Genomic DNA, 57,671 nt, shown 5'->3' on the forward strand with positions numbered 1-57,671 from the left:
GCGTTATCTGTTTAAAAAGACAAACAGATATCTCCCACCAACGCGGGGTGGAGCAGCCCGGTAGCTCGTCAGGCTCATAACCTGAAGGCCGCAGGTTCAAATCCTGCCCCCGCAACCACTTCTCTCTCACTTGGCAAGTCTTAGATATAGACTCCAAGGATTCTAGCGACAAGAGAAATTTGCAGTCGGGCATCGCCTTAAAGAGGAGGCGGCGCTTACGAGGCTATTTATTTCCTGACTTTTCAATAGCTTACAAATGCAAAAAACCCGTCGGCGGCAACCAACGGGTCTTTGAAAAGGCTTAAACTTGCCCCTACGAAACATGGGTAAAGTTTAGGCGACGGGATTGCTTTGTCAAGAACAAAAGCAAATAACCGGCCTGTGCCGACAAAAATATGAATCTGTACGACTCTGTTGTCTGCCCTTCGAGGCTCAAATCTGTCCCCGGTCTGGCGGGGCGGACCGAAACCTATGGCGATTTACTGACCCTCTGTGACGGCTTTACCGGCTGTAATGATGTGACCACGGCTTCGGTTGTTGGCTTGGTCAGCCGGGCCATTTCCTGCTTATCCCCTTGTCTCACCGATCTTTCCGTTCGTGTTCTTATTCTTCTGATCGAGCATGTCTATGATGTGCGTGCCTGGCGCAGTGGCCGTTTGATGGTCTGGCCGGGTAATCGGCGGTTGGCGGAACTGACCGGCCGGAATGAACGCTCAATTCGGCGGGCATTATGTTTGCTGGAGGCTAATCACTGGGTTGTCCGGCGTTATTCGGCCTCGAACCGGCGTTCGGACGGCAATGCAGGGATTGATTTACGCCCGGTCGCGGCACGACTGCATGAGTTGCGCCAGGCGGCAGAATTTATCGAACAGAAGATAGAGTCCGCTCGAGAGCGTGCGAAGGCCGAACGGGATGACTTGGCACGTTTGGATGCCTGTGAAGACACCTCTTCAGACTCACTGCATGAACACAAAGAGTCCGGGGAGGAGGACATTTCTGTCCCCCTTAAATCCTACAAGTTAAGTCCTGGTTCTACGAACCTTGTACAAAGCGGGGCTGCGCAGGCAACGCCCGGGCAGAGATCGTGCCCGACAATTCCCGACATCGATGTGGATCGGGAGATCCTGTTCTTGATGGTTCAGGCCTCGCCGACCTTGCAAAAACAGCTTACGGCAGCCGAACTGTGTGACCTCATGGGACCGGAACAGTCTTCAGCCTCTGTTCAGGCGGTTGCGGCGGCTGTGAAATCAACTCTTTCTCACCAGATCAAATTGCGACCCGCTGTCTGGCGGGTGGCTTTGGCCAAACATGGCTGGGCGGCGATGGCGGCCGTGATGGTGGCAGTAGACCGGCAGGGCGTGCGTGATCCGGCAGGCTATCTCTATGCCATGCTCAAATCGGCCCGTTTGCGCGATACCGTGCGCCATAATTTGCGCGCCATTGAGCAGCAGGAGGGCGGTCATGCGTGATCTTCTTCCTGCCGTTAAACATCCTTCTGACTGCCAGCTTTTGTTCTCCCGCAAAGCCAGGGGCCTGGCACATTTACGGCGCTGGAATGGGGCCTGTGATGTCTCTGTCGCCCAACATTGTGTGATGGCATGTGATCACGTCTCACGGCGGGCCGCCCCTTATGCCCTGATCCATGACATAGAGGAAGACGAAACCGGAGATCTGCTTACACCTGTGAAGCTGCAAATGCGGCAATTGGGGATCTGGGACCGGTTTGAAGCTGAAATCGTTTTGCCGATCCGCAAGTCTTACACGGAGCTGGCGGGACTTTGTTGGCCGTGGCCTACCAATGTGGTGGCGGAAGTGGCCGACATCGACCAGCGTTTGCAAGTGACGGAATATCGTGATGCGGTTGATCGGGACCTGGTGCGCGGCTTTGTGCCGCGTTCAATCGCACCTTTGTCGGAATATTTGCTGCCTTGGAGCCCGCAAAAGGCCGAGGCGCAGTTTCTGGATCGGGCGCAGCGGCTGTTTCCCGCATGGGAGGGCTGAACAATGGATTGTGCAATCCACAAACTGGTTAAAGCGCCACTTTGTGTTGAGTTTTATGGGGTTGTAGTATCGCCGTTGAAATAACTCCGGGTATCTGAGCGCCGATTTTAATAACTATTGGTCAATGGCCTTTCCAAATTAAAGACGGAACGTAAATCCGGCCATCAGCCAATTTGCGAGCAGTTCGTAATATGCCCGCGGATTTAAGAGTAAAGGTTTCAGCCAGGTCGAAATCGACTAAAACTTCGATAGTGCCGGAAGCATGCTCCAGCACTATATTTGCCGGGCTTCTGTTAGGGCGCATAAGGAGGCCGTCTGCAACGCTTCCAGGGGTTAAAGCGCAGGCGGCCAGACATTGCGCGCCGGTTACGGCCATACTGGGATGTGTTTTCCACGGCATGAAATAACGGGCGGCTATGGTGCCATTGGCTTTTGCCGGCGCCAGGAGTCCAAATTTTGGGGTCACCGATTGACTGACATCTCCCATTCCCATCTTTTTTGCTGCCTCCCGACGTATATGCTCCATCCGGTCAAAAAAATCAGTGTTTTGATCCAGTTCGGATGCGCTTTCATAGCCGGATAATCCGAAATCCGACGCCCGCGCTATTACCATCGGCATGGCAACGTCCATGCAGGTAACTTCAATTCCGTCAATTGTATCTCGCAGATTTCCAGTTGGGATAAAGCTGCCCGTAGCCTTTCCCACGACTTCCATAAACTGCAATGCAACCGGTGCCGCGCTGCCAGGAACACCGGCAATTGCAAAATCACCACCATATACAAGCATTCCGCCTGGTGTTTGGACACGGGCTAATATCCGTGCTCCTGTATTTACCGCCCGAATGCGGATTTCTGTTTCGATTTCCTGTGGTTTAACGAGGCTCATTTCAATTGCAGCCGGTCCTACAGCGGAAAGAATGTTGCCGCATGTTGGTTTGAAATCTACCAGTTGGTGCTCCACCGAAACCTGAGCAAAAAAATAGTCAACGTCGGCCCATTCATCGTTGGAGGGCGAGAGCATGGCGACTTTGGTTGTTACTGCTGCTCCACCACCAATCCCGTCGATATTTAACGGATGTCCGGATCCAATTGTTGCGAGCAGAACTTTTACCAGTGTGTCGTGATCTGCGGGCAAATCAGAACGCCTGAAATATGGACCGCGTGAGGTGCCCCCACGCATGAAAAAGAAGGGAATTGCAGTTTGTGTCACGGTAATTGCCACTTTTCTAAATCGACAGAAATGTTTTGTGGACTTCGCACAACCAAAGCTCAGGCAATCGGCTGGCCCTTAAACAAGGGCGCTTCCCTCTTGCTCTGACTTTATCCATAGACGCCTCAACCAGTTTGAGAGCGCCTTGTAAGCAGCGTTGCCAGGATCGTGGAGCATCATGCAGTGAGGGGCATGGGGCAGATGGTGATATTCATATCCGAAGAATGCGGCGACAGCTTCGTCCTGCCCTAACGGGTGACGAAGCGGATCTTCCAATCCAGCCTCCAGGACAAGGCCTTCTGTTGGGCGAGGATTGACTGATATCCGGAGATTGTAGCGGTCGTTCAGTGCGCACGGACTTTCAGAACACAATGAGGGCAACCATATTTCTGCGTTTTCAGCGCCACCCATGTAGATATCGCGGAAACGTTCGAGTGAAGGGGGAGGGTAGGGTTTACCCGTTGGCAGTTCGGATACCGCAGCAACGCCAGGCATATTGCCCGGGGGGGAAGGCGCAAGTAGCGCCATCCCGGTTATATCACGGCGTTCCGCTGCAACGGCGAGGACGAGAGCCCCCAAAGAATGCCCGATGACAATCGGACGAGCGGGCAACTGGTCGATGCATTCCCCGACAACCTTCGCGAAATACGGGATATCCAGATTTTCATAACCAGTCGGTGCAGGAAGACCGCCATGACCTGGCCAGTCCACTGCCGCGACTTGATATCCTTCTTGCAGTAGGTCATGCATCCATTTTGCATAGCACCATGCGCCGTGATATGCGCCGTGCACCAGCAGCACGACAGGTTTGTTTCCAGTTTGTCTGGTTGAGGTCCAAAGTCGTCCACCAGAAGGCAACATGAAGGATGAACAGAAGCTGCGGAGATTAATCAAGCCTGTTCTCCTGCTACCAGTTCGGACTGGCTTGCCTTGCTACAGATTGCGACAGCTAAAACGACGATTGCACCAAGGCCGTTAATCAGTAGAGAGGGCCAGAACAGCATTAGGCCGCCGACAATGAGAGAGCCTTGAAGCGTCCGCCCCAATGGCCCAAGGAACCATCTGGAGAAGGCGGCAGATAGAGAGATTGTTCCGATAAAGCATGCTGTAAGTGCCAGCACGATGTTGAGGGTTGTCCCTTCAAGCAGGGTTTCGGGACGAAAGACAAAAATGAATGGGAGCATGTATTTGATCACAGCAAATCGCATGGTTTGGACTGCCGTTTTCCACCATGACGCATTTGCCAGGCCAGCAGCAACGAAGACGGCAGAACAGACCGGTGGTGTGATTGCTGAAAGGACGGCGAAGTAGAAGACAAACATGTGAGCCTGAAGCGGTTCGATGCCGATGGCGTTTAAAGCAGTTAATATCGTTGATACCGCGAGAACATAGGCTGCTGTTGTTGGCATCCCCATACCGATGACCATGACGACGAAACCGGCAAGCAGTAGGGAAAGAAACAGGTTTCCGTTTGAAAGAGACAACACGGCATCACCGAACTTCACGCCAATTCCGACAAAACCGATGACGCCGATTAACACACCAGCTGCCGCACAAAGCGCTCCCAGCGTAACGAGTGGTGAGGCGGCTTCCATGATGGCTTGGCCAAGGTCAAGTGCGCGTTGCTTCAAGCTCGACGGATTCAAATCGCCAAGGGTCAGATACAACACCGTGAGGGTGATGCAGGCCATCAGGATGGATAGACTGACCGCGTATCCAGCGAGCAGCATGAACAGCAGAACACAGAAGGGAGCAGCAAGCGGTAACCAGACTGATGGTTTTTTCAGTCGGGAAGCATCTGGCATTTCTTCTTCAGGAAGGGTTCCGACATTTGCTCGCACACTTTCAAAATGAACAGATGCAAGAACACCGGTGTAAAACAGAACTGCAGGAACGAGAGCCAAGGCCATCATGTGTCCGACGGGCATGTTCAGGAATTCTGCCATCAGAAACAGGCCAGCACCCATAAGGGGAGGGGTGATTTGTCCCCCGGAAGAGGCCGTTGCTTCGATGCCGCCGGCGACCTCCGGGCGATATCCCATTCGCTTCATCATGGGGATCGTGAAGCTGCCCGTCATTGCAACATTGGTCACGGAAGAGCCTGTCATCGAACCAACCATTGCCGAGGAAATCACAGAGATTTTCGCCGGGCCGCCACGCATGCGACCCCCGACAAGTTTCGCGATATCCATCATCGTCTCGCCAGCACCTGTTGCCATCATCAAGGCAGAAAACAGGATGAAGAGGACGAGGAAACTACAGAAAATATCGAAGACCTGGCCCCATATGCCGTCTGTCGAGAGGTAAAGCATCGAAGTCAGCATTCGTAAGCTGACACCACCGTGTCCCAGCCGCCCCGGGAGCATATCACCAAACAGCGCATATGCTCCGAACACGCCAACGAGGATGGCGAATGTCCAGCCAATTGTTCTTCGCGAAAGTTCAAGAATGGAGGCTGCCAGTGCCAGGCCTAGCACAATTGCCTGAGGCCTGTTTGCTACCGGGTTCATCATGACATCCCAGTAGTTCAAATATACCCAACCTGCAGCGATGAGGATGGCGCCGAGCATTAACACATCGAGCAGGCGCCCCAAAATCCCTCCTGATTTACTGGGGGCTAAAATGACAGCCAGACCGGCGATCAATGACAATACGATGGCCCGGTGCTGAATGTTTGGAAGTTGGCCGAAAGCGGCTCCCCAGGCAGTGAGGCCAATCAGCCCGGCGGACAGCATGAATGTTGCGATGGTCCGAACGCTGAAACAGGCGGCCTTGCCCTGGTGCGTTTCTGCCCCGGATGACGGTTCGGTGGTATTCATCAGTGCATCCCTCTTCACGCGGATCTGTTGGCGTATGACAACAGATCCGCGTGCAATCCCGTTGATGTTGGAATGATCAGTTCAGTCTGGCTTCAGTTCTTCATTCCGGGAGGCAACAGGCGTTCAGGAACCTGATAACCGGCCTCCCGGTAAGCCCGGACTGCACCGGCATGCAGAGGATATGTCGAAACTTCCAGTGTCTGTTTTGCGATGTCGACACCATTGAGCGCAGGAAGTGCGGCTGTTTGTGCCTTGGTTGAGGCCAACATGCCTTTGACCAGTCGATAGGCCATGTCTTCGTTCATGCGCTCGGTGGCCGTAAATCCAATCCAGATTGCATGAACAGTATAAGGGTCTGCACCATCTGTGACACCGGCAGGCATGTCGTAAAAACTCATCCATGGTAGAGCTTTATGGATTTTCTCGATCTGCTCGTGGGTGAAGCCTATTGGCCGCAAGGGTGTTGTCAGGTTTAATTCGGCAGAGGCGCTATCAAGCCGTGGTCCCTGTGTGGCACGCATTTGACCGTCACAGCGTCCATTTTTCAGTGCGTTAATGGCATCTGTGCTGTCTGACATGTATAGTTTTGGTTGGATATCGAGTGCCTTGAGGACGCGTAGCATGTTGGTCTGCTGAGACGACCCATTCATACCAGGATGAAAGCACTTTCCCTCAAAACCAGCCAGATCAGTGATACCGCTGGCTTTGGTTGCCATCATGTTCTGAATAGCAGGGTAGGTCCACCACAACACACGAAAGCCCTTGTAACCTTGCGCCTCGGCATCTGCGATGAGGTCGGGTGAGATCCCCCCAAAATCAAGTTCTCCTTCCTGCAACAGGACGGAATTTGCAGAAAAGCCGCCGGTGCTGACAACGGTGACATTTAAGTCGGGTTCATTGTCCGTGATGCCGTTCGCGATGGCGCTGTAATATGGATAAAATGTTGAGGTCGTTGTAGACCCCCCCATGTTCAGTTGGGTTTCCGCAGCTGCTGATCCAGCTACAAAGAAGACCGTCATTGCAACGAGTTTCGGTAATATTTTCATCGATTGGTTCCTCCCTATGATTTTTTTTTTACAATTCCAGAAACTGAATGATAAAAAAAATTGTTTTTTTTTATTCTGTCATAAATTAAATCTATAGGAATGCAGCAGCTTTCAACACGACATCTCATTGCAATTATTGCGATTTGTGAGGCGGGGTCTGTCACCGCGGCGGCGGCGGAACTCAATGTCACACAACCCGCGCTTAGTGCGACCATTCGGCAGGCAGAAGAAATCGTTGGGATTGCGCTCTTTGACCGCACCTCGCGGCGTGCAAAACCGACCTCGGCCGGCCTTGCTTTAATCCCCGAAGCCCGTCGTATTCTTACAGATGTATCGCGTGCAACCCAGCAGCTCAGAGACCTTGCCGAAGGGCGTATTGGTCATCTTTCAATAGCCTCTTTGCCTTCAGCGATTGCTGAAATAGTGGCGCCTGCATTGCGTCGATTTGTGGCGGAATATCCTGGCATCAGGGTGGCTGTGCGTGATGCCCTTAACACCGAAGTTGCGAGAGCTGTTAAGTCTGGTGAGGCTGATCTCGGATTTGGTGTTCCGGCCGAGGACGAAAACAATCTGAAAACAAAAATGCTGTTTGAAGATCGTTTCATTGCTGTTCTTCCAGCGGGTCATTTTCTGGGTGATCGAGAAACCGTATCCTGGGAGGATTTACGCTCAGAAACGTTGATTGAAGGTGCCAAGGGGTCGAACACACGTGCCAGCGTGCGTGAACACCTGAAGGTCGAAGGTGTCGGCAGCGCGATAGAATGTTCTTTCGTCCCAACGACGATAGGTATGGTGCGCAATGGTCTTGGGGTTAGCGTTCTTTCGGAGTTGGCGTGTCGAATATTTGCCAATGACGATCAGATTGCTTTACGTCCTTTGTTGCCGATCGTCACAAGGCCGATTTCTATCTTGCAGCGCGCTGACCGGGATCTGAGTCCTGCGGCTCAGCTGTTTATGAACTTTCTTGAATTTAGCTGATCCCAGATAGCTGATGGCGTCTTTTTTACAGATGCTGTCCGCAGCTGCTCACTGCTTCGATGGATAACTTGCAGTTGATCGTCGTGTGGTGCTGTGCCTTTTAATTACCAAATTGAAAATTTAGCATTATGCTGAGAAGGCGATAGAGAGGATCCGACCTTAGGCATCCAGATCGTACATCCGTTTCATAGCAGGCCAATTTGTTATTCGGCACGATTGAATGCTTCCGGCATGGTAAACAGTGTAAAAATGAGGGGGCAAATGGAGATTTCCCTTAAACTGCTAGAGATTTCCGGCATGATTGCTCTGCTTCTGTGGGGCGTTCACATGGTTCAAACGGGCATACAGCGTGCCTATGGGCCGGAACTTCGCAGGCTTCTCTCATCTGCACTTCCTAACCGATTTTGGGGATTTCTTGCTGGTATTGGTGTAACGGCTATACTGCAAAGCAGCACTGCGACGGGATTGATGGCGACGTCCTTTACTTCTGAAGGTCTGATCAGCCTGGTTACGGCATTGGCAATTATGTCGGGTGCAAATGTTGGCACCACGCTGATCGTTCAGGTTTTGTCGTTTGATATTACCCAAATTGCACCGATCTTTATCTTGATCGGGGTGTGGATGTTCAGACGCGGCAATATCACTCGGACGCGTGATCTCGGTCGGGTTGTCATTGGGCTCGGTTTGATGCTGTTGTCATTGGAACTGGTGCATAATGCAGTGGTGCCATATGCGGAGGCGCAGGTATTTCGCACTGTCTTGCATGCAATCACGGCTGCACCGGTGTTGAATGTGCTTCTGGCGGCAGCGCTGACATGGCTTGCTCATTCGAGCGTTGCGATAGTTCTCTTGATCATGCCCTTCGCGTCGGCAGGAATAATTCCGCTTGATGCTGCATTTGCTCTCGTGTTGGGCGCTAATCTGGGCACCGCGATCAATCCCTGGCTTGAAGGTGGAAGCAGTAGCGATCCAGAATCGAAGCGCTTGCCGTTGGGCAATCTTTTCAACCGCATAGCAGGGTGCTTGATTGGCCTGGCAGTCCTGGAACCCGCCGCTAATTATATTAGCGTGATCATTCCTGACCCGGCACAAGCCGTTGCGGCGTATCACCTCGTTTTCAATTTGTCCCTCGCGGTTTTGACTTTGCCATTTTTGTCTTTTTTCGCCCGTTTGTTGTGTCACTGGCTGCCTGTCCGTGAAGGTCAAGCAGATCCAACCAAGCCTGTTTACCTCGAGGAAAATGCCAGAAAATCACCACCTGCGGCTATGGCGGTCGCTGCTCGCGAAGCTCTTCGTATGGCCGATACATTGAAACAAATGCTGGACGGTGTTGGTGATGCTCTTGAAAATGGAGATCGAAAGCGCGCTTCGGAAACACGTCGTCTGGACGATATTCTTGATCACCTCAATACTGCGATCAAAGAATACCTGACTTCACTTGACGCTCAGACATTCGATGACCGTGATGATCGCCGGATGCGGGAAATATTGATCTTTACGACAAATATCGAACAGGCTGGTGATGTGATTGAGCGGGATCTGGTTAATCTGACCAGCAAGCGAATTAAGCGCCGCTTGTCTTTTTCTCCGGAAGGTCAGCGCGAATTGCTTGATATGCTCCAACGTCTCGAAAGTAACTTGCGGTCTGCCACGGCAATTTTCATGAATGAAGATCCGCGCATGGCTCGTAAGCTTGCAAAGGAGAAGGAGATGTTTCGTGAGCTTGAGGAGCGAACGATTAGTGCGCATTTTCAGCGATTACAGGCTGGTCGGCAGGATAGTACGGAAACCAGTACTTTGCATCTTGATGTTGTTCGGGATTTAAAACGGATCAATGCGCATCTTGTTGCTGCCGCAGCCTATCCGGTTTTAAAAGGTCAAGGTGAACTTCTGACGAGCCGCTTAAAGCTTACCAAGCATAGTTAGCCCAGTTCTATCGGGTGTCGATTGATATTTCGTGCTCTTGATCTCTTATTTTATCAGGAATGATTTCGGTACGTGGAATTAATATAGATTATCAGTTGCATTTTCTGTCTGTTGAGACATATACAAAAGATGGGGTTCCTAGGGAATTTTGTCTTTGGTTCGATCAATAGCGATGGTCCGTCAGACAATTGTAAGCAGGTGATGCCTGCGTTTCTTGATTTGTGATCACGCTTGAAGATCAGCGATGTGGTGCCTTGATGGTTTCCGTGCTGCACAGTGTCACAGATTTTCCCGACTAAAATTGGATGGACTTTTAGCTTCAGGAATCAACGGGCTGTTGGCCGCGTGAAGGGGGAAGCATGAAAAATTTGGGGCTTGTAAAGTTTGTTTCGCTTTTCACCATTTTGATGTGTTTGGTGTTGGCACTGTTTATTGGCAGCTTTCTGCCAATTCTATTTGCAGTGTTGCCGGCAACTTTACTGTTGATAAGTTCACATCTGTGAGTGTTCTGGCATCAGTGTTTGGAAGGTGATCGGACAAAATATAGCTAAACAAATGGGGGGAGAGATGGCCGATTTTCTGTTTGAGCATTCCTGTTTCGATTTGGGGAAAGTCGCCAAGGAACATCGATACGATGTTTGGAGTAGCAGTATTTCCTGTATTTTTGATGTCGAGGTCGCAAAGGTGCTTCGGGGATCTGATCGCTTTAGCGCAACTATTGAGGCCTTTCGTCTGGGTGACATATTTTTTGCGCAAACGAGGACAGTTGAGCAGATTTGGCGGCGGCGGCCGATTGAAATAGCGCAGGATGGCATGGATCATTTCATGATCCAGTTGTATATCGACGGAGAAATGTCCTGGCAAAGTGGGCAGCGTTCCGGACTGGTCCGTTCAGGTGATCTGATTGTTTTTGATCTTGGACGTGAAATGGCCAGCCAAACCACCAGTTTCAATAATCTCTCTTTGATCATTCCACGGCATATGCTGGCCCCGAAACTGAATGACCCCGATGCTCATCATATGCAGCATCTGAGTGCAGAACATCCGCTGCCTGGGATGTTATATGAGTACATTTTGATGCTGCATTCCCACCTGCCTGCGCTAAGTCCGGCACTTGTTGAAAAAATGGTTCCGAGTGCTCTGGAGATGATCGCAACATGTCTTAATCATGGTACGGACTCGACGCAAAAATCTTCACCAATTGAGCGCGAATGGCTGATGGGCAGGCGTGCTCGAATGTATATGCGGCGGAACTTGGGTAACGCTTCACTCGATGTGCAAACAGTATGTGATGACTGCAATATTTCCCGGAGCAGTCTTTACAGAATGTTTTCAGAAGAGGGAGGTGTTCGTGCTTTTCTGCAGGAAGAGCGTCTTATTTTTGCTCTTCAGAAACTGATGAAACGGCCTGAACTGCAGATATCGACCATCGCGGAGCGAAGTGGATTCAAGCTTTCAAATGATTTCAGCCGTGCCTTTCGCAAGCGATTTAACATGTCACCATCCGGGTTGCGTGCTCTTTATGCCTCGCGCAAGGGAACTGATATTTTACCTGCTCATGTTTCAGGGATTGATCGCAAATACGAAAATTGGCTGCGTAACCTCGGGACTTAGAACGAACCGGCTGATGCCGGAATCCGGCCAGAGCCATACGTCCCACAATCTACGTAAGCGGAAACAACCGAGCTCTGATTTTCCGCAAAAATTATGTGAGGCAAGTGGCCTCTTATCCCAACGTGTTTTTTTCGACCACTTCCCACGTTAGAGTTTCTGCGTTCGGAGGAGAAGACCGCGTCGGGCAGATATGTCTTTGATGGATCGAAGGCAAATCCGGGGAAGGTGGGAGTGCGAAAGCGGCGCGGTCTTTTTTAATGCCGAGTACTATCAGCATCCAGGCAAACCGGATATCCCATGTTGCTGTTGGCACGTCGTTGCCACCGGAAATACATCTGTTTGATCGGTTATATGCTAATCCAGCTTCCCCGAAACCTACTTGAGCAACGACATATTAAACATGTTCGAGAGGATATCTGTCTGCGAGATGATGCCTTTGATCTTCATTTTCCTGTCGGCGATTACAACCGCATGAATGTCGCCAGTTGTGAAATGCGGGATCAGATTGAAAGCGAGATCGTCAGGAGCCGCGACGATTGCCGGTGAAAGATAGTCGCCAACTTTCCCGTTCGAATAGACCAGGTCACGCAGGCCTACCGTTCCCAGTAATGTTTCGTTCGCATCAAGAACTGGCAAGGTGCGAATTTTATGATGGAGCAAGAGTGAGATAGCGATATCTGCCGACATTTCCCGTCCAACGAATATCACATCTCTCGACATGATTTCCTGGCACGTAACCTGTCCATCCTTTCTGCACCTCGCTTGCAGGGCGACTTCTTCAACCAGTGTTTCAAGATCCTCCGGGTCAATATCGAAAGTTTCATCCTGACGTTCCAGGACGGTTGTTATATCCGACCGTATGAAGCTGGAGCGAATATGAGGTGGCAGGTCACGCGTGTGATGTGCATGTGCAGCCTGTTCGATGCTTGTGGCGCTACGGTGGGGGTAGGAATGACCGATAATTTTGTGAAAAATCACACCGATTATAACCAGAAGGCAGGAATTGACGCCGACAGGCAATAATGGAAACAGAACTCCCCAACTGGACACAACCTTGCCACCAAGAACTGCGGTTAGTGCTGCAGCCCCGCCTGGTGGATGCAAGCATCGCGTTAAAGACATTACGATGATGGCGAAGGAAACAGCCAACCCAATGCCCAACACAGCATCGTCGACAAAATACGCAACGGCCATGCCAATCGCTGCAGAAAGGGTGTTGCCGCCAATGATCGCCCAAGGCTGCGCGAGCGGGCTTGATGGTACTGCAAACAGCAATACCGCAGATGCACCAATTGGAGCGACGATCAGGGGGGCCCAAAGACCTTGACCGATGAATTCGGCGCATATCAGGCCTGTCAATGAAATGCCAAACAATGCGCCAAATGCTGCAAGCAATCTGTTGCGGAATGTTGAGCCGACAGGAACAGGAGGTAGCCACCCAAAGCGCGAATTTGTCTGCTGTTGATTTTGTTTTGTAAGAACGTGTCTGGGGTTGGATCGCAAAGGACTGTTTTTCTTGCCGATTTTGCAAATTCCTAGCGAAATGCCTATCCCCAGAATCCCCAGGCCAAATGCTCTGATAATAAAGGTCGCTTCCGATGACAGGGTCATCAAGAAGGGAACCGTGAGGAGAACCGCGCCAATCAGTAGAAGGGTCAACGCGATGGCCGAAGGTTTCCGCGAGGTATTCATCGGACGTCTCTTGATACTGGGTCACGGTGAAAGATCGCAACATCGAGAAGCAAACGAGTTCAAATTTCGGCATATTTTAATGGGAAAATCAATTCAAAGCTGTCCAGCTAAGTAATAACTGCACGGAAATCTGGCTCGTTACGTTGTGATCAGATATCGAACGCAATGGCGAAAATTTTCAAGGTCAAAAGGGCTCTTATTTTGTCCGCTTCAGTTCGATATGGATGAATTTAAGTGTCCCAGTTCATTGCCTTGAAGTGTCCGATTCCGGTACAGTGAGTGATCCATGAATAGATCTATCAAGAGTGACGTGCGGAGAAGACAATGCAGGAACATTTAGCGCAATGGTTGTTGGAGTATTATCCGCCTCTGGGCAGGTTTGCGGATGCCGTCGCTATCCTTGTTGTTTTATTCCTGATTTTTGCAATATCGGCCGTCATTCATATCGTGCTGCACCGGGGGCTGTTGCCTTCGCTTGAGCGTATCGGCGGCAGCCATCAGCACAATTGGCAAAAGCTCATGACAGGGAAAGGTCTGTTTGGGCGTGCCGCTCTCGTCGCGCAGGGGATCATTGTTCATATCCAGGCCGGGCTTTGGCTTGCAGATGGATCCTTTACCCTGCAATTACTCCATACAATATCAGAACTATGGATCATTTTCTTTGCGTTAATGTCGCTGTATTCCTTGCTCGATACAGCGCTCGATGTGCTGCGTTTCAGTATTACGGCCCGTACCCTGCCGTTACGCGGCATTTTTCAGGGCGTAAAGCTCGCCGCTTCAATTCTGGCTGGCTTACTGATTGTCTCAATCCTGATCGGGCAATCTCCGCTAATTCTGCTGAGTGGTCTGGGTGCAATGACCGCTGTTCTGATGTTGGTGTTCAAGGACCCAATTCTCGGGCTTGTTGCCGGCATTCAGCTTTCGGCAAACAGTATGCTGTCAGTAGGCGACTGGCTTGAAATGCCGAAATACGGGGCCGATGGTGATGTCATTGATATCGGCTTGACGACGGTCAAAGTCCGTAACTGGGACAATACAATTACAACAATACCAACTTATGCGCTGATATCGGATTCCTTTAAAAACTGGCGGGGTATGAGTGACTCTGGCGGCCGTCGGATTAAACGCAGCCTTAACCTTGATGCAACCAGTGTTCAATTTCTGGAAGAAGAAGATTTGAAGCGGTTGTATCGTGGACGCCTACTCGCCCCGTATCTTGATGAGAAAATTGAAGAAATCAAACAGTATAACAGTACTCGCAGCACTGACCTGTCGTCGTTGGTAAACGGGCGGCGATTGACTAACTTAGGAACGTTACGGGCATATCTTGTGGCCTACCTGCGGGATCACCCCAGGATCAGACAGGATATGACCTTGATGGTTCGGCAGCTACAGCCTGGTCCCGAGGGTGTTCCGATTGAAATATATGCGTTCACAAATACGGTCAAATGGCTTGAATACGAAGCAATCCAGTCGGATGTCTTTGATCATGTCCTGGCGATATTGCCTGAGTTCGGGTTGCGCATTCATCAAACGCCGAACGGGTACGATATGCGATCTCTGGTTCGATTTGATCGGGAGCCTCAACACCATATACCCGAACCCCGCGAGGTCGCAAATCTATGAGATGGGATAACCCGAAGATGAAAACAGGCGGCAAGGGAAATGCCGCCTGTTTGACGTCGCTATTCTCAGTTCACGGGTGATCAGTGGCCGTTATCAGCGGTAAGGTCTTTGGTCAGATGCTTTTCGTGTTGCTTACGGCGCCATGTATCAAGAAACAGCAGAATTGGGGCCGCAATAAAGATTGATGAAGTTGTCGCGATTGCGACCCCAAACACCATGGGTACAGCAAAACTTTCAACAGCATTGCCGCCACTGATCGCCATGGGCAAAATCGCCAAAAGCGTGGTGAGTGAGGTGAAAATACAGCGAACCAATGACTGGTTTATCGACATGTCAATAATTTCGCGCATGGGCATCTTGCGAAACAGCTTGAGATTTTCACGCATGCGGTCATATACGACGACCTTGTCGTTGACCGAATAACCAATGAGTGTCAGCAGGGCAGCGATTGCTGTCAGATTGAAGTCCAAACCCATAATCGCGAAAAAGCCGATTGTTTTTGTGACGTCTAAAATCAGCGTAACTATTGCCCCGACAGCAAAGGGCCATTCAAAACGCCACCAGATATATACCAGCATCGCTAACGTGGCGAGAATGACGGCTGTCGCTCCGGAGGTTGCAAGCTCGCCGCTCACCTTGGCGCCCACGACTTCTGTGCTTGAAAATGAGATATGAGGATCAAGCTGTTCGATGGCTGATTTGACTGTGTCGACGGCTTTTGTCTGTGCTTCCTCACCGCCAGGTTGCCGGGAGAGACGCAGCAGAACGTGCCCGTCTTTTCCTACTTCCTGCAGATTGATTTCTCCAACGCCGAGTTGCGAGAGGCTGGAGCGTAGCTCTGGGAGTTCGCTGACAAGTGAGTTGCTGTTTTGTGCTGTTGAGGCAAGCTCAATCTGTATACCACCTTTGAAGTCCACACCGTAATTTAACCCGGGTTTCAGAAAGAGGCCTACCGAGATTGCAGATAGAACCAATGAAGCAGCGATACCCATGAAACGTGCACGCATGAAGGAAAAATTGGTTTTTTCCGGCATGCAGGCAAAAATGGGCTCTATAACAAGCGTTTTCAGCCGTTTGCGCCAGACAATCTCGCTCATGATTACCCGGACGACGGCAACGGCAGTAAACATGGAAATTAGAATGCCAAGGCTCATGGTGATCGCAAAACCTCTAACCGGTCCGGATCCGAATTCAAATAGCAGGGCGGTCGCGATCAATGTTGTAATGTTGGAATCAACAATCGTGGCGTAAGCCCGTTTGAAACCTGCATCGAGCGCCATAAATGCCGATAGTCCTTTTCTGGTTTCTTCTTTTATTCGCTCATTGATCAAGACGTTAGCGTCGACGGCAAGGCCAATGCCAAGGATAATGCCTGCGATCCCAGGTAATGTGAGCGTTGCGCCTAGTGCGCTGAGTACGCCGACGGTCAACATAACATTCAGACCTAACGCGAGGTTTGCGATGAGCCCCCAGCGACCATAAAGAAATACCATCAGTGCGACGACAAGGGCGAAACCTATTGCGCCGGTATACAGCCCCATTTGAATGGAATCCGCGCCAAGGTCCGGGCCAACGGTTCTTTCTTCTATGACGGTCATAGGTGCCGGCAGCGAGCCTGCTCGTAGCAGAGCAGAAAGGGTTACTGTGTCTGCGACGGTGAAATTTCCGCTGATTTGCCCCGATCCGCCGGTGATCGCACTTTGGATGACTGGCGCGCTTAGAACCTCGTGGTCAAGAACGATAGCCAGTGGGCGACCAATATTTTTGCGAGTAATCTCGGCCAACCGGGTTGCACCAGAACCGTCAAAGCGGAAATTAACAATTGGGCGCTGGTTTTGTGGATCAAAGCCTGCATGTGCATCTGTCAGGTGTTCGCCCGTCAGCGTTGCGCTACGTTCGACAGTATAATTTTGTCCGTCTTTGCCTTTCAGTGTTATCAGGCTGGGTGAAGACTGAGAATTCCGTTCCGCGGGAGAAACCACAAGATAAAAGCCAAGTTTCGCCGTGCTGCCTAGAAGCTGGCGAACCTGGGCAGGGTTTTGCACGCCGGGAAGCTGCACAAGAACGCGGTCAGCACCAACACGTTGAATAGTCGGTTCGGCAATGCCGATCTGATCTATCCGGCTGCGGATAATCTCAAGGCTTTGTTGTGCGCTAGCATTAACCCTGTTTCGTATCCCCTCGTCAGAGAGGGTTATTGTAAGAGTGTGACCGTCGCCAGTGGTTTCCAGGTATTCAGGAGCCGGGCGATTGCCGGGAGTTTCAACCATTTTGTCGGTGAGACTTTTCAGGGCTTCACGGGTTGATTGCACTTCGTCAGAATTGCTTAAGGCAATGATAATGCCATGTTCTTTTGTTTTTACGCTGAGGGTCCGGATCGCCGCTTTTTTCAGCGTGTCCGATATTTCCTTTCGGGTGATGTCCAGTCTTTCTCGGATCATTTCATCTGTATCGATTTCAAGGACGAGATGAGAGCCGCCCCTAAGATCAAGACCAAGTGAAAGCTGTTTAGAGGGTAGGAAGGATGGCCATTGTGCCAACTGTTGGGAAGAGAGCAGATTTGGTAGCGCTGTGAGGAAACCCAAAAGTAGGATCAGGGCATAGAACACCACACGCCATGTCGAATTTCGCATGACAAAACTCCGGACAGTGAACCGGTCGTGAAAGATCCGTCACTGTCGTCTGATAACTTTGATTTATCGCGCCTGATGGCATGAAACGATGTAGGGCTGAGAAATCAGACGGTGAAAGGTGGAGACCGTGGTGCATAAGGTGCGAGCGACCGTGAAACGCGATTGTCATCGTTCGAAAAGGGACAAAAACGCGATGTAAGGCATACCAGAAGCTGAGCAGTCTGGTTGGCCCCAGCATTGAACGACGGATCGCTGAATGGCGGATGCTTTTTTCCTGCGGCGTGTCGGGAAGTCAGTACGTAATAGTCACCACCAGCGGGGAGAACACCCTGTTTTTCAGGAAACCCGTATGTTCTGGTTGTTGGTGCATGCGGGCTGAATGTTTCAGGAGTTATGCCTGTCGTTGACGTTGCCAGACTTCCGCCAATAATGGTCAGGCCGAGAAGCACCAGGCACAGCATTATCCATTGCAACGGAGAACGAGCCGCTGCTGTTAACTTGGTCTGTGCTGTTGATCTTGTGGCGTCGTTGTTCATTTAGCCTAGTTCCGGAATGGCTCCGGGAAAATAATCACTCAGGTGGCTATTGGCAACAATCGGATGGTCTAATCAATCAACGAAGATTGGTATTTCGGAGCAATAGTTTTTGCTGGAATGAAAATACCCGGACAGTCTTAACGATCCGGCACAGTTCTATTTGGTTTTTAGCTGATCACGCGTTTTAGTGCCGTAATTCGGCTTAACAACAGAAAATCTAGCGCGATGATGCTCAAATGGGTGAGGCCTGCCACTGGGTAGGCCAAGGACAGACCGGGCACCGCCACAATCGCATCTTTCCAAAGCGTGATGTCTTCGGGCATTCGCGGGACGCCTTGTCGTCCCGCGCCAGTTGTCAGATGTTTTCATCACATAATGATGCCGCGGGCAAATGGTGAGAATGGTGATTGGTGCAAGACAGTTCACGACAAAGTTCCAGGTACCAGCCTGGCTTTTATGCAGGGCAATGCCCTATGCCACGAGCCTGGCATTAGGCGAATAAACCTGAGGGATCAACGCCGTCGTTGTTGAGTGCCTCTGCCATCAGGGTTTGGACACCTGTATCGCCCTTGCGCGGAGAGACTTGATATTGCTCGTTAAAGCCATTGCTGTTTGCTTATTGGACGTCAGTATCAAGCGTTACCGGTTGGGAAACGCCGTTTCTACCGAAAGAGATGCACATGCCTCGGTGTCAAAAATTAGAGTATCGCTGTTTTCCCAATAAGGACATAAAGAAATGTTTATATTGTTATTGACGGCGAGCGTTATTTTTTGCAATTGTTCCATCTGTCGACGGTTCTTTCGTGCCAACTGGCATGAAAGCTAAGAGGGAATTCGGTGCGCTATTGTTTCGATGGCAATGCCGAAGCTGCCCCCGCAACTGTAAGCGGCGAGTTTTTATCCATCTGGTGTCACTGAAATATCCGATATTTCGGGAAGGCAGGATGAAAGCGTTGACCCGTAAGCCAGGAGACCTGCCTGCGACCTCATATTACATCCTCGGGCGGGGTGCCCCGGTGGAGTATTGTACACTCTACCAGGCTTTACTGCATGGGAGGGCGTACGTGCTTTCGCCAGGCCTTTGCCCCCATTTGATTGGGGTAAGCCTATGTCAGCTAAAATTCAAATTCCTGTCTCCACACTGGGCACGCCCAGAATCGGACCACGCCGCGAGCTTAAATTTGTGCTCGAAGAGTTCTGGTCGGGTAAATTGGACCTGAAAGGTTTGCAGGAAAAGACGGCCGCGTTACGGTGTGCAAACTGGGCGCGTCAAAACTCGCTTGGTGTCGAAAACATCCCGAGTAACGATTTTTCCCTTTACGATCATGTGCTTGATACCTGTGCCATGGTCGGAGCAATTCCCGATATTTATGACTGGCAGGGCGGTCTTATACAACCATCGACCTATTTCGCGATGGCTCGTGGCGAAACTCAGGAGGATTCCTGCTGTGGCAAGTCCGTGCGGAAAGGTATTCCTGCGCTGGAAATGACCAAATGGTTTGATACCAATTATCACTTTATGGTCCCTGAACTTTCGCCAGATCAGCACTTTGCACTTGCATCAACAAAAGCCGTTGACGAGTTTCGGGAGGCTAAATGCCTTGGTTTTAAAACCCGGCCGGTATTGCTGGGCCCGGTGTCTTTTCTGAAGCTCGCAAAATCAAAAGAAGCGGACTTTAACCCGGTAATGCTCTTGGATCGCCTGCTGCCGGTATATGAAGAAGTGCTGCGCCAACTGCGTGATAGCGGTGCAAAATGGGTCCAGATTGATGAGCCCTGTCTCGTTCTGGATTTGTCTGAAACAGACCGTGCAGCGTATCGAAAAGCCTATCATGTTTTAAATGAAACCGTATCGAACCTGAACCTGATGCTTACGACCTATTTCGGAAAGCTGGGTGATAATTTGTCGACCGCGCTGTCATTACCTGTCGCGGGCTTGCATGTCGACCTGGTGCGTGCGCCCGAACAACTGGAAGATGTTATTGCTGGTGCGTCGCCAGAGCAGGTGATTTCTCTCGGTGTCATTGATGGCCGCAATATCTGGCGGGCAGACCTTCAGGCGATTTATGATTGGCTTCTGCCAATTCTTGCAGACCATCAGGACAGGCAGTTTGAATTGGCGCCGTCCTGTTCTCTTTTGCATGTTCCCATAGATTTGGAACTGGAGAAGGAACTTGATCCGGACCTTAAAAGCTGGCTTGCATTTTCCGTCCAAAAAATAGCTGAACTTAAAATCCTGGCGCGTGCTTTTGCGCAGGGTGTCAGTGTAGTTGCAGGCGAGTTTCTGGCGGCTTCGAATGCAATTGCAGCAAGGCGGACATCTGAAAAAGTTCATAACCGATTGGTGACAGGGCGTGTTTTGGGAATCACACCGAACATGTCGCAGCGCCGGAACCCGTTCCCGGTACGGCGTGATTTACAGCAGAAGAAGCTGAAACTACCTGCATTTCCGACGACCACGATTGGGTCATTCCCGCAAACACCGGAAGTACGTAAGTCGCGTGCAGCTTTCGCAAATGGCAGCCTGACATCAGACGCCTATGATGCTTTTGTAAGGTCCGAAACTGAGGCGGCAATCCGTTGGCAAGAAGACCTCGGGATTGATGTGTTGGTGCATGGCGAATTTGAACGTAATGATATGGTTCAGTATTTCGGTGAAAAGCTGGCCGGTTATGCATTCACCAAGTATGGTTGGGTTCAGAGTTATGGGTCACGCTATGTTCGTCCGCCAGTTATTTTCGGAGATGTTTCAAGACCGGAACCCATGACGGTGAAATGGTCACGATATGCCCAGTCGTTAACGGATCTGCCTGTTAAAGGCATGCTCACCGGACCGGTAACCATGTTGCAATGGTCTTTTGTTCGCGATGATCTGCCAAGGCGTGATGTTTGTGCCCAGATTGCATTTGCGCTGCGAGACGAAGTAATTGACCTTGAAGCTGCGAGCATCGGGCTTATTCAGATTGATGAACCAGCAATTCGTGAAGGTTTACCACTGCGCCGCGCGGAATGGAAAACCTATCTGGACTGGGCAGTTGAATGTTTCCGTATTTCCGCTTCCGGGGTTCGGGACGACACCCAGATTCATACGCATATGTGTTATTCCGAATTTAACGACATCATTGAGGCCATCGGTGCAATGGATGCAGATGTCATCTCTATAGAAACCTCGCGGTCAAAAATGGAGTTGCTGGAAGCGTTCGTTAATTATGCCTATCCGAATGATATTGGGCCGGGAGTGTATGACATTCATTCACCGCGGGTACCTGCTATTGATGAAATGGTTGAGCTCCTCGTTGCTGCAACCCGTCAACTGGCAACAAGCCAGATCTGGGTTAATCCGGATTGCGGTTTGAAAACCAGACAATGGGAAGAGGTGAAACCGGCCCTGGCTAATATGGTTGAAGCGGCGCGTATGTTGAGGGAAAGCGTTAATGAGGGCCGAAAATGATCGGTGAACATCCGGCTTTTTCAGGTCCTGTCCGTTTGCTTGATATTGTTTTTCCAGGCGATGCTAATCATCATGGAACGCTGTTTGGCGGAACAGGTCTTGCGCATATGGATAAGGTTGCCTTTATTGCCGCATCGCGACATGGGCATGTCGACTTCGTGACAGCGTCCTGCGAACGTATTGATTTTAGCGCCCCTGCAAAAATCGGCGATATCGTCGAACTGGTTGGTAGTGTAGTTCGTGTTGGTCGAAAATCGCTTTCTGTCGAAGTCGACATGATCGCCGAGGGGCCATTGAGCGGTGCACGTCATCATTGTTCGCGTGGTATTTTTAACATGGTCGCAATTGGCGCACATCTTGAAGCAAAGGGCGGCGTGTTGCCGCCCTTGAGCAACGACCGGCACACATTGGCGAAGGCATTCCTGCATCCGGCGACAGTTGAAATCGTTTTCCCTGAAAAAACCAGTCATTACGGCAGCCTCTATGGGGGGAATGCTCTTGCTGCCATGGGAAAAGCAGCTTTTATTGCAGCGTCGCGTCATTGCCGTAAGACAGTAGTGATGGCTGGATCAAGAAGAGTGGATTTTTTCAGCCATATCCAAAATGGTGAAGTCGTGATTACGCTGCCTCGGGTGCTGCATATCGGTAGGACGTCGATTGGTATTGAAGTTCAGTTGTGGGCTGAAAATCTGCATGCCGACAAACGGCGGTTATGTGGGAGCGGTGAGTTCGTTATGGTTGCGGTCGATAAAGAAAATCGACCGATTGCATTTTAGTCTGCTGTCCGTCGCGAACAAGTGATTCACTTGGCGACGAATATCCCGCAAGGTTGGAAATTAACCTTGCGGGATACTTAAATGACAGTATGGCTCAGTCCCAGCTTAGAGCTCCGCCGTTCTGGTATTCGATCACCCGGGTTTCAAAGAAGTTCTTTTCTTTCTTTAAATCCATGGCTTCCGACATCCAGGGGAAGGGGTTCTCCGCCCCTGCGAATACCGGCGCAAGGCCAAGCTGGCCGCATCGGCGATTGGCAATAAAGTGCATGTATTGTTCGCAAAGATCAGCGTTTAGTCCCAAAAAGCCGTTGGGCATCGTATCGCGACCATAGGCAGCTTCAAGTTCCGCCGCGTCACGTAACATCTTGCGGACTTCATCCTGAAATTCTGCTGTCCATAGATGCGGGTTTTCCGCCTTTATCTGATTGATAACATCGATCCCGAAATTCAGATGAATGCTCTCATCACGCAGGATGTATTGATACTGCTCGGCAATGCCGACCATTTTGTTCCGGCGGCCAAGTGAAAGGATCTGGGCGAACCCGGTATAGAACCACATTCCCTCGAACACGACATAGAAGGCGACCAGATCACGCAAAAAATCCTGGTCCCGTTCCGGCGTGCCGGTTGAAAAATTCGGATCATCAAGGTGTTTGGTATAGGCAAGAGCCCACGCAGCCTTGTCCGTGATCGAGGGTATCTCGCGATACATATTGAAAAGTTCGCCTTCATCAAGTCCCAGACTTTCAACGATATACTGAAAGGTGTGGGTGTGCACCGCTTCCTCGAAGGCCTGGCGAAGCAGGTATTGGCGGCATTCGGGGTTGGTCAGGTGGCGATAGATCGCAAGTACGATGTTATTTGCAACCAGACTTTCCGATGCAGCAAAAAATCCGAGATTGCGTTTCAGCATTCGACGTTCATCTTCCGTCAGGCCATCGCGTGATTTCCAAAGTGCAATGTCTGCCTGCATCGATACTTCTGTTGGCATCCAGTGATTGTTGCAGCCAGACAGATATTTTTCCCATGCCCAGCCATATTTAAGTGGTAGGAGCTGGTTTACATCTGCCCGTGAATTGATCATCGCCTTGTCGCTTACCGTAACACGCGCAGCACCGCGATCAATGGTACCAAGGCCGGTCGCATCAACGGTTGCCGCATCATTTGATGCTGCCGTATCACCGTTTTGCTGGCCAATGGGCGCGGCATTATTATCTACCCATTCAAGCATGGTTCTCGTTCCCGTTTTTTAGGGTGGTTTTTTTCAGCCTATTGGCAGGCTTCACATTCCGGATCATCAAGCAGGCACGCCTTGCCCCATGCCTGGCCGGGCGAAATTGCATCCGTTGCTTGGCCGGGAATAGGAGAGGGGGAGGAGGCTGCTACTGTTGCTGGCGCGGCTGTTGGTGCCGACGATGCCGTGCTGGCCGGGGCTGGTTTGGGGCTCTGGGGAATGATGGCCGAAGGGGATGTTGAAACGGCATTCAGTTTGCCGTCCGTTCCCTTCAATGTTGATTTTTCAACATGGGTGGCCGCACTGGAACGCAGATAATACGTGGTTTTCAGGCCGCGTTGCCATGCCAGGCGATAGAGATCGTCCAGTTTTTTGCCGGACGGATTGGCAATATAAAGATTGAGCGACTGTGCCTGATCCAGCCACTTCTGTCGGCGGGCCGCCGCTTCGATCAACCAGGAAGAGTCCAGTTCAAAGGCCGTTGCATATAGTTCCTTTAGATCATCGGGGATGCGGTCGATCTGCCCGACACTGCCGTCATAATATTTCAGATCAGAAATCATGACTTCATCCCAAATGTCGCGGGCTTTAAGGTCACGAACCAGGGCGGCGTTTACGACCGTAAAATCCCCGGACATGTTCGATTTGACGAACAGATTGCGATAAGCCGGCTCGATGGACTGGCTGACACCACAGATATTAGAGATTGTTGCCGTCGGGGCGATGGCCATCGTGTTGGAGTTGCGCATGCCAACGGTTTTTACCCGTTCGCGCAGGGTTTCCCAGTCAAGGCGTGTGCTGCGATCGACGTTAAACTCGCTGCGGGTTTTGGCAAGCAGGTCCAGGCTGTCTATCGGCAGGATACCACGTGACCATAAAGAACCTTCAAAGCTTTCATACCGTCCGCGTTCGGCAGCCAGATCGACCGAGGCCGCGATGGCATGATAGGCAATTGCTTCCATGCTTTCGTCGGCAAATTCGATGGCAGCCTGGGAAGCATAAGCAATTTTCATGGTTTGCAAGGCGTCCTGGAAACCCATCAGGCCAAGGCCGACCGGGCGATGACGCAGATTGGAATATCGTGCCTCGGGAATGGTGTAAAAGTTGATATCAACCACGTTGTCAAGCATGCGCATGGCGGTTTTAACCGTTTTGGCAAGTTTGGCATGGTCAATGCCCTTTTCCGTGACATGTGCGGCAAGGTTGACTGAGCCGAGATTGCAGACTGCAACCTCGTCATGTGACGTATTTAGGGTGATTTCGGTGCACAGGTTGGAGGAATGAACAACACCGCGATGCTGCTGCGGGGACCGGATATTGCAGGGATCCTTGAAGGTGATCCAGGGATGTCCTGTTTCAAACAGCATGGTGAGCATCCTGCGCCACAAGTCAACCGCACGGATGGTTTTGAAATTAGTGATCTGGCCTGCGACGGTTTTGTCCTCATAGGCTTCGTAGGCTGCTTTAAATGCGTTGCCATATAGATCGTGCAAATCGGGTGTGTCATCTGGTGAAAAAAGTGTCCATGAGCCATCATTGACGACACGTTCCATAAACAGATCCGGCACCCAGTTGGCCGTGTTCATGTCATGGGTGCGACGGCGGTCATCGCCGGTGTTTTTGCGAAGGTCGAGAAATTCTTCGATATCGATATGCCAGGTCTCCAGATAGGCGCAAACTGCCCCCTTGCGCTTACCGCCCTGGTTAACCGCAATGGCGGTGTCGTTGGCGACCTTCAGGAACGGCACCACGCCCTGGCTTTCTCCGTTCGTGCCTTTGATATGGGCACCAAGGCCGCGTACCGGGGTCCAGTCATTACCCAGGCCGCCCGAATATTTGGCCAGAAGCGCATTGTCGCGAATGGATTTGAAAATGCCTTCCAGATCATCAGGCACCGTTGTCAGGAAGCAGGAGGATAATTGCGGCCGGCATGTTCCCGAATTGAACAGCGTGGGTGTGGATGCCATGAAGACAAAGCTGGAAAGCTGGTCATAAAATTCGATGGCCTTGTCTTCACGGTTTACCTCGCGGATGGCAAGACCCATAGCGACGCGCATGAAAAAGGCCTGGGGAAGCTCGAACCGGGTTCCTTTAATATGCAGGAAATAACGGTCATATAGCGTTTGCAATCCCAGATACTGGAAATTCAGGTCGCGGTCGGGTTTGATTGCAGCACTGATCTTTTTAAGATCAAAGCGCGCTAGTTCCGGGTCTATCAATCCGGCATCAATGCCGGCTTTTAAAGCCGCTGGGAAATAGGTTGCGTAGCGATCTTGCATTTCGCTTTGTGTCGCCTGGTCCGGGCGATCACTGAGGAAACTCAGTGCTTCATATCGTAACTTGTCAAGCAATAGGCGTGCACTGACAAACGCATAATTCGGTTCGCGTTCAACAAAGGTGCGCGCTGCCATGATCGGGGCCAGCGCCAATTCCGCGACGGATACACCGTCATAAAGGTTCCGTTTCGTTTCCTCAAAAACAGGATCGGCAGATACACCTTCAAGATTGGCGCAGGCTTCATCGATAACGGTTGCCAGTCGGTCAAAATCAAGCGGCGCAAGCGTGCCGTCAGCATTTTTGACATTGAGGTTTGGCTGGTTGCCCTTCTTTTTCTTTTTACGCCCTTCAACTTTGGCGCGCTCACGGGCGCGATCTTCACGATACAGGACATAGGCCCGTGCGACTTTGTGATGTTCACTGCGCATCAGGGCGAGTTCAACCTGATCCTGAATATCTTCGATCTGAAGGGTGTGTCCCGGGGCTGCCCGGCGCAGAAGCACCGATGATACCTGTTGGGTCATATCATCGATAATATCGTGTACCCGGTGAGAACCTGACGCCGTTTCACCCTCGGCGGCCAAAAACGCTTTTGTTAGCGCGGTTTTGATTTTGGCCGGGTTAAAGTCGGTAACAGATCCGTTCCGGCGGATCACCTGATAGGTGTTCTCGCCTGATAAAGACTTACTGGAATCTGAGAAGTGTTCTGGATGAAAGGAACGTACAAGAAGTTCCTGTTCAAGTAGGTCTGACATTGTTTACCCCGTAAAAGGGGGCAAAGGCCACGCGGACGCATGCAGCAATATTGGCATGAATTGCCAGTTACAAGCGCTCCACTGGGACACCCCGCCCGTGAACGATAAATTCCATCACGGCAGGTCTCCTGGCTTGCGGTTATGGCGCTTGCATCCAGCCTTCCCGAAACGAAATTTGTTTCAGTGACATAAAAGGATGCAAACTCGCCGCTTACAGTTGCGGGGGCAGCTTCGGCATTGCCACAGGGACTGTGGCTCACCGTATTCCCTCTTAGCCTTCGAGAATATCGAAGGACCGTGATGTCTATATATTGCGTTCATATTGGTTTTTTCGTCAATATATATGTCTTATTGACAGATGCAGACGGTTGTCTGCAATTTGCGGGAATCCCCGAAACATTTGGGGTCATGATGTCATTAATATCGGTCCGGCGATGACTCAATGTTCGAGGTTGTTTGATAAGAGCGGTCGTGAGTAGCCAGCATTGAACGACGGATCGCTGAATGGCGGATGCTTTTTTCTTGCGGCGTGTCGGGAAGTCAGTACGTAATAGTCACCACCAGCGGGGAGAACACCCTGTTTTTCAGGAAACCCGTATGTTCTGGTTGTTGGTGCATGCGGGCCTGAATGTTTCAGGAGTTATGCCTGTCGTTGACGTTGCCAGACTTCCGCCAACAATGGTCAGGCCGAGAAGCGCCAGGCACAGCATTATCCATTGCAATGGAGAACGAGCCGCTGCTGTTAACTTGGTCTGTGCTGTTAATCTTGTGGCGTCGTTGTTCATTTAGCCTGGTTCCAGAATGGCTCCGGGAAAATAATCACTCAGGTGGCTATTGGCAACAATCGGACGGTGTAATCAATCAACGAAGATTGGTATTTCTGAGCAATAGTTTTTGCTGGAATGAAAATAGCCGGACAGTCTTACCTATCCGGCACAGTTCTATTTGCTTTTTAGCTGATCACGCGCTTCGGTTGTAACGGTTAGACAATAGTGTCGTTTTTGACAGTAAGAGTTTGTATCGCCCGCTAAAGCGTTGCTTTTGCCCATTGGGAAAAACTGTCAGGCGTCGCAGGTTGGGGGAGCTCTGTTTGCGCTGGGCTGGGAGTGCGCGCTTTCAATACCTAAGGGAAATTCATCATGAGGGTTGTGATGGAGTATTCCGGATCGTTTAATCAAAGCGGCCGTAATGGCCGATACTCCTTATATTCCTAGGCGTTGTCCTGCGAGCATTGCTTCTCTTTCAACTTCTGCATCGCGGCCTTTGCGATGTTCTAGTGCTTTTTGGGTGCGTTCAGGCCCGGCTTCTGCGGGGGTGCCGTTGTGAAAAGGGGGCTGGGGCGAATATTCAAGAATTAATGCAACTCGTCGTGCAGCTTCCTCATCCTTGAGTTTGGTGGCAATGACAAGGGCGCAATCAATGCCTGCTGTCGTGCCACCTGCGGTAATACGATTACGGTCAACGACGACACGTTGGTCAACATGTCTTGCGCCCATCAGAGGGAGAAAACGGGTCAGTGCCCAGTAACCTGTGGCATCGTAACCATTTAACAATCCAGATGCGGCCAGTGTGATGGAGCCGGTGCAAAATGCACTAACCCATTTCGCGCGAGATCCTCTGTCAGCTAGGAAATCAATAACTACCGGGTCATTCATATAGGCGATGGTTCCTATCGTACCACCGGGAACGAGCAATACATCAAGGTCGTTAGGACATTCATTAAAGGTGTGTGTGGGGGGAACCGAAAAACCAAGTTCGGTCGCAATCGGTGACTTATCTTTCCAAACCAGGAATATTCGGCAGCGTAGAATTGTCAGAACGGTGAGCGGGCCAACCAAATCAAGTGCGACCATGCCTGGATGGATCAATATTGCCACGTTTGGCGCATCAGCAGGAATTGGCATCATATGGGGTGCTGGTCGGGTTTTATCTTCAGCATGGGCCATGCCGGATAATGCCACAGGTAATGTAGCCGCAGCAGCTCCTGCAGTTGCAAAGGACAGGAAACTTCTGCGATTGAGCATTTCATCCATTTATCTTCTCCCGATATGGTCGCGCGTTTGACATCGAATTAAAAGCCGCGATTTATGAAGTTTGTTTGGGTATTTCCGTTAACTGTTAAAGATGGACAAGGTGGAAGCTCAATTATTCCCAAAAATATTTGTTAAGCGCTCTCAAGTTAATGTGATGTGCTTGTTGATTGAGGAATCGCGAGAGCGAACATCTTTGTTTCATTTGCCTGCCAGGAAAAAAAATCTCAACAGAAGTGGAATAAAACACTTCCCTGATTGTCTACTCCACTATGGTTAAGGACGACAAACCGACACAGGGCGGGGGTGCAACGGTGGAGTGGTATTCAGGGCGTATGTTTTTCGGGATATGTGATGGAACTGATGTTTATCAATTCCGCGATCCTGTAAATGTGAGATGGTCGCGTTCGGATATGGTGCAACGCCATTCTCAGGAGATCATCGGCAGGTATTGGTTGAGGTGCGATTTGATATTATCGCGGACGATAAAATCGGTAATCACACGCTCATGAATTGCCAGGATCGACAGGCCGATTACAGAGCCGCTTGCTTTGCCCGAACTGAATCTTCAAGTGTTTTCTTTCGTCTTTTATTGATCTTGTGTGTTCTCGTTTCTGCATTTAATGCTGCGGGCACGATGCCGATTTTCAAGAAAAGCGGCGGGATTGAGATCGTTATTTGTTCTGGTCACGGTCCGGTCAGGTTTGTTTCCAGCACCACAGAAACGTCTTATCCGAAAAATAAAAAGTCACATATTCCGCCGGCCAGTGCCGTTTGTAGCTGGTCGCTCCTTCACCATGCAGCCATCGATGCAAATGTTCCGCTTTTCGATGCCCCGGTTTTCCTATGGATGCGGTTGCCGGACTTCCTGGTTGCTATCAGCCAGACGATTTCCCAGTCGATTTTTGGGCCTGTTGGGCGGTCCCCACCTTTTCGTGTGATGTCAGCATAAATATTCCCGGTGTCAGGCTCATGACACCGTATGCATTCACTCTCACCAACGTCCCTGTTGCAGATTTTCCCGAGTGTACCGCACGTGGTACTTGTGAACCCTGCCGTTTGGGATAGTGATCATCATGGAAAGAAATTTTCAAATGGCAGATTGTCGGACCAGACAGTTGCGTCCTGTCGTTACGGCCGTTTTGTGGCTGGGAACAGCATTAACTTTTTGTATTTCCAACCGAGCCGTAGCCCAGAATAATGATATCGAACTCGCCCCCATTGTCATCAATGCAGATAAACCAAACACAAAACTGACACCTGTATATCCAGGCGGGCAGGTTGCTGCAGGTGCGGGCCTTGGCATCCTGGGCAATCGCAGTGATATGGATTCACCGTTTAGCACCAGGGCATTTACGTCTCAACTGGCGGAAGACCAACAGGCGCGCGCACTAAGCGACGTGATGATAAATGATTCTTCTGTTTCGCAAACCTTTCCGCGCAGCAGCTATCGTGACGTTTTTTATATCCGCGGATTTAGCTATTTTACCTACAACATCCTTTTGGACGGCATGCCGGGGATGGTTCCCAAACAGCGGGTATTACCGCAAAATTATGATCGTTTCGAAGTGCTCAAAGGGCCAGATACCTTTCTTAATGGTGCTGTCGTTGGCAGTGCTGTTGGGGGAAGCATCAATGTCGTTCCCAAATATGCTGAGGACGATCCAACGCATCGGATGACGCTTGGCTACAGTTCGGATGCCCAGCCTTCAGCCAGTGTGGATTTGGGGCGACGTTTTGGTTCAGAGGGTCAATTTGGTGCGCGAACCAATCTGACTTTCCGGGATGGTGATCTGGCCGTTGATGATTATAACGAACGACTTGGATCTGCCGTGTTGGGGCTGGATTACCAAGGCGACAGGCTGCGTCTTTTTGCCGATCTCGGCTATCAGAAAAACCACACCGAGAATACGGATTGGGCTTTTCGTCTTGCACCGGGAGCCCGCGTTCCAGATGCGCCCGACGGAAAAATTAATCTTTCTCAGGATTGGGCTGGTTTTGACACCGAGGATTATTTTACCACGCTGCGTGGCGAATACGATTTTTCAAAGGTAACAACGGGCTATTTTAAACTGGGTTATGCTCATACTGCGACAGAGGGGACCATCGCCAATCCATCGTCTTTGCAATCAAATGGGGATTTTACTGTTGGTGGAAACAGTTTTCCATCCGGTGGCCAGCATCGTTATGCCGAAACAGGAGTCAAAAACAATTTTTCGACAGGTCCGGTGCACCATGAAACGGTACTTGCGGCATCGCTATGGGACCTGGATCTGAAATCGGGTTTTGCCGATCTTGGTGTGGGTGGGGTTTCAAATATATACGATCCGGTCGCATTCCCCGGGCCGGCGGCGGGTTCTGAACTGACGCTTGACGAGTTTGGCACTACATCCAAAACCCGGTTTAGCAGCCTGATAGCTGCCGATACACTCGGCTTTGCTGATGATCAGGTACAATTGACGCTGGGAGGCCGCTCGCAGCGGATTAAAGCCCAAGGATATGATGCAGCCACAGGTAATCAAAAATCGAGTTATGATGAAACCCGTTTGACCCCGGCGGCTGGTGTTACATGGCATCTGCGTCCGGATATTTCCATTTACGGAAATTATGTTGAATCTCTTCAACAGGGACCGACTGCACCGGCAGGAACCGTTAACCAGGGTGATGTTTTTGCGCCAGTGGTATCGCGCCAGGTGGAGGTTGGCGTGAAATACGATGCGGGCAGCTGGGGCGGGCAATTGGCCTATTTTAACATTCGCCAGCCAAGTGGCGTGACCGATCCTGTGTCGAATGTTTATGCTGTCGATGGCGAACAGGAAAATCGTGGTGTCGAGCTGAATATTCAGGGTGAATTGAAAGAAGGCCTGCGCGCCATTGGTGGCATAACGGTGTATGATGCCGATGTCAGCGGTTCAGCAGGCGGTACGCTTGATGGTAACCGCCCTGTTGGTGTGCCCGACTGGCAAAGTGTTGTTGGCTTGGAACAGGATATCAGCGCCGTACCGGGATTTACCGTTTCCGGGCGTGTGATCCACACTGGTGAACAATATGCTGATGCATCAAATACCCAAAAGCTGCCCGATTGGACCCGTTTGGATGTAGGTGCCAGATACACCATCGACCGACCCGACAGTAACCCCATCGTTGTGCGCCTGAGCATTGAAAATGTGTTGGGGCTTGATTACTGGGCATCGGCGTCAAGTGGCCAGGTCTCAGGCATCTCACGTGGAGCGCCCCGGACATTTCTGGTTTCGACATCGTTTGATTTCTAAGTGCCTCCAAATATCAGAGATCAGCTTTCGAAGGCCACTATGTTTGAACCGGTAAAATTTTACCGGTTCACGTCTTTTGAGTCACAAAGGGTACGATCATTGGAAGGTCGGATTATAGCTCTAAGATATGATGCCTTCGCTTGGCGTTTGTCTTTCAATCCGCAGTAACGGCTTAGCTTTTGGTTGTTTTAACAGCAGCGCAAAGATGTTGTCGCCGCTTCCAGGGCCAAGTCAGGGCTTTGCCCTCTGCCGTAAAGCAGAATCAGGGTCCCGGTTCAGGCCTTAACGGCCTGAACATCCCATATTCAGCTTGACGGCATTCACCCTTTTTTGACGACGGGAAGAAGTTGAACCGGCCAGGCCGGTCCTTTTGGTGTCCGTCAGAGAAGGGATTACGATGATGCACAAGGTAACAGAGCGCGATATTTACACCGCCAAGCAGATTGCCGGTGAATTTGATACGGCTGTCAGGGCAAACAAGAGTGATGCCGCGCAAAAGGCAGCACAGGGCTTTCGGGGACTGCTTGCTTCAGCCAATGGTGAAGCAGGCGAATTTGGCACCTTTGCGCCAGCCGGGGCAGGAGCGGTGATCACAGCGGCACTTACAGCGAAAGACGGCGATGTTCCGCATTGGGGTCAGAACGGTTTGTTTGTGCTGGAAACGGACTATGCCCGTGTACTGGTTAATTTTATCTGTCCGCTCGATATGTGCAGCCGATTTGAATTTAATGCCATTGATCTTGATCTGCCGTTTATTTCCGAGACGGGTTTTCGGTCGCATTTTTACGCGGAATGGCCACCTTTTAGCGTTAAAGAGGCCGCAGGCATTGTCTTTTGCCAATATGCAAAAGCCAACAACATGAAGAATATTAAACCGGAATATCGTCATAGCCGACTGGATCGGATTCCTGATTTTATTCAGGTTTCCTGCAGTGATTTTCAAGGAGTTCTTACGGAGGTCGACAATACCGGGCAAATCGGATTCAAGTTTTAACGCTTGGAATGTTGGTTAAAGTCGGCGTTCTGCAGCGCGGGTTGGTAGTCCGTCCAATACCACGGAGGATTGCCATTCCCGTCGCGCACGGTGAGCGAATGGTATTTTGTCCACAAATGTATTAATGTGGGTTTGTGTGATTTCGTGGAGTTACCCTTATGAGCCGCCTTACAATCGACATAACCGACCAGCAGCACCAAAGTCTGAAGGCTATGGCCGCGTTGCAGGGAAAGACCATCAAACAGTATGCACTGGAGCGCTTGTTTCCTGATCATGCCGACACTGATAAGGCATGGCATGACCTGAAGTCGCTTCTGGAAAATCGTATAAACGACGGGCTTGCAGGGAAGGTGACTGCGAAAAGTATCGATGAGATTGTCGATGAAGAACTGGCCGGGAAACGCGGTTGATCAATTATATTCTGACGGCTGAAGCTGATTTGCGTGGTATCATTCGCTATACGGCCAAGGAATGGGGGGCTGTGCAGGTTCGCCGATATATTGCGCGGTTGGAGCAGGGAATTTCCAAACTGGCTATTGGGTTAGGACCGTTCAGGGAGATGAGCGAAATCTTTCCCGGGCTTAGAGTTGGACATTGTGAGCGCCACTATGTTTTTTGCCTGCCACGCGAAAATGCACCTGCGTTGATTATTGCGATTTTTCATGAACGTATGGACCTCATGACCCGGCTGGCTGACAGGATCAGTCCAAAAAGTTAGGTGATTTTCGAACCGGCAAAATTTTGCCGGTTCACTTTCTCTGGCCTAAAATGCGGACCATCGCTGGAAAGTCGTATTCAATCTCGCACGTTCGATACCAGCGTTTGCCGTCCGGATCCCAATGGGCAGTGATGGCGTAGCTTTTCATGGTATGGCGCAATTGCGTGACGGCCTTCGGGTCGCGGCTCCATATCATCAGCTTGTTGATGGTTTTGACAAAGCGTGAATGGATTTCACGAATATTGGTTGGTGCTAAGAGGTCTGCCAGTGCACGTTTTTCCCGCTCAATGTCAAGGCGGGTAAGGCGCATTTGTTCGGTATTATCCTCGAACCAGGCTTTAAGTTCCTTTGTGTCGCTGCCAAGGCCAAAGGTGCTGAGTGCATGCTCCGCCCGGTTCCGCAATTCTTCCAGTTTTTGGTGCGACTTTTCGAGATGGGTCTGATGGCGTTGACGTTTGCGCTCCATCGCATCGCTATCATAGAAAGCTCTTATGTCATCCGGCTTAAGCCGCAGGGCGGCGGTAATAACCGCCTCTATCAGCTCTGCATAGCGAACAGCACGATTGGCGCATTGATGGTACTTGCATGAATAGCGGTCAGCCCAATGTGCGCCCATGCGAACGTTATGATGAGCACATTTGAGCCGGCCTGCGAATAGCGCGGAAACTTTGCCAGCGGTCTTGATCTGTCGTTCCCGCCAGTCTCGAATGCGTGATTTGGCCATCGCCTCGGTTTCGACCGGATCACGGAGTTTGGCAGTTTCCCGATATTCGGCTGCTTTACTGGAACGTTCGTCAAGCATGGCCTGTACGGCATCGAACGTTGCATCATCGATAAGTTGCAGTTCCGGGATTGGTACGCGGATCCACTCGCTTTCAGGGCGCATCACCGAGAGCTTTTTTCCGGTCTCCGGGTTCTTGCGATATTGCATGCGGTTGAAAGTAACGATGCCGCGATACAGAGTATTGCGCAACAGGCCGGTTTTTCGCACCCTTGTTCCGACCAGTGTCGTCGGCGCCCATTTGCCGCCTGAGGGGGCCGCAATGCCCATACGATCCAGCGCATTGCAGATGTGGCGCAGCTTTTCACCGCTTTGATACATCGTAAATATCTTGCGGATGGTTTCCGCTTCAGCTGGAACGATTTTTCGTTTGCCGTGTAAAACACCGCCATTTTCGTCCAGGCCTCGTACGATCTCATATCCGTATGTGCGCCCGCCTGGCACGCTGCCGCGCAATACAGCTGCGACCATTCCACGGTGGGTTTTGTCTGATAGATCCTTGAGGTAAAGGGCATTCATCGTGCCTTTAAGGCCGATATGCAACTCGTTGATCACGCCTTCACTGATGGTTTCGACTTCAATGCCGACAAACATCATCTTTTTAAAGAAATTGGCCGTGTCTGCCTGATCCCGGCTGATGCGCGAAAGGTCTTCGCAAATGATACGGTCAAACCGGTTATCGAACGCCGCCATCAGCAGGCTGGCAATACCGGGCCGGTTTTCCATCATGGCACCGGAAAAGGCTTCATCGTGGTAAATATCGGTGATCTGGTAGTTCTTTGCCACGCAATAGGCTTCGCATCTTGAAATCTGGTCATGGCTGCTGGTGGCCTGGCGATCCGTCGAATGACGGGCATAAATGGCAACTCTCACGTAATTCGGCCTATTGCTCTTAAAGGTAATCTGAGGAGGGAGTGATAGGCCGCCAATCATCCACATGGGATGCCATGGTGCAACCTGCAAAACGGATAGGTTTTTGGCGGAAACCCGCCATGTAATCTATACATTTCAACTATTTGCAGAAGATTGCAGAAGATTGCAGAAGATTGCAGAAGATTGCACGAGAATGCGGGAGTTTGCATAACGTTGCACGAGGTTGCACAACCCTACCCTGTCGTTGGTCTGGCAGGATAGGTGTGGTGGGCCCACCACACAGCCCAAATGGGCATCCTGCTTATTCGCATGGCGGTGCCATGCTCAACGAAAACAGTGTTAAGGTTGTGCAGATGATTGTCCGATGTTGATTGGTAGGATGTATTCGGATCGGCCTCTCAACGAAGTACAGATCAAAGACGTTGATGAGTTAGTTTATTGCTAGGTCAATTCTAGTTTGAATAAGCATTTCTTTAATGGTCGATTTGCCATGTTGCCTGTGTAACTCATTCCTTAATTATGAAGAATTAACCGAACTGGGGCGGGTTTTGTAAATTACTCCAAAGAATATTGGTAATTTGATCGGATTGTATTGTCCTGAGTTTTGTATAATCAGGTTATAAGGTTGAAGGGGGTGCTGAGTAGTATTTGCGCTCAGTTCCCGTGCATTATAACAACGATCTTAGGAGGCTCTCCTAAAGTTCCAACGCATCTATTTCAATGAGAAGGTTAGGAGCGCGGCAACTATTTCCACAAAACTTGAAAATACCCATAAACTATTGCCTCTTTTAACACTCTGCGGTTCAGTGCTAAAGGCGAGTTGATCGATTATCAGGGTTGGCCCATAGGTTGCAGACCTTTATCGTTCTGAATAGCCCGGTCTTTTCTAGACTGAACTGCCCCTTTCCCGGTAGACAAGCCCCGCCTCATGAGGTGGGTTTGGATGGGTGACACCGTTGCCTTGCTTTTCTCTGCTTGGTGATATGCACGCCTTTGCGAGCATCAGTGTTGTGTCAACCGGCGACGAATTTACCTTCCCGAACACAATCAATGATTGCTATCATGTTCGCAACTTATGGGGGATTGGATGCGTCTAGCTAGTATATCCATTCGAAACTTTCGGCGTCTAAATGATGTGTCCGTTGATTTCGAAAGCAAGGAAACTGTTTTTGTTGGCCCGAACAACAGCGGCAAAACTTCTGCGACGGCTGCCATTCGCAGCTTTCTCGGGAACCGGGAATTCAGGATTCATGACTTCTCTATTCTTGCAATTGCCTTAATCGACGCATACGCACAAGGAAACGAAACCAACCTACCCCAAATAGAACTTGATCTCTGGTTTCACATCGATCCGGAATCAATTGCGTTCGGTCGGGTCTTTGCCTTGGTAACGAGCCTTTCCTCTGATTTCTCGGAAATCGGGATGCGCTGCGCGTTCGCCGTGGATGACGCAGCAGAACTCTGGAAGCATTACGATGCGGCTTTCCCGCCAAAGGACGATGGCACCCGCAAGCGCCCCTTGAGCTTCTTCCTTGGAATGGAAGGCAATTTGAAAAAGTATTTCGGCATCAAGGTGTCTTCGCTGGAAAAGCTCGAACAAGAACTCGTGGCGACGCCACTTTCCGCGCAAGAAGGCAAGAAAATTCTCAATTCTCTGCTGCGCGTCGATTTCGTTGATGCCCAGCGGAATATTGACGACGAGAATGCCGCGAGGAGCAACAGGCTGTCAGACGCCTTTGCGACGTATTACCGGAGAAACCTGGAGCAGGCGGAACTGGCCGAAGAAGCTATCGCGATCATTGAACAGAATAATGAAAATCTGACCAGGCACTATGACGAACGCTTCAGACCCCTGATGGCGATGATCGGAGGACTTGGCCTTCCCTCCGACAACGACCGCGCGATGAAGGTCGTTTCGACACTCAGTTCGGAGGTTGCGTTACGCGGAAACACCGAACTCTTCTACGTCGATGCCAGCACCAGCCATGAGCTTCCCGAGGCTTATAACGGACTGGGTTTCAAGAACCTGGTGTTCATGGCCATTCAGGTCGATCATTTTTATCGGCAATGGCTCGCGACCGAAGACAACCGTCCGCTGTGCCAGATGATCTTTATCGAAGAACCGGAAGTGCATTTGCACGCTCAGGTTCAACAAACATTCATTCGCCAGATGTGGGACGTGCTCACCGCCGACGCACCAGAAGGCGAAAGCAAGCCCCAGCTCACAATCACGACCCATTCGTCGCACATCTTAGACACAGTCGATTTCTCAAAAATCCGCTACTTCCGCCGGTGCCGGATCAACGGTGAACAGGAGGGGGTGACCTATCAGGGAACGACCGTGCACAGCCTTCGACAATTTCAACCTGAACCACTCAAATTGGGCGGCGATGTGATTGAGCCAGAGGATGTGATTGAGCCAGAGGATGTGATTGAGCCAGAGGATGTGATTGAGCCAGAGGATGTGATTGAGCCAGAGGATGTGATTGAGCCAGAGGATGTGATTGAGCCAGAGAATGTGATTGAGCCAGAGGAAGCACTTTCTTTTCTCAAAAAATATCTGAGACTTACGCATTGCGACCTGTTCTTCTCCGATGCTGCCATACTCGTTGAGGGGGCTGCTGAAAAACTGCTTTTGCCGCGCATGATCGACATATCGGCGCAGGAACTGAACAAGAAGTATTTGACAATTCTGGAGGTAGGTGGAGCTTATGGGATGCGCTTTGCCGGATTGCTCGAATTCCTCGAAATTCCCTATTTGGTCATCACCGACATCGACTCCGTTGATCCCGTGAGAAACCGGGCGAATTGCGTCGCCACCCATCCGGGAGCCGTTTCGTCGAATGCGACTCTGGGATATTTCTTTGGAGAGACTGGAGTCGCCGCACTCTCCGGCAAAACCTTCGACGATTGCCTGCAAGCCGAGGGAATGCGTTTCGTCGCCTTCCAGAAGCCTGTAGTGATAGACCGCGAGGGCAATCCCCATACCTTCCATGGTAGAACCCTTGAAGAAGCCTTTGTCTACGAAAACCTTGATCATTTTCATGCGAAAGGTCTCAGCATAGGCGTCGAGTTGCCTGCAGATCCAGCCGAATTGCAGGAGGTCGTTTGGAAACGTATCAAAAGCGACACTTTCAAAAAGACCGAATTTGCCATGGATGTCCTTGCCTTCGAAATACCGGCAGGCGAGGACGAAGAAGCGAATGCGGAACAGAAATGGGACTGGAATGTCCCCCACTACATCGACGAAGGCCTAAAATGGCTGGAGACACGTCTCTCCCAAAACCAGGGAGCCGGCGAATGACGGCAAAACTCAAGCCAACTGAGGCCGATAAGAAAATTGCTGAGTGCATCGCCAAGGACGTTTCTTTTTCGGTTATCGCAGGCGCCGGGTCAGGCAAAACCACATCGCTCGTTGAAGCTCTGAAAGGAATTCAGAAGACCCGTGGAAACGAGCTTCGGAAAAACGGACAGCGCGTCGTGTGTATCACATACACAAACCGTGCCGTTGGAGTCATTTCATCTCGTCTAGGTTTCGATGAACTCTTTTACGTCTCCACCTTACACGGATTTCTTTGGGCAGAAATTGCTCGTTTTCAGGGCGATATTCGGGAGGCCCTTCGTGATGCGGTCATTCCGAAGCATATGGAAAAGGCCAGCCAGAAAGATAATGGAGGGACTTCGCAGGCAGCGCAAAAAGCCAGGAAAGATCTGGAACGCCTGACCGCCGAACTTGCCGCGCTAAACGAACAAAAACTATCTGTTTCTTACGAAGAAACCGTTATCAGTGACTATTCCAAATGTGTCCTGAATCATGATGATGTTATTGACGTCGCGGCTTATCTGATCACGAACAAACCGCTCTTGCGCAAAGGCCTCGGGTTCAAATACCCCTACATCTTCGTCGATGAAGCTCAAGACACCTTCCCGAAGGTCGTCGAGGCGCTCAATGCTGTGTGCACGGGTGAAGGATTACCAATCGTCGGATATTTCGGCGATCCGATGCAGCAGATTTACGATAAGCGCGCCAGGGATTTTGCCGGTCCTGAAGGCTCCGAAAAGATTTCGAAGGAAGAGAATTTTCGTAGCTCGACCTCCGTGATCAATCTTCTCAACAACTTCAGAACCGATCTGAAGCAAATTCCTGGTGGTGAAAACGCCGACGTTGAAGGAAGCGTTTTGATCACAGTCGCTCAGGCCCCTGAACCTGCTGGTTCTAGAAATACATACACCGCCGAACAACTCGATGAAGTGACGGCGAAATTCGACGAAGCCGTTGGAAAATGGGGGTGGACCGATGACGTGCTCGTGAAGCACCTTTTTCTGGCGCGACAAATGATTGCGCGGAGGCTCGGATTTGTCACCCTGCACAGGCTCTTTACAGGTGACTATTCGTCGTCCAGATCCCAATCCGACTATGAAGACGGCACGCACTATCTTCTCAAACCCTTTGTGGACGGCATTTTTCCATTGGTCGATGCATCCCGCAACAACGATCCTAAGAAGCTGATTGAAACACTCCGAAGAATAAGCCCTGCTTTTGACGACACTGGAGCGAACAAGAGAAAAACCCTCAAACAGATGCTCGAAGAAGCCTCAAAACACGCCGCTGCTTTGGCGGAAAAATGGGAAGGCAATACGGTCAAAGAAATTCTGGAATACTGTAGCGCGAACGCGCTTTATCCAATTTCGGACCGCCTTGCAGGTCAGTTGGCTCGCGCTCCCCGCGAAGCTTATGACTCCGGCGATGAGGATCACCAAAGGGAAAAAGGCGATTGGCTGGCAGATGAATTCTTTAAGTTGAAGGCTGGCGAACTCGAAAAATACATCGATTTTCTGGATGAAAATTCTCCTTTCAGTACTCAGCACGGCTCGAAAGGCGAAGAGTATGAGAACGTGCTGGTCATGATCGACGATATCGAGGCAGCCTGGAATACCTACAGCTTTTCGAAAGTTCTGACCCCTAGTGTCGCGGGCAATCCAACCGACCGGCAGCAAGAACTCACTCAAAAACTGGCTTATGTCTGTTTTTCACGGGCGGAAGTGAACCTTAGGATCCTGATGTTTTCGAGAAACGCGGAAGCGGCCAAAAAAGAATTGGTCGAGCGCGGTCTGTTCCAGGACGGCCAGGTTTCAATTTTATAGATACCCGACAGATCCTTATGCAGATTGACTTTTTCGCATCGATCGTTTTCAGGAAGATTTGAAATCTATGCGCCTTCTCGTTTCAGCCGACATTCATCTGGGTTCGCCGATCCGCTCGGCCGCGATGCGTAATCCGGATTTGGGCGATCACCTGAAACGGGCAAGTAGGGACACGTTCATCCGCATTGTCGATCTAGCCATATCGGAAAATATCGAAGTTCTGGTTCTCGCTGGCGACATCTTTGATAATGACCAACCGGACCTGAAGTCGAGGGCATTTCTCATCTCGCAGTTGGCACGCGCCGCTGACGCGGGTGTTCCTACAATACTGATTCGTGGCAACCACGATGCCCTTCTTGATCACCGTGCCTACGGAGACCTCGGCCCGAACATTCATCTGCTGCACAAGGATGAACCGAGTGTCGAAATCGGTGGCGTATGGTTCCACGGGCTGTCGTTCGACACGGCACATGTCTCAAAGAGCTTCCTGCCCGACTATCCCCTGCCGGTGACCGGACAGAAAAACGTAGGACTGATGCATACGTCGCTCGATGGCTTGCCAGGTCACGATCCCTATGCTCCCTGTTCCGAGCAGGATCTGCTGGCGCATGGCTATGACCTTTGGTGCCTCGGCCACATCCATGCCCCGTTTGAGCGCATATCGGGCCCGGTTCTCGCTGTTATGCCGGGTATCCCGCAGCCACGCCATTTCGGGGAACGTACTGGCGGCACCGTCGCGATTGTCGAGCTTGATGACGACGCGCCCAAAATCGAACAGCATCACGTCGGACATCTGAGATTTACCGAATGCGTTCTGGATTTCAGCCAATCCTCAGATGTGCAAGAGGTGTTGAGCGCGCTTCGGTCTGCACTCCAAGGGGTGCAGCATTCCGAACACCACACAGCGGTGCGCCTGCAGGTGACTACAGGCCATCATACTGCTGAGACACTAACGGCCCTAGCGAACGAATTGCTTGATAACATCGAGCGCGTGTTTATCGACAAAATCAAAGTGGTTGCCCCCAAACATCAGGTCGACGCAAAGGCGGATGACCTGGTGCGCCTGATGCGGGCCGAACTCACGGCACCGGGCTTTCAGCTGGCAACCAAAGAGATCCTTGAAGAACTCAGAAACGCATTGCCCCGTGAAATTGCCGGCGAATTAACTGAAGACGCCTTGGATGACCTTTTAGAGGAGGCCATCACTGAAGTCACGCTGTCTCTGCACTCAGGAGCCGCGAAATGAGACTGAACCGGCTTGATTTCATTCGCTATGGCCGTTTCGACGGCGCCGAGATCGTATTCCCGGCACCAACTGAGGGCAAACCTGATGTCACTGTAATCTATGGACCGAATGAATCGGGAAAATCCACGGCCTTTAACGGGTTTCTGGAACTTCTCTTCGGTATGAAGGCGGGGACCCACCCGTACGCTTTCAGGTTTGAACGCAATGACCTTCTGGTCGGAGCGGAACTGGATATCCCTGGGCACGGCGTGACGGTTCTTCGCCGCAACGGCAAACGCACTCATTCCCTGCTTGATCATCAGGACCGCCCGGTCGACGAAGCCATTCTCTCGAGTGCGCTCCACGGCCTTTCCATGGAGGGTTATGTCGAAAGGTTCTCACTCAATGACGAAGGACTCCGCAAAGGCGGTGATCGGATTGCTGGGGCAAAAGGTGACCTGGGTCAGCTGCTGCATGCAGGTGTGTCGGGCCTGACCAGTATGGCGGCAACATTGGAAGACATGACGGCCCGCGCCGATAAGTTCCATAAAAAGAGCGGCCGCGCTACAGCGCTCAAGACCGGCAAAGACCGCCTGAAAGAGATCAATCAGGCACTGCGAACGGAACGTCTCACACCGGATCGGGAGCGTACTCTTCGGAAAGACAGAGAGATCGCGCAAAAGGCATTCGAACAGGCGAATACCCACCTCACTCGGGCCAGAAAACGACAGGCAGCGGGAGCTGCGGCGCAGACCTGGTACGACAAGTCAGAAGAAATTCGGAAAATCGAAGAGTCTCTTGCCGGTTTTCTGGAAGGTCCGAGTTTGAAGAAGGGCACGGATGGGCAAGTCGCCACACTCGTGGCAACCCTGTCGGAGAAAGCAGAGAGTATCGCAAGCGCCGATGACAGAATTGCACGCCATGAAGCGGTCATTTCAGAAAATGAGGCTGACCCTGCTGCCGGTCATCTCGAAGCAGAACTCAAAGAGCTGGATCAAATCAGGATCGATGGAGCTTCTCTCACCTCGCGAGCGGACACGGCCAGATCGGATCTGGAAAAGCGCATCGGTGAGCGCGATGACGCGGCACGCCAGATAAAACAGATTCTGACAGCGTTGGCGGTAAGGGACGAGCCTCCAGAGGTCTTGGTCCTGACAACCGAAGAACTGGAGACACTCTCGGATGCGGCACAGGCCTGTCAGACCAGTGCGGGCGAGCTGCGAGCGGCTTCAAACGTGTTGAAGACCGCACGCGATCAGCTGGGGGATGCTCCAGCCGAACCGAAGGACCTGTCCCACCTGCAGATCGCGTTTAACGCATGGCAGAAAGTGTCAGACGTGTCAGGCCTTGAACATAACCTCGCATCGGAACGCTCCCGGCTAGCCAAAGCAGTGTCGGGTCTGCTTGCCTCCTGGCAGACACTTATCGAGAACGGCCTGCCTGCCCGTGAAAGTCTCGATGAAATTCTCAGGGAATGGAACACCCTGACTGCCAACATCGCTTCCGTCACAGAAGATTTGGAAGGTCGCGAAGCGGAATACAAGGCTGCGCGCGCGAAACGCGAAGCTGACGAAAGCGCACCGGATTCGATTGACGCGGCAGCGACGGAAGAAACCCGTCGTCAGCGTGATACAGCTTGGCAATCCCATCGTGGCAGTCTCTCCGACGAAACGGCAGAGCGTTTTGAGGAGGCCATGTATGCTGATGATGGCGCCCGAACGAGTTATCTAATGGGAACGGAGGCGCGAAAACAGCTTGCAAACTCGCGCGCACAGGAAAGCACTGCAAAAGCCGCACGTGATACGGTAAAAGACAAGCTTGAAGCACTGACCGGGAAACGCGACGCCTTGAAGAAGCGGGCGGAGTCACTTGCGACGACCCTGGGCCTTCCCGCCGATACGCGGCCGGCTGCGTTTGCTGCGAGACTGAACGACCTGACGACAGCGGCTGAGATCGCAACAGATGTCACGATTGCGGAGAATGCCTTGGAAGACCGCACCAAGCGCAGAAAGGCAGCCTTTAACGATCTGCTCGCCGCAGCCCGCTTAGTCACCATTCAAGGTGAAGAAAGTGACCTTCCTGAGCGGGTTGGCAAGGCTCTCACACTTCAGGAAAGTGTCCGTAAGACATGGGAGAACTGGCGTCGCGGGGAAAGTAACATTTCCGACTACGAACAAGCCGAAACCCAAGCTGAGACAGATCATCAGGCAACCTTGAACCAACTGGAAACGCTGACCTCCGCGTTGCCTTTTCCTGATCGCTCGGCCACCGGCGTAAAGACAGTGCTGCCGCAGCTACGCACGCTGCAACAGCTTCACAGCAATCACAAAAGCCTGGCGGGACGTGTTGAAGCCCTCGAACGGGCCGTTACCACCCTGGCAAAGAGCGCCGCACGATTGGCGGAGATCCTCGGGGAGACTTTCAATCCGATATACGACCCCCTTCCCGTGATTAATCGCGCTCGTGCGCGTGTAACCAAAGCGGCTGAAGCGGATCGTGTGAGAAAACGAGAGGCTGAGCTTCTAGACAAAGAGGTCACAGACCGAAAGCGTGCGATAGCTGCCCGCGACGAAGCGCAAAGCCAGCTGGAAAACCTGTTTGAAGGGCAAGGTGGTGAAGGTCTTTCACCAACGGAGCGCGTGGGGATTCTTGCCGAGCGCGATGAGTTGCGCGAAGATCGGGCCAGTGCGGACACGAGCCGCAATCAGGCGCGCGACAGCGTGGATCGTACGCTCTTCGACGAAGAGATGACGCGATTGCCCGATGTAACGCGAGTAGCGGAACTGCAGCAAGAACTTGACGATGCGCAAACGGCACGAGATGCCGCTTTAAAAGAAATGAATGAAAAAGAACGCCTTTACGAGGAAGCTTTTCATGCCGCTGACAACAGCGATCTGATCACCGAACAGGCCACGGTCCTTGAAGAGTTGCGAAACGGTGCAAGGCAGGCGGCTGTCGCAAGGCTCGGGATACTGGCTGCGCGCGGTGCCTTGAAGTGCCTGGCTGCCGAACGAAGAAGCGCAATGCTGAAAGACGTGGAAGAATCTTTTGTCACCATAACATCCAAGGAATGGGAAAAAGTCGATGTCTGGAGTGAATCCGAGGGCGAAAAGCTGGTCGGTATCAAACCCGGCGGCGACTCCGTGAAGGTCGAAAACATGTCCACCGGAACCATGGGCCAATTATATTTTGCCCTGCGTCTGGCCGGTTACCGCAGCTTCGCGCGTGATCTGGGGCCCCTCCCCATGGTTCTCGACGATATTATGGAAACCTTCGACGATACCCGCGCATCTGCCGCATTGAATCTCTGTGCCGAGATCGGACGGAGCGGTCAGGCAATCATTTTCACACACCATGCGCACCTTTTGGAGCTTTCTCGCAAGAGCATTCCGGGTGTGTCCATCGTCGAGATGCCGCAATAGGAACCCGCAGTTCACTCTTTCACCTGAAGTCTGGTGACAATGAAACAGCTCTTCAAAAATATGGACCGCTTTGGTTGTCGACAAAGACCTGGGCGATTGTCGGAGGCGCTGCCGCGATTTTCTCGCTGTTGTTGAGCGCCATGTTCTTCTACTCAGGCGCTGCATTGACGAAGCGTAAACGTCTACTCACGGCTACCTTGCGGGAGAGAGCGAAAGACCGGATTTTAGGAGCAGGAGGGAGCGGTGTCTCCGAACGGCTCAGGAAATAACGTGATCCGCCATGTTCGCCCGAGCCTGTCGAGCCGATCTTTCGAGAGCATGGTGCAATGGCCCATGCCATCCCTGCCGGTTGAACGGGGCAGGCCCTCGGCCAATCTTCTTGCCCATGTGCTGGTCTCGAAATATGTCGATCAACTTCCCCTGTAGCGCCAGAGCGGTATTTATGCCCGCGACGGTATGTAACTGCGTCGATCATTACTGGCCAACTGGGTTGATAAATGTTCAAGCCTGATGCTGTCGCTGATCGATGCGATTGAACGGCATGTTCTGGCCGGATCATATCTTCATGTCGACAATACACCGGTGCCGGTGCTTGATCCCGGTCGAGGAAAACAAAGCAGGGCCGATTATGGATATATCTTCGCAATGAACGGCCTCATGGCAGCAACATACCGCCAGCCGCCCTTTATCGCTATACGCCTGATCGCAAGGGCCTGCATCCGCAGACGGTCTTAAAAGACTTCACCTGCCATCTGCATGCCGACGGATATGCCGGGTTCAACAACTTGTACGGCCCCGGCAATCAGCCTGTCCGGGAGGTGGCCTGTTGGGCGCATGTGCGGCGCAAGATCCATGATGTGTAAGAGAAAACCGGATCAAAGCTGGCTAGGGAGGCACTCGACCATATCGGGCACCTGTTCGACATCGAACGGCAGATTATCAACAAGTCGTCCGATGACCGTTTGGTGGTGCGTAGTCCCACAGCTTGAGGCAACTTGATGAAACAAAAAACCTGCTTCGAGCATTCCTTGCGCAGGATACCGGGCAAAAGCGATCTGGCCGTGGCGTTGCGTTATGCTCTGACCTAGTGGGACGCTTTGATCTGCTATGCTTATGAAGGCAGATGCGAGATTAGCAACAATGCCGCTGAACGGGCGATACGACCATTGGCCATCGGTCGAAAAAACTGGTTGTTTGCCGGTTCTGATGCAGGAGGTGATCGGGCTGCTGCCATTTACAGCCTGATTGAGACGGCAAAGATGCAGGGCCTGGATTTGCGTAAATATCAGGCTGTCGTGCTCGGTGGTATTGCTGATCATCCAGTCAATCGGATCGATGATCTGCTTCCATTGAATATTGACCTCCAAGACTGATCACCTCCCGGAAATAGCCATCTCAAGCCTGTCAAGGTAGCCGTGCGTGGACGCTTACGATGAGTATGAGGGAAACTATTGCTTTCTATTTCCACGCAAAGTATATTATTTACGTAAAAGATATATTTTACGTAAAAGGAGAAAGTCATGGAATTCCGTGCGCCTACAGTCGCTGCGCAACAGAACGCTGATGCGCTCAACTATCTCACGAATAACCTTAAAGATCCTGAGGCAGGTCGACGTGTAGTTGAGAGACTGATTGAAGAACTGGGCAATTCGGTCGATGTATACCCGGATTGGCATCCGATCCTTACGGCTCCGCCTCGACGTGGATCTGAGCATATCGGAAGTCTCTCCCAAGTGGCGGAATATGCCGAGGCAGACCATACAAGGGCATTCGTAAGAGGTTTTGTGACATGCCCGTATTCTGACGACGGAGCCGATAGACTCGTACAGGCGGTGCGACGGGTGCAGGGGCTAGACGCTTATCGGCTAGAGCAACCGCTCTACTCGGACAACGCCCATCCAGTGGTCGTGGTGGCCGTCGACATCACGTTGGAAGCAGATGGTACCATTAGAGGCAGGGACGCCCTGGCCTGGTTTGTGCAGCTCTCAGCTGCCGAAGCCGCTGACGCCGAGGTGGCCGAGACTTGGTGGAATATCCGCTCGCTTATACTTGGTATTCCGCACGGATCGCGATCGTCACTTTTCGTGAACCAGGATACCGGTGTGCACATGCGCAAGATCTTAGAGGCTATGAACGCTAGCGGTATGTTTGGCCCGATCAAGGAGATTTCACTTGAGATGCTCTCTCAGAAGAAGCGCAATGCAATCAGCGAGACGCTCATCCGAACCGCTGTGATGAACTGGGATCGAGAGAGAGCATCGTTCGATTTCGAGCTGCGAGGCGAGACGTGCAAGGCGTCGCTAAAGGACACCTGGGACGACAATGCAGAGATCTCGGTGAGCGTGGAGATCGGAAAATTCGACCTCTACGTTACTGGATTCTACTATCCCGCTGATCACAAAATTACGCACCTTGATCCCCGCGGTAAACGTGCATTGGCTGAGAAGTTCCTCTGAGCGTCCAGATCAAATAGGAGCGCCAATCAAGGTGACTGAAAAAAGCAATGAATGATTGTGCTCCTATCGATGTCTGGGACATTGATACCTTTGATGAAGAATTGCTCGGTGATCTGGATACGCACGCGATTCTTATTCGGAAATACTTCCAAATATTAAGACGACAACGTCTTGAGCGAGAAACGTCCGATCATACCATGTCGCATCCAATGAACCCTTATGCTGAGGAGTTTATAAGAGTTACCGAACATGTCATGCTACTAATGGAAAGACGTTTGATCCGTGCTTGGCACTACACACGTATGACTGATACAGAAGTCGATGTGCTTTCTAGAAACGGAGTTATTCTCTCCACCATCAATACGCTCCGGAAGCGCTTGAATGCGCAAGTAGCAGAGGGCTTACTTCCTCAAGACATTGTTGAACTACTCTTCTGGGATAGTCCGTTCCAGACTGATGAGTTTGACGGGCGCTCAGATAAATTTTGGATGGTATCTCATCCCATCAGTATTAAGGATAGTTGTGTCGCACCTCTATTAGCCAGTTGGGGTGGTGAGTCTGTATATTTTTCTCAGCAGTGCTCCCATGTTAAGGAACTCCTGATGAGTATCGGTCGTCCTCGAGTGCTGGAAGTTGCAATGCCCCTAACGTACTCGGATCAAACCTATTCGGCATCCGAAGCAGTTGTAGCGACTTATGGGCGCAGCCTCGGATGCCTATGCGAGCAAAGAGTGTTCGATCTGTACTCTGATGAGCCACTTGGTCCTGAATATCTCCTTGCCGTTCATAGCGAAGGCGATGAGGCATTTGTTACAATGGCGTGTGAATATCCTGCTGGTTATGCCAAAGCGGTCCACTCGAGGATTGATTCTGACGACTGATTGGGATTTTCCAAAAAATGAGCTAACTTTTTTGTTGCTTTGGCGCGAAACTACTACGCGGGCGACAGAAGTGCTGAACCAGTTGATTAAAGCCTGGAGCAAACTCCAACAGAAAGTGCGCTGCAATTTTTTGGCAGATTGACAGATATTCCGGCAATTTTTAAGGATCACGCTGGGATAAACAATATTACAAATGCCGATTTTTCTGTAGTGATTTTCTGACCTGGTTTGTCCCGTTTTGACGTAACATTTCTCCAAACGACATCACATTTCGTTTCCTGTCATTATCCGAAAGCGGCGGCACAAGCAGCTTTGCTTTGACAGCTTCCGCCGCTTCTTTTGCCAGCGCCATTGGACGGTTTTCTTTGGTCACATGCGCATCCATCGCCGCAATCACGATTTCATGCTTGGGATTAAACTGCCTCAGGTTTTCAGCCACAGCCTTCAGGTTCTCTGCTTTTACCGCCCACACCACCGGCTTTCCTGTCAGTCGGTTAAGCTCAATTGCGCTCGCCAGATCATCAGCAATCAGGATCGGTTCTTTGGGGTTCTTTGAGAGCTTGCCGCCAACGACGTGATGCAGTCCCTTGTCGTTGCCCGGCCCCATGATCATCTCGCCTGATCCATCCGCATCAATTCGGTAGAGCGCAGCCAGACGGTTGCTGCTATCGCGCAGCGGGATCAGAACCTTGCCGTTTTGATCGACACGATATTGCGCCCACGCTTTGGCGGTGCCCAGTTCTGCTCTGGCTTTGATGGTCTGTTTGTCAGCAGGCTTGGTCGCTTGCCAGACGTCCCAGGCATCATCGCCAACCTTTTGCGCCAGTTCACTACGCAGGGCGGTCATGATTGGCGTTTTGACTGGATCCTCCCTGATCTGCGTTTTCCAGACATTGCGATGTGTCTTGATGGTCCGGGTTTGGAGCTGGCCGGTTTCATTACGATATTCTTCCTCGATCTCGACTTCTTTGGTTTCCGCGACCTCCAGCGTAATCCAGTCACCGGGCCTGGCGTCGGCCTGGTCAACGCTCTGCGCAATATCAATACCCCACAGCGTGCGCTCCACGCCACTGGCATCCTGAAGGGTGACAAAACTGGATTGCGACTTCTCTGGATCGAACTTGTAATGTGCGGTGCCGCTGGCGATCAGGCGCGACGCCTTGTTGCCGTCATGGGGCGCAGCATAATCTTTGAACGAAGTCGCCATTTTCGGGCGTACAATCTCCATGCCCAGCTTGGCCGCTTTTTCATTGTCGTCAGGCTGCTCGTCTGCCTCCAATGCGACCAGGATTCGGGCGTCATTGTTCCTCTCGCGCATATGGTGGGCCAGATCCGTCCAGTCCTCCGGTCTGCCAGGCACGATGACTGGGCAGTTTGTCGCCCGATGCAGCGCCGCCGCATCGGCGTAATCCCGGGCAATGATCAGCGTGTCCTGATCCCTGCGTTTTTGGGGATCGATCCTGTGCATCAGGACCTGATCTGCCGGGCTTTCCTGCACCAGGCTTTGGCGCCCCTGTTTGTCGATCAGCATGACATTTTCAATCCGGCCAGAGCGGTCGCGCAGCGGTAAGGCAATGTTGCCTTTGGCTGTGAGCTTGACGCCATAGCCGCGCAGGCCGGTGGCTTTCAGCCAGGCTGAATTGCCCGGCTTGGCCCAGTCGGTGCAGGTATCCCACACCATAAACGCCTTATCATCGGTGACTGGGGCAAAAGCCCGACGAATGTTAGTTGCATCATTCTGATCGGGCAGGGACACAATCGGCACATTGGGTTGGCGCGGGATGGCGGGATCAGCAATGATCGCTGTGCTGTTCGGGTATCGCCGCTGATGCTCTTTCAGCACCTGGCGCATGTCATCGGGATTGGCCAGAACCACGACGGGACGCTGTGTCGCGTCGTGGATTTTAACGGCATCAGCATAATCGGCGGTAAAGATCACCGAGCCTTTGTCTATCTGCTTTTGGGAATCAATAAGATGCACCAGCCCGCGTGCCCGTTCATTGCCAATGTCCAGACTTTTGCCGTCGGGGGAATAAAGCCGCACAGCCTGCAAATGGCCATTGCGATCCCGAAAAGGTACGAGAAGGTTGCCGTCATCGTCCATGCGACAGCCCCGACCGGTGGCGCGGGTCTCTGACAGCCATTTAAGCGATTTGGCTTTGGCCCAGTGTCCAGCCTCTTTCCAGGCTTTCAGTGCCGGGTTGGCCAGCTTTGTCACCGGTGTGGGGCGATCCTCGCCAAACACCAGATGCAGCATTTCCTGATGGGCGATCAGGAACACCGCAGCCAGCGGATCACGATAGGCCTCACTGACCAGAAACAGTTTCCAGTTTGACAGCGACCGGCTCAACAGACTGGAAGGCGGGGCCGGTGTCATTCTTTGCGTGCCAAGATATTTGCGCCACAGCGGCGGCATGGCCGGATGGCGCAGTGTCGGGCGGCGTTTATAGTGTCGTTTGGGGTGTGTTTGTTTTGCCTGTGTTGTTTTCTGCTCTTCAATGGATGGTTTGAACTGCCCGAGCTTCTTTTCCAGTACGGCCTTGCTCATGGAACGATCCAGCGCCGATGCCTTCATGCCCTGGCCATCCGGCCCCATCAGAACAAAACCATTGCCGCGCTTTTTGATCCTGATGTCGTATTCCGCCAGAACCTGATGCAGATCCTGCCAGGTCTTTGCGTCTGTGGTTTGTTTTAAAATCTCGTCGCGATGACCCAGCACATGGTTCTGGAAACTTTCCTGCCAGGTTTGGGATTCATAATCGCGGGCAGAGGGGGAGAGTTTGGCGCTATTGTCTTTTCGCTGCGCCATGCCGTTATCCACAAACAGGCCATATTTCTTTTCAAGCTGGCGCGAGACCCGATCCAGAATTTTAAAATCGCGATAGGGGGTGACGAGCTGAAGCGTCTCCGGATGCACCCGGTTAAAGGCGATGTGCATATGAAAATTGTCGGTATTGATATGCGTACCCGCAACATATTGATGGCCGTCAAAACCCAGCGCCCCGGCATAGGTTGCGGCAATGTCTTTTAAGTCCTGATCCGACAGCCGGTCTTTCTCGCCCGGGCGGACGGAGACAATCATGTGATAGGACTTGTCTTTGACATCGGGCTTGAGGCGGCGCACGGCTTCAATCTCGACCAGGGCGAGATCAAGATCCTCTTTGCTTTCGCCTGCACCACAATGGGCAATCCAGAAACGGTCGAGCTTTTCGCCAGCCTCTTTGGCCGCTGCAATATAATGGGCCAGTTCCTTGTAGTTATCGGCGATATGGGCGTTCTTGGGGATCTTCTTGGCGATCATGACGCTTTACGATGCAGGGAACTGTCAATCTCGCGCACCAGACTTTTAAGCGCATTCTGGGTGTCGGTAATGTCGAGGATCAATTGATCAAACTTGACCAGCAGATCGGCACTCAGCGGTTCATCGAGGGCGAGTTTAAAGAGATTGCCGAGACGCGCCTGGTCGGCATTGACCCTGAGAAGGTCAAGAATGGCCTGGGAGGCTTCAAATGTGCGCTGATCGGGCAGTTTGCTGTTCATGAGCAGCCGTCTTAGCAGCTCCGAACGGCTTAACCGCATTTGTCCGGCCAGCCGGTCGAGGTGGGCCAGTTCGGTGTCATCAAGATAGGTTTTAACCAGGTTGCGGGTGGTGGCCATGATCTATCGTCCCGGATCAATATTTTTATGTGACCGGAATGCTTCGTTCATCATGCCCTTCATCAGACTTTCGGGCATTTCGTTCCCGAACCCGCCGACCAGATTGATGATGTTCTGGGTGACTTCTTTCCCGAACTTCTGTTGATAAATTTCAAGAGCTTTTTTGATCAGTTCGGGTTCTCGTTTGGAGGGGTCTTTGTTAAAATTGATGAGATTGAAAAAATAGCGTGGATCAAATGTGATCGTCTTGGAAAAGACAACGTTTCTGTCTTTGTCACAAACTTCAAACTCGACCGTTTCAATCAGGTCTTCATTTTCCATTTTGCGTTGATAGTCCACAAAGCACCAGGTAATGGAATAGTATTCAGGACCTTGTGTGATATGTCCGCTTTCGCTAAATCGTGCCGCTGGAATTTTTGTCCGAATGGCCTGTTTGAGATCGACCTGATCAGCATGGATTTGCTGGCCGTAAATGGATAGACCTGCGGATCGGTAAGCGAACATCCAGGGAATATTACGTAACGTCGCATCATAAAAAAGATACCCCTCTGCTTCGATCCAGCTTTCGAGCATTGCAACAGCAATTTTCGCTGAAACACGGATGCCGGTCTCTTTGCGGATGATATAAATCACGCGGTCAAACTGCGTCAGAACAATGCCGAGAATTTTAAGGGAGATACCTTCCAGACCGCGTTTTTTGTTGCCACCACGACTCTGGTTTTGGCGAATGTAGGGGCACCATTCAAAGTTTTCGGGTTCAAAATAATCGAAACCTTTAATGCGTTTGCCAGTATGGCGACCATATGGCCGGTCAGTATGGCGTAGCTCTTCATATAAACCGATAATCTGGATTGGGTTATCACATGCTGGACATACAGCATATTCGCGTTGTTTCTCGCCGTTGACCTGATACCAGGGCTCCAGTTTTCTCGTGTCTTTCTCAAATGCAGTACGCTCAATTTCGCTTTCGCCGTATGCTTTTGGCTGCAATTTGTAGACGCGCATTGTCATCTCCCTTCACCATCAAGTTTACTGAAAGAAGACCGCAAATTGTAATGGTTGGCAACGCTGTTCCACCAGTCTGCGCCCAGGCTCGGTATGGCGGTTTTCTGTTCAGCGACATAGAGACATTGCAGGAGTGTCGGCATATCAAGCGACAGGGTGGTCTCACCGGATTGCAGGGCAAAAATCAGGGCCGGGCCACAGTCGTCACAGAAAACATCCTGTGCTTCGTCAAGCCGGGCACGCGCCCGGAAAATGGCCTCGGGAGAAGGTTTTGACATCATCATGATCCTTTATAAATGCTCGCTAAAGATGCCGGTGGCCCTTATAGAGAGCCACCGGCAGAGGATTAGATCGCCACTTGTTGGCGTTGCGAACGCTGTTGCTGTTTGGGTGCAGGCAGGGTGCGGGCCTTTTGCAGTTTTTGCGTCAGGCCCAGCTCTTTGATCTGCTGTTTGACGGTCTTGGCCAGGCTGTCGATCCCGCGTGCCACATGCAGATCGTTATAATCCGTCAGCCCCGCCTGTTTTTCTGCCGGGGAGAGGGGGGGCTTAATCACGGCGGCCTCCACCCGGGCGGCAGCTCGTTCAGCTCCCTTGAGGCCAGGATTGATGCCCTGTCTGGCTTCAACCCCGTGATCATCATCGGCAGCAATGATCAAGGGCCGGTTGGGGAAAGCTTTTTGCAGGGCTTCGGCGACCGGGGCGAGATTGCCGCTATCCATCGCAATGGCGGTTTGATAGCCGGTAGCCATATTGAGGCTTTTGCCGGTGGCAAATCCTTCGGCAATCAGGATCGGACCTTTTTTACTGCCCGGGATCATGTGCATCAGCCCGGTCTTGCGACCATCCTTGAGGAAGCGTTTGCTGCCATCGGGTGTAATGACCTGGACATTCTCGATGAAGCCTTTGGCGGTCGTCATCGGCATCAGCAGATTGTTGTGAATGTCCTGTTTTAGCGTTTCACCGCCCACCTGCTTGCGTTGCAGATAGACATGATCTCCACTGGCCGTGTCGGCCCCCTGGACCATCGCATAGGCGCGTTTCGCCACCTGTTTGTATTGGGCTTTGAGGTTTTCTTCCATTTGCGCCTTGCGGGCAGCAGCTTCGGCCTTGCTGCGTTCAATCTCGGCCGGGTTGCGTTCGGCAGCCGAACTGACCCATTTCACCGGCTCGTTCCCGGATTTGTAATTGACGATATTGCCGGCCGGAATGCCTTCGATAAAACCACGATAGGAACCGCTTTTCTGGCCCTTGCGGTCGCTTTCCACCGACACCCGGTGCCATTTGCCATCCATGGTGGGCAGGCCTTCGATCACCAGACCGTTTTCACGGCAGGCCAGGGCAAATTCCTCTTCCGGGCGCATCCGGGATTGCGGTTTTTCGAGAGTTTGTTCGTTCCAGCGGGCAAAAGGTTTGAGATCTGCGTCGTCCTGCACATACCAGGATTTCGCCCGGCGATCCCATTTCGCACCAAGTGCCTTGGCGTCGTTCTTTTCGCTATAGGAAACATTGAGGTAATGGCGTTTGGATGGTGTGCCGGGATTATTCTCGGGTGAGTCATGAGCGGCCATGTTTTCCTGAAGCTGTGGTGTTCTTGCAGGCTGTGCCGTAAGCTCCTCAGCCCGGCTTTCCTGTCGTGCCTGTTTTTGCTCGGCGATAAACCGCTCTGCCATTTTCTGTCCCGGATCAGCCCCAAGGCTTTTCACCAGTTCACTGGTGCGTTGTGCTTCCGGCACAAACCATTGCGGGCGCAGCGGCTTAAAATAGTCCTGATCAGGATGGGCGTCATACATGGCCGAGAGCAGTTCGGCATGTTTGGCAGACCGGCCTGCAAGGTCGGCCATCGTCGTGAAGGTTTCCCGTTCCTGGTTAAAGGACCGGTCTTTCTTGTCGGGATCATCAGAATATTGCCACCAGACATCGATGCGTTTGAAAGAGTTCTTTGCATCATTCAGGGCCCGGGCCTCGCCGTCGGGCAAACCATCAAGACGGGCGGCGTGTAACATCCAGTCTTCTTTGATTTTGACTGCCGTGTTTTCTGCCTGTCGCTCAAAGACCCGATCCGCAACGCCCCGGGCGGGATCCGTGCCCAGGCTTTTGGCCAGTTTATGTTCGCGCTCTTCTGCCGGGATGAACCAGTCGGGGCGAAAGGGCTTAAAATGGTCCTGATCGGGATGGGCGTCATACATCACCGAAAGCAGTTCGGCATAGCTGGTGGTAAAATTCCCCAGTTTGTCCATACGGGCAAAGGTTTCCTGCTGGTGCTTTGTTGCCTGTGCGCGGATGGCCGGATCGTCAGAGCCTTGTCCGGCGATATCGATCTGATCAAAGGCGTTTTTGGCCTCGACCATCCTTTCGATATCGATATTGACCATGTTTTCAAGCCGGCCTGCATGGAGCATCCAGTTCTCCCGGACGTCCTTTTCATTCCAGCCGGGCATATCTTCGCGCTGTTCGGGCACAATCCTGTTCTTGCGGACCATTTTGGTGGCCTCCTGCTGCTTTTCCTGTGCCAGAACAGGCTTGAGCTGTTCGCGCAGTTCCGGTTGGCTCACCCAGCTTCGGATCTGCTCGGCATCCCGCGCGGCAGTGAACAGGACGTTGCGATCTTCCTTGATGGCGCGCATCCAGCTTCCGACATAGGCGGCATGACGTTCCGGATAATGGCCAAGCCCCAGTTCGGTGGTCAGCATGTAGCTGGCAATCTCGGCGCGCAGTTCTTCCCTGGCATAAACCTCGGAGCCAAACGGCCCGAACTCCCGGGCCATGCGGTTTTGATGGCCGGTGGCATGGCCCAGCTCGTGCAGCGCGGTTGCGTAATAGTCATATTGGCTGTGAAAGGCATTTTGCGGCGGCAGATGGATTTCATCACTCATCGGGCGGTAAAAGGCCCGGTCCTTCTGATCATGAAGGATGGGAACCTCGCCCTGTTTGAGCAGTTCTTCGGCCCGCTCGACCGGTGAGAAAGTCGGTTCCGGGGCAATGAAAGGGGCAAGACCGTCGATCTGTTCGGCATTGAACACAACGGCATGAAAGACCTGGGGACGATCCAGGCGCACTTCCCGGGTTTTAACCCTGCCGTCTTCACCAAGAACCGGTTTGCCGTCCGCATCGAGCACGGATTGTTTGTCGGTCCATTTCCAATATTCAATCCTGGTGCCTTTTTCGCCCTTGCGCACCTGGGCATTCTGCGCCGTCGCCTGCCGGTAGGTCATCCAGCGCGGGTCTTCATGGCCGCGTGTTTCCAGCCACAATGCATTGATGCCGCGATAATTGGCCCCCGAGACCGGATTGAACGGCCCAAGGCGGACTTTGCCCGGGTCCCAGGGCTTTTGCCAGGGGGCGGTGCCGGCTTCGATATGGGTGAGCAATTCTTCGACCACCTGGTCGCGATAGGATTTTTTCTCGCTCATTTGCGTGTCCTTTCGGAACTGAGCCTGGTCATTTTCGGGGAAGGTTTGTTGCAGCCGGGTGCCGTTCCGAATGCCGGTGGCAACGGATTGGGCGGTTTGACGCAGTTCGGGGAGGGTGAGCGGGCTTTGGATCAGGCCCGCTGTGCGCAAGGCACGCGCAAACACCGCACGGGTTTTGTCCCACGCACGGCTGGTAAAACTGCGTTCATCTTCGGCAACGAAGGCGAACACTTCCTCGGCTTTGAAAAGTTCGGGCTGATCGGCGTAATCGCGATCAACCCGGTCCCAGAAGGGTTTTAGCGATGGTTCCTGTCGTGTTTCGAGAACACGATGGAGCAGATCGCGTTTGTCATCCGGCGCAAAGGTATTAAGCCCGTAATGCCCGAGCAGTTCGTGGCGGATGACGGTGCGGGCTTCCTGCGCACTATGTAGATTTCGGCTGGCAAGGGTAAATAGTCCCCTTGCGGGGTGGTAACTTCCCTGTATGCCCTGGCCTTTGGCGTCTGGTCCATAAAGGTCCTCCGGGTCCTGCGCGACACGCACTGTCACGGGTATATTGCCACGATATTCCTTTAAGAAATCGTTTGCGATCTTCTCGGTTTCTTCAATGGAAAGGCTCATGAGGCAGCATCCTCGCCGCTATCCTCATCAGCGGTCGGATCAAGCCCGTCAAAATGGCTGTCAAGCGCGTCCTGGTCGGACAGGGCGGTTTCACGAAACGCGCCCATATCGTCGGCCACATCGGGATCAACATGGAGCGGACCCTCTTCACCGGCACGGTTCACCCCTTCGGTTGCCAGCTTGAAATAGTCGCTTTCTGAAAGATGGGCGTTGGCGGTTTCAACAGGACGGATTTTGGGAATGTCAGACATAGGTGGTCTCCTGCGAGCTGTTGGGGGAGGGAAGGGATTGCGTCATTTTTGGCGGCCGGACCCGGCTGCGGCTGCGCAAAACCGGGTCAAGGAAATAGAGCTTCTGGCGGCCCCAGATCGGCGGGCGACCGCCGACAAAAATCAGGGTGTCGCCGGGCTTGGGTTTCTTTTTGCCGTCGGGATCCACATCGATCATGGGCAGGCGCATGATTTCATCGGCGGTCAGAAGATCGCGCGAGACTTCATGGAGGTTTTCCGATTGTGATCCCGGGGTGCCGAACTTGCCCGAGCGCGAATGCTTGCGCTGGACAATGGTCTGCTTGCCCGCCAGCTTGGAAAGCAGCTCTGCGGTCG

At 51.9% G+C, this 57,671-nt stretch carries 38 protein-coding genes, 1 tRNA gene, 1 pseudogene and 2 riboswitches (1 of these 42 only partly in view); of the genes and pseudogenes, 21 read left to right on the top strand and 19 right to left on the bottom strand.

What is annotated here, in order from left to right:
* Window positions 1-41 precede the first annotated feature (41 nt).
* From CSC3H3_RS01135 to CSC3H3_RS01145, 3 genes are all read left to right on the top strand, one after another.
* Window positions 42-118 (top strand) — tRNA-Met (locus CSC3H3_RS01135).
* A gap of 277 nt (window positions 119-395) precedes the next feature.
* Window positions 396-1,469, top strand: a complete 1,074-nt coding sequence (locus CSC3H3_RS01140; RefSeq protein ID WP_101283148.1) for a helix-turn-helix domain-containing protein — start codon at window positions 396-398, stop codon at window positions 1,467-1,469.
* Entirely contained in the window at window positions 1,462-2,001 is a 540-nt protein-coding gene (locus tag CSC3H3_RS01145) for a hypothetical protein (protein ID WP_101283150.1), read from the top strand. The genes CSC3H3_RS01140 and CSC3H3_RS01145 overlap by 8 nt, the downstream gene beginning before the upstream one ends.
* Before the next feature lie 121 nt (window positions 2,002-2,122).
* On the opposite strand, the gene CSC3H3_RS01150 is transcribed toward CSC3H3_RS01145, so the two are convergent.
* The 4 genes from CSC3H3_RS01150 to CSC3H3_RS01165 all read right to left on the bottom strand — a co-directional run bounded on the left by CSC3H3_RS01150 (window position 2,123) and on the right by CSC3H3_RS01165 (window position 7,076).
* Window positions 2,123-3,211, bottom strand: coding sequence for a 4-oxalomesaconate tautomerase (locus CSC3H3_RS01150; RefSeq protein WP_101283152.1), 1,089 nt, complete (start codon window positions 3,209-3,211; stop codon window positions 2,123-2,125).
* A gap of 78 nt (window positions 3,212-3,289) precedes the next feature.
* A complete protein-coding gene (locus tag CSC3H3_RS01155) occupies window positions 3,290-4,105 on the bottom strand; it encodes an alpha/beta hydrolase (RefSeq protein ID WP_157831788.1) in 816 nt (271 codons plus the stop codon).
* The gene (locus tag CSC3H3_RS01160) at window positions 4,102-6,030 is read right to left on the bottom strand and encodes a TRAP transporter permease (protein WP_101283156.1); all 1,929 of its coding nucleotides are present in this window, start codon (window positions 6,028-6,030) and stop codon (window positions 4,102-4,104) included. The genes CSC3H3_RS01155 and CSC3H3_RS01160 overlap by 4 nt, the downstream gene beginning before the upstream one ends.
* 92 nt (window positions 6,031-6,122) lie before the next feature.
* Entirely contained in the window at window positions 6,123-7,076 is a 954-nt protein-coding gene (locus CSC3H3_RS01165; protein WP_101283158.1) for a TAXI family TRAP transporter solute-binding subunit, read from the bottom strand.
* 99 nt (window positions 7,077-7,175) lie between these two features.
* Here CSC3H3_RS01165 and CSC3H3_RS01170 point away from each other — a divergent pair, with 99 nt between their 5' ends.
* From CSC3H3_RS01170 to CSC3H3_RS01180, 3 genes are all read left to right on the top strand, one after another.
* Window positions 7,176-8,054 (top strand): LysR family transcriptional regulator, encoded by an 879-nt coding sequence (locus tag CSC3H3_RS01170; protein WP_101283160.1) that lies wholly within the window; start codon window positions 7,176-7,178, stop codon window positions 8,052-8,054.
* 261 nt (window positions 8,055-8,315) lie between these two features.
* On the top strand, window positions 8,316-9,980 hold the full coding sequence (locus tag CSC3H3_RS01175) for a Na/Pi cotransporter family protein (RefSeq protein WP_101286043.1): 1,665 nt from the start codon (window positions 8,316-8,318) through the stop codon (window positions 9,978-9,980).
* A gap of 567 nt (window positions 9,981-10,547) precedes the next feature.
* The gene (locus tag CSC3H3_RS01180) at window positions 10,548-11,594 is read left to right on the top strand and encodes a helix-turn-helix domain-containing protein (protein ID WP_172963381.1); all 1,047 of its coding nucleotides are present in this window, start codon (window positions 10,548-10,550) and stop codon (window positions 11,592-11,594) included.
* 375 nt (window positions 11,595-11,969) lie between these two features.
* Here CSC3H3_RS01180 and CSC3H3_RS01185 read toward each other — a convergent pair whose 3' ends face one another.
* Window positions 11,970-13,286, bottom strand: a complete 1,317-nt coding sequence (locus CSC3H3_RS01185) for an HPP family protein (protein WP_215907542.1) — start codon at window positions 13,284-13,286, stop codon at window positions 11,970-11,972.
* A gap of 324 nt (window positions 13,287-13,610) precedes the next feature.
* On the opposite strand from CSC3H3_RS01185, the gene CSC3H3_RS01190 reads away from it, so the two are divergent.
* Window positions 13,611-14,912 carry a mechanosensitive ion channel family protein gene (locus tag CSC3H3_RS01190; RefSeq protein WP_101283164.1) on the top strand — a complete coding sequence of 434 codons (1,302 nt, stop codon included), beginning with the start codon at window positions 13,611-13,613 and terminating at the stop codon, window positions 14,910-14,912.
* Between the two features lie 80 nt (window positions 14,913-14,992).
* Here the strand turns inward: CSC3H3_RS01190 and secD are convergent, their stop codons facing one another.
* From secD to CSC3H3_RS24295, 3 genes are all read right to left on the bottom strand, one after another.
* Entirely contained in the window at window positions 14,993-17,545 is a 2,553-nt protein-coding gene (gene secD / locus CSC3H3_RS01195; RefSeq protein ID WP_101283166.1) for a protein translocase subunit SecD, read from the bottom strand.
* A 104-nt stretch (window positions 17,546-17,649) separates the two neighbouring features.
* Entirely contained in the window at window positions 17,650-18,081 is a 432-nt protein-coding gene (locus CSC3H3_RS24290) for a hypothetical protein (RefSeq protein WP_157831790.1), read from the bottom strand.
* A gap of 167 nt (window positions 18,082-18,248) precedes the next feature.
* Window positions 18,249-18,404, bottom strand: coding sequence for a hypothetical protein (locus CSC3H3_RS24295; protein ID WP_157831791.1), 156 nt, complete (start codon window positions 18,402-18,404; stop codon window positions 18,249-18,251).
* Between the two features lie 453 nt (window positions 18,405-18,857).
* A riboswitch (cobalamin riboswitch) is annotated at window positions 18,858-19,077 on the top strand.
* A gap of 112 nt (window positions 19,078-19,189) precedes the next feature.
* Between CSC3H3_RS24295 and metE the strand changes: the two genes are divergently transcribed.
* Together metE and CSC3H3_RS01205 are read left to right on the top strand one after the other, a co-directional pair.
* Window positions 19,190-21,532 (top strand): 5-methyltetrahydropteroyltriglutamate--homocysteine S-methyltransferase, encoded by a 2,343-nt coding sequence (metE, locus tag CSC3H3_RS01200; RefSeq protein ID WP_101283168.1) that lies wholly within the window; start codon window positions 19,190-19,192, stop codon window positions 21,530-21,532.
* Window positions 21,529-22,308, top strand: a complete 780-nt coding sequence (locus tag CSC3H3_RS01205; protein ID WP_101283170.1) for an acyl-CoA thioesterase — start codon at window positions 21,529-21,531, stop codon at window positions 22,306-22,308. The genes metE and CSC3H3_RS01205 overlap by 4 nt, the downstream gene beginning before the upstream one ends.
* Before the next feature lie 94 nt (window positions 22,309-22,402).
* Here CSC3H3_RS01205 and CSC3H3_RS01210 read toward each other — a convergent pair whose 3' ends face one another.
* From CSC3H3_RS01210 to CSC3H3_RS01220, 3 genes are all read right to left on the bottom strand, one after another.
* The gene (locus tag CSC3H3_RS01210; RefSeq protein ID WP_101283172.1) at window positions 22,403-23,539 is read right to left on the bottom strand and encodes a ribonucleotide-diphosphate reductase subunit beta; all 1,137 of its coding nucleotides are present in this window, start codon (window positions 23,537-23,539) and stop codon (window positions 22,403-22,405) included.
* 38 nt (window positions 23,540-23,577) lie between these two features.
* Window positions 23,578-26,574 carry a ribonucleoside-diphosphate reductase subunit alpha gene (locus tag CSC3H3_RS01215; RefSeq protein WP_101283174.1) on the bottom strand — a complete coding sequence of 999 codons (2,997 nt, stop codon included), beginning with the start codon at window positions 26,572-26,574 and terminating at the stop codon, window positions 23,578-23,580.
* A gap of 101 nt (window positions 26,575-26,675) precedes the next feature.
* Window positions 26,676-26,889, bottom strand: a riboswitch (cobalamin riboswitch).
* 887 nt (window positions 26,890-27,776) lie between these two features.
* Complete coding sequence (locus CSC3H3_RS01220; RefSeq protein ID WP_215907543.1) at window positions 27,777-28,607, bottom strand: DJ-1/PfpI family protein; 831 nt, start codon at window positions 28,605-28,607, stop codon at window positions 27,777-27,779.
* A 394-nt stretch (window positions 28,608-29,001) separates the two neighbouring features.
* On the opposite strand from CSC3H3_RS01220, the gene CSC3H3_RS24300 reads away from it, so the two are divergent.
* The 5 genes from CSC3H3_RS24300 to CSC3H3_RS01245 all read left to right on the top strand — a co-directional run bounded on the left by CSC3H3_RS24300 (window position 29,002) and on the right by CSC3H3_RS01245 (window position 33,588).
* On the top strand, window positions 29,002-29,556 hold the full coding sequence (locus tag CSC3H3_RS24300; RefSeq protein ID WP_157831792.1) for a hypothetical protein: 555 nt from the start codon (window positions 29,002-29,004) through the stop codon (window positions 29,554-29,556).
* Window positions 29,557-29,680: 124 nt separating this feature from the next.
* Complete coding sequence (locus tag CSC3H3_RS01230; RefSeq protein WP_157831793.1) at window positions 29,681-31,876, top strand: TonB-dependent receptor; 2,196 nt, start codon at window positions 29,681-29,683, stop codon at window positions 31,874-31,876.
* Between the two features lie 397 nt (window positions 31,877-32,273).
* Complete coding sequence (locus CSC3H3_RS01235; protein WP_101283180.1) at window positions 32,274-32,870, top strand: hypothetical protein; 597 nt, start codon at window positions 32,274-32,276, stop codon at window positions 32,868-32,870.
* Window positions 32,871-33,028: 158 nt separating this feature from the next.
* Window positions 33,029-33,280 carry an antitoxin gene (locus CSC3H3_RS01240; protein ID WP_101283182.1) on the top strand — a complete coding sequence of 84 codons (252 nt, stop codon included), beginning with the start codon at window positions 33,029-33,031 and terminating at the stop codon, window positions 33,278-33,280.
* Window positions 33,277-33,588: a type II toxin-antitoxin system RelE/ParE family toxin gene (locus CSC3H3_RS01245; RefSeq protein ID WP_101283184.1), complete on the top strand. Its 312-nt coding sequence runs from the start codon at window positions 33,277-33,279 to the stop codon at window positions 33,586-33,588. The genes CSC3H3_RS01240 and CSC3H3_RS01245 overlap by 4 nt, the downstream gene beginning before the upstream one ends.
* Window positions 33,589-33,619: 31 nt before the next feature.
* Here CSC3H3_RS01245 and CSC3H3_RS01250 read toward each other — a convergent pair whose 3' ends face one another.
* The gene (locus CSC3H3_RS01250) at window positions 33,620-35,308 is read right to left on the bottom strand and encodes a recombinase family protein (RefSeq protein WP_101283186.1); all 1,689 of its coding nucleotides are present in this window, start codon (window positions 35,306-35,308) and stop codon (window positions 33,620-33,622) included.
* 1,021 nt (window positions 35,309-36,329) lie between these two features.
* Here CSC3H3_RS01250 and CSC3H3_RS24810 point away from each other — a divergent pair.
* From CSC3H3_RS24810 to CSC3H3_RS01295, 7 genes and pseudogenes are all read left to right on the top strand, one after another.
* Entirely contained in the window at window positions 36,330-38,546 is a 2,217-nt protein-coding gene (locus CSC3H3_RS24810) for an AAA family ATPase (RefSeq protein WP_215907544.1), read from the top strand.
* Window positions 38,543-40,387 carry a UvrD-helicase domain-containing protein gene (locus CSC3H3_RS01260; RefSeq protein WP_101283188.1) on the top strand — a complete coding sequence of 615 codons (1,845 nt, stop codon included), beginning with the start codon at window positions 38,543-38,545 and terminating at the stop codon, window positions 40,385-40,387. The genes CSC3H3_RS24810 and CSC3H3_RS01260 overlap by 4 nt, the downstream gene beginning before the upstream one ends.
* Before the next feature lie 67 nt (window positions 40,388-40,454).
* Window positions 40,455-41,633, top strand: a complete 1,179-nt coding sequence (locus CSC3H3_RS01265) for a metallophosphoesterase family protein (protein WP_101283190.1) — start codon at window positions 40,455-40,457, stop codon at window positions 41,631-41,633.
* The gene (locus CSC3H3_RS01270; protein WP_101283192.1) at window positions 41,630-45,034 is read left to right on the top strand and encodes an AAA family ATPase; all 3,405 of its coding nucleotides are present in this window, start codon (window positions 41,630-41,632) and stop codon (window positions 45,032-45,034) included. Before CSC3H3_RS01265 ends, CSC3H3_RS01270 begins: the two co-directional genes overlap by 4 nt.
* Before the next feature lie 270 nt (window positions 45,035-45,304).
* Window positions 45,305-46,407 (top strand): annotated as a pseudogene (tnpC, locus tag CSC3H3_RS24935) (IS66 family transposase); the annotation flags it as partial.
* 147 nt (window positions 46,408-46,554) lie between these two features.
* Complete coding sequence (locus tag CSC3H3_RS01290) at window positions 46,555-47,490, top strand: hypothetical protein (RefSeq protein WP_101283198.1); 936 nt, start codon at window positions 46,555-46,557, stop codon at window positions 47,488-47,490.
* A gap of 47 nt (window positions 47,491-47,537) precedes the next feature.
* The gene (locus CSC3H3_RS01295) at window positions 47,538-48,371 is read left to right on the top strand and encodes a hypothetical protein (protein ID WP_101283200.1); all 834 of its coding nucleotides are present in this window, start codon (window positions 47,538-47,540) and stop codon (window positions 48,369-48,371) included.
* A gap of 187 nt (window positions 48,372-48,558) precedes the next feature.
* Here the strand turns inward: CSC3H3_RS01295 and traI are convergent, their stop codons facing one another.
* From traI to CSC3H3_RS01330, 7 genes are all read right to left on the bottom strand, one after another.
* Window positions 48,559-51,672 carry a TraI/MobA(P) family conjugative relaxase gene (gene traI / locus CSC3H3_RS01300; protein ID WP_101283202.1) on the bottom strand — a complete coding sequence of 1,038 codons (3,114 nt, stop codon included), beginning with the start codon at window positions 51,670-51,672 and terminating at the stop codon, window positions 48,559-48,561.
* A complete protein-coding gene (locus tag CSC3H3_RS01305; protein ID WP_101283204.1) occupies window positions 51,669-52,028 on the bottom strand; it encodes a plasmid mobilization protein in 360 nt (119 codons plus the stop codon). The genes traI and CSC3H3_RS01305 overlap by 4 nt, the downstream gene beginning before the upstream one ends.
* Window positions 52,029-52,031: 3 nt before the next feature.
* Entirely contained in the window at window positions 52,032-53,033 is a 1,002-nt protein-coding gene (locus tag CSC3H3_RS01310) for a hypothetical protein (RefSeq protein ID WP_101283206.1), read from the bottom strand.
* 2 nt (window positions 53,034-53,035) lie between these two features.
* Complete coding sequence (locus CSC3H3_RS01315; RefSeq protein WP_101283208.1) at window positions 53,036-53,311, bottom strand: hypothetical protein; 276 nt, start codon at window positions 53,309-53,311, stop codon at window positions 53,036-53,038.
* A gap of 68 nt (window positions 53,312-53,379) precedes the next feature.
* Window positions 53,380-57,066 carry a zincin-like metallopeptidase domain-containing protein gene (locus CSC3H3_RS01320; protein ID WP_101283210.1) on the bottom strand — a complete coding sequence of 1,229 codons (3,687 nt, stop codon included), beginning with the start codon at window positions 57,064-57,066 and terminating at the stop codon, window positions 53,380-53,382.
* Entirely contained in the window at window positions 57,063-57,317 is a 255-nt protein-coding gene (locus CSC3H3_RS01325; RefSeq protein WP_101283212.1) for a hypothetical protein, read from the bottom strand. Before CSC3H3_RS01325 ends, CSC3H3_RS01320 begins: the two co-directional genes overlap by 4 nt.
* Window positions 57,310-57,671, bottom strand: the 3' portion of a protein-coding gene (locus tag CSC3H3_RS01330) for a type IV secretory system conjugative DNA transfer family protein (RefSeq protein ID WP_101283214.1). The gene runs 1,519 nt beyond the window's last position; the window shows 362 of its 1,881 coding nt (coding positions 1,520-1,881); the start codon falls outside the window, past its right edge — the gene reads right to left on this strand; the stop codon is at window positions 57,310-57,312. Before CSC3H3_RS01330 ends, CSC3H3_RS01325 begins: the two co-directional genes overlap by 8 nt.

Origin of the sequence: Thalassospira marina (assembly GCF_002844375.1) — a bacterium.
In the GTDB taxonomy this organism is placed as follows: Bacteria; Pseudomonadota; Alphaproteobacteria; order Rhodospirillales; family Thalassospiraceae; genus Thalassospira; species Thalassospira marina.

Excerpts from the sequence above, each read along its gene's own strand:
- CSC3H3_RS01140 (WP_101283148.1), top strand. The coding sequence starts at position 396 with ATGAATCTGTACGACTCTGTTGTCTGCCCTTCGAGGCTCAAATCTGTC.
- CSC3H3_RS01145 (WP_101283150.1), top strand. The coding sequence starts at position 1,462 with ATGCGTGATCTTCTTCCTGCCGTTAAACATCCTTCTGACTGCCAGCTT.
- CSC3H3_RS01160 (WP_101283156.1), bottom strand. The coding sequence starts at position 6,030 with ATGAATACCACCGAACCGTCATCCGGGGCAGAAACGCACCAGGGCAAG.
- CSC3H3_RS01165 (WP_101283158.1), bottom strand. The coding sequence starts at position 7,076 with ATGAAAATATTACCGAAACTCGTTGCAATGACGGTCTTCTTTGTAGCT.
- CSC3H3_RS01170 (WP_101283160.1), top strand. The coding sequence starts at position 7,176 with ATGCAGCAGCTTTCAACACGACATCTCATTGCAATTATTGCGATTTGT.
- CSC3H3_RS01175 (WP_101286043.1), top strand. The coding sequence starts at position 8,316 with ATGGAGATTTCCCTTAAACTGCTAGAGATTTCCGGCATGATTGCTCTG.
- CSC3H3_RS01180 (WP_172963381.1), top strand. The coding sequence starts at position 10,548 with ATGGCCGATTTTCTGTTTGAGCATTCCTGTTTCGATTTGGGGAAAGTC.
- CSC3H3_RS01185 (WP_215907542.1), bottom strand. The coding sequence starts at position 13,286 with ATGAATACCTCGCGGAAACCTTCGGCCATCGCGTTGACCCTTCTACTG.
- CSC3H3_RS01190 (WP_101283164.1), top strand. The coding sequence starts at position 13,611 with ATGCAGGAACATTTAGCGCAATGGTTGTTGGAGTATTATCCGCCTCTG.
- secD (WP_101283166.1), bottom strand. The coding sequence starts at position 17,545 with ATGCGAAATTCGACATGGCGTGTGGTGTTCTATGCCCTGATCCTACTT.
- CSC3H3_RS24290 (WP_157831790.1), bottom strand. The coding sequence starts at position 18,081 with ATGAACAACGACGCCACAAGATCAACAGCACAGACCAAGTTAACAGCA.
- CSC3H3_RS24295 (WP_157831791.1), bottom strand. The coding sequence starts at position 18,404 with ATGCCCGAAGACATCACGCTTTGGAAAGATGCGATTGTGGCGGTGCCC.
- metE (WP_101283168.1), top strand. The coding sequence starts at position 19,190 with ATGTCAGCTAAAATTCAAATTCCTGTCTCCACACTGGGCACGCCCAGA.
- CSC3H3_RS01205 (WP_101283170.1), top strand. The coding sequence starts at position 21,529 with ATGATCGGTGAACATCCGGCTTTTTCAGGTCCTGTCCGTTTGCTTGAT.
- CSC3H3_RS01210 (WP_101283172.1), bottom strand. The coding sequence starts at position 23,539 with ATGCTTGAATGGGTAGATAATAATGCCGCGCCCATTGGCCAGCAAAAC.
- CSC3H3_RS01215 (WP_101283174.1), bottom strand. The coding sequence starts at position 26,574 with ATGTCAGACCTACTTGAACAGGAACTTCTTGTACGTTCCTTTCATCCA.
- CSC3H3_RS01220 (WP_215907543.1), bottom strand. The coding sequence starts at position 28,607 with ATGGATGAAATGCTCAATCGCAGAAGTTTCCTGTCCTTTGCAACTGCA.
- CSC3H3_RS24300 (WP_157831792.1), top strand. The coding sequence starts at position 29,002 with ATGGTCGCGTTCGGATATGGTGCAACGCCATTCTCAGGAGATCATCGG.
- CSC3H3_RS01230 (WP_157831793.1), top strand. The coding sequence starts at position 29,681 with ATGGAAAGAAATTTTCAAATGGCAGATTGTCGGACCAGACAGTTGCGT.
- CSC3H3_RS01235 (WP_101283180.1), top strand. The coding sequence starts at position 32,274 with ATGATGCACAAGGTAACAGAGCGCGATATTTACACCGCCAAGCAGATT.
- CSC3H3_RS01240 (WP_101283182.1), top strand. The coding sequence starts at position 33,029 with ATGAGCCGCCTTACAATCGACATAACCGACCAGCAGCACCAAAGTCTG.
- CSC3H3_RS01250 (WP_101283186.1), bottom strand. The coding sequence starts at position 35,308 with ATGTGGATGATTGGCGGCCTATCACTCCCTCCTCAGATTACCTTTAAG.
- CSC3H3_RS24810 (WP_215907544.1), top strand. The coding sequence starts at position 36,330 with ATGCGTCTAGCTAGTATATCCATTCGAAACTTTCGGCGTCTAAATGAT.
- CSC3H3_RS01260 (WP_101283188.1), top strand. The coding sequence starts at position 38,543 with ATGACGGCAAAACTCAAGCCAACTGAGGCCGATAAGAAAATTGCTGAG.
- CSC3H3_RS01265 (WP_101283190.1), top strand. The coding sequence starts at position 40,455 with ATGCGCCTTCTCGTTTCAGCCGACATTCATCTGGGTTCGCCGATCCGC.
- CSC3H3_RS01270 (WP_101283192.1), top strand. The coding sequence starts at position 41,630 with ATGAGACTGAACCGGCTTGATTTCATTCGCTATGGCCGTTTCGACGGC.
- CSC3H3_RS01290 (WP_101283198.1), top strand. The coding sequence starts at position 46,555 with ATGGAATTCCGTGCGCCTACAGTCGCTGCGCAACAGAACGCTGATGCG.
- CSC3H3_RS01295 (WP_101283200.1), top strand. The coding sequence starts at position 47,538 with ATGAATGATTGTGCTCCTATCGATGTCTGGGACATTGATACCTTTGAT.
- traI (WP_101283202.1), bottom strand. The coding sequence starts at position 51,672 with ATGATCGCCAAGAAGATCCCCAAGAACGCCCATATCGCCGATAACTAC.
- CSC3H3_RS01305 (WP_101283204.1), bottom strand. The coding sequence starts at position 52,028 with ATGGCCACCACCCGCAACCTGGTTAAAACCTATCTTGATGACACCGAA.
- CSC3H3_RS01310 (WP_101283206.1), bottom strand. The coding sequence starts at position 53,033 with ATGCGCGTCTACAAATTGCAGCCAAAAGCATACGGCGAAAGCGAAATT.
- CSC3H3_RS01315 (WP_101283208.1), bottom strand. The coding sequence starts at position 53,311 with ATGTCAAAACCTTCTCCCGAGGCCATTTTCCGGGCGCGTGCCCGGCTT.
- CSC3H3_RS01320 (WP_101283210.1), bottom strand. The coding sequence starts at position 57,066 with ATGAGCCTTTCCATTGAAGAAACCGAGAAGATCGCAAACGATTTCTTA.
- CSC3H3_RS01325 (WP_101283212.1), bottom strand. The coding sequence starts at position 57,317 with ATGTCTGACATTCCCAAAATCCGTCCTGTTGAAACCGCCAACGCCCAT.